This window comes from Streptomyces sp. NPDC001153 (assembly GCF_053598315.1).
On record NZ_JBSFJZ010000064.1, the window covers coordinates 1 to 45,723 of the forward strand.

The window sequence follows — 45,723 nt, forward strand, 5'->3', positions numbered from 1 at the left end:
CCGTGGGTGAGCTCGTCGCGCGTTCCGAGGCCGACCTCCTCGACATCCGCAACTTCGGTGCGAAGTCGATCGACGAGGTCAAGGCGAAGCTGGCCAGCCTCGGCCTGGCCTTCAAGGACAGCCCGCCCGGCTTCGACCCGACCGCCGCCGCGGGCGCCTTCGGTGCGGACGATGACGGGGACGCGGGTTTCGTGGAGACCGAGCAGTACTGAATGCTGCGCCGGGTCGCGGTCAACCCGGCACCGCCTCGACCGTGACACCCGTACTCCTCGAGGGCTCCGGGCGTCAGCGCGGAAAGTAGTGGTGTCCTTACGAAGCGATTTCGGTTCGCTCATCCCGATGAGTGGCCATGTCCTCCCGGGGCGTCGGACGGCCATGATCGCCCTCCGGCCCTTGTCGCTGCTCCTGCTGCTCGTACTCGGGCTGGGCGTGCTCTACACGGCATGGGTGGCCCAGGACTGGTCCAGCGGCCAGACGCTGCTGTTCAAGAACGCCCTTGTGGCGGCGGAAGACCGGCAGGAATGCGCCGGCTCGAAAGGCGTTGAACTGCGTAAGTGCCTTTCCCACCCCAGCTACGTACCGTCGGCCGAAGAGGATCTGCGTCAGCAACTCGCCAACGACCGCGCCGTCGCCCCCACCCGGACCATTCCCGGCGCGTTCGGCTGGTCGGCGCAGACCTACGCCTCCCTGCCCGGCTTCGCCGTCGCACTGCTGCTCGGTGCGGCGCTGGTGGCCGGCGAGTGGGAGCGCCGTACCGCCACGTCGCTGCTGATCGCGCAGCCCGACCTGCGCCGCGTGCTGCTGGCGAAGGCGATGGCGCTGTGGACCGTGCTGACCGCGCACATGACCGTGTGCGGGCTGGTGGTCGCCGCGGCGTACGCGGCCTACTTCCAGTCCCACTACGACGTGTACGTACCCACCCCGCACGGCCTCGCGCTGGCCGGACGGACGGCACGGCAGGCGGGAGTCGGCCTGGCGACGATGGCCGTGGCGAGCGTCATGGTCACGCTGATCGCAGCACTCTCCCGTACCCGCGCGCTGACGTTCATAGCCGGTGGCCTGCTGGTACTGCTCGCCAACATGGGGGCGTCCATGAAACCGGTGTGGGCGTGGCTGCCCGGCGGCATCCTCGCCGACTCCATGGACTTCCACACGGTCTTCCCGCTGTGGAACCACTGGTGGGGTCCGGCCTCGGGCAGCGGGGTACCACTGTGGCTGCGGGCCGTGCCCACCGTGGCTGTGCTGGCCATGGCCGGCCTGTGGCTGATGCGGAGGGCGCACAGCCGTGACCGCGTCGCATAGCCGCGCGTCCTCCCGCCTGCGGTATGTGTTCCTCGCCGAGGCCCGTAAACTCGCCGCGCCCGTCGTCCTGGCTGCCTTCGCGACGGCCGCACTCGTCGCGCTGATCACCTCCGGGCGCGGCTACCAGCTGGCTGTCTCAAGATTCCAGGACACCGGCTTGGCGGCGGGGCTGGACTCCTGGCCGGGCGCCGTGGTCCTTGCGCTGCGCCACCTGGGCACGCTCGCCGGGCTGCTGGCCGCGGTGGGCGCCGCAGTGGGCGTGGCGGGCGGGGAGTTCGAGGACGGCACGTGGGGGCTGTTGCTGCTGCGGCAGCCCCGCGTCCGGCGGCTGCTCGCGGTGAAGTTCGCCACGGCAGTGGCCGCCGTCGGGGGCTCGCGGCAGTGCTGGTGCTGCTGCTGCGGGCCGAGGGGCTCGCCCTCGCCTGGCACTACCGGGCCCATCCGGCACATTTGGCCACGTCCGCGACGATCTCTCCCACCTGGGATCCGCACACCCCGTCCTGGGGGCAGGCGGCGACCACGCTGGGCAGCGTGCTGCTGGTCGTGCTGGTGTACGTCGCCGGCGGCATGGCCGCAGCGGTCGTGCTGCGCGGCGTCGTGCCGGGCGCGGCCGTCGCGCTCGGCGTGCCCGTCGTCTTCGAACCGCTGGTGCTGATCCATCCGCTCGTGCCGTACCTGCCGAGCACCTGGATCGCGGGCTGGCTGCACCTGGCGGACAGGGACCAGTACCAGACATACCTGTGGAACTCGGCGCCGTCCCACGCCGGCTCGGCACTGGACGGCTGCCTGCTGGCGGCCCTGGGGCTGCTCTGCGCAGGTGCCACGCTCGTCGCGGCCACCCGCGACCGCCTTGCCCAGACCTCTGACTGACCGACACATCGCGCACCCGGGAAAGCTCCCGCAGTAAACGCCATTCATGACGGGCGGCTGCTCTTAATGGGGCCGGGGTACCGCGATCTGGAGCGAGTACAGCGATCCAGTCACCGCTCTGGTCGCCGACGGGGAGCAGGCGCGTGCCAGCCGCAGACAAGTTCAGACAATGGGGTCTCGCCGCCCGTCCGGCCGGACCTCTTGCCGCACCCTGCCGGGCTACGCCCGCGCCTGTGCCGCCCAGTCAGGCCGAGGCCGGCCAGCCGCTCCAACTGTGTCCGGTGGCGGTTTTTCTGATGAGTGGCTGGTGGGCTGTCCTGTGTTGATCAGTTTGGCGTGCTGATGTGGGGGCGGCCGCTGGCCCTCGGCCGACCGACAGCATGTCAGCCCCTTGACGTGCAGCTGTCCGGGCCGCATTCGTCTGGCGTAGGCCGACGCCGCGCGGTTCCCGGCTGCTTGTGACGTGTAGCCAGCACCGCTCCCGCCCGAGTTCCTGCCGGTGATGACGGACCTGTACCGCTCCCTGAGCGAGACCTGGACACTCGAGCGCCGCTGGAACGCGCCGAGCCTGCAGGCTTGTGCGACATCCCGCGAGTTCACCTGAGCCCCGCTGAGTCCCTGCGCCCGTGGCCAGGGGGTTGTTCCTCCTTCGGGTGCTCTGCGGACTTGTGACGTAACTTCGGGATTGTTGAAGCGTTCTCACCTCGTCCGACCGATCCACAGTCGGGCCGAAGGTGAGGGGGCTTGGGTTGGCGGCGCTGGCAGTCGTACGGGACCCGCGCGAGCACTGGGCGCCCGCGTCGGCGGAGGAACTGAAGCAGTTCGAGACCGACGCGCTATCCGGGTTCGTCCTCGCACGCGCCTCGGCAGGACTGGCTGACGGCACGATCCGCGGGGATGTCGGGCATCTGGACCAGATCAGGTCCTGGTTCGGGCGACCGCTGTGGGACATGGAGCCGGCCGACGCCGACGCGTACTTCGGGAAGGTGCTGCGTGGCTCGCCGAGCGGCACCCGGCTGGCCCGATCACAGGCGCTGACCACGTACTTCATGTTCCTGGAGCTGCGGCACAAGGTCGAGCTGCACAGGATGACCGGCCGGGTCATCGAGTGCCCGATCGACGAGATGAACCGGCCGCGCGGCACGAAGGACGCCCAGCTGCGGATCCCGCCGAGTGAGCCAGAGGTCGGAACGCTCTTCGCCGGCTGGGGTGGTGAGCTGGCCACGTGCCGAAAGTTCGCTCCTACCGCGCGGAACTACACCGCCTCGAAGCTGCTGTCCCAGGTCGGCCTGCGGGTGAGCGAGGCATGCGGGCTCGATCTGGACGACATCAAGTGGGACCTCGGCCGCTTCGGCAAGCTCCACGTCCGCCACGGCAAGGGCGCCCGCGGATCGGGCCCGCGTGAGCGCATGGTGCCGCTGATCAACGGCGCCGACCGGACCCTTCGGTGGTTCATCGAGGACGTCTGGGGCCAGTTTGACGACGACCACACCCGCCCCGGCGCCCCGCTGTTTCCCTCCGAGCGGAAGAACGCCGACGGCTCCTCGCGTCGGGTTGGCGACGACGCCCTGCGAGGTGGACTCAAGGACGCGGCCAAAGCGCACCTGCCCGCGTGGGGCGAGAAGCTGACCCCGCATGTCCTGCGGCATTTCTGCGCGTCCCAACTCTACGGAAACGGGCTGGACTTGCTCGCGATCCAGGAGGTTTTGGGACATTCATGGATCACCACGACGATGCGATACATCCACGTTCAGCAGACCCGGGTCGAGGACGCCTGGGTCGCCGGGATGGAACGGGCTGCGAAGCGGCTGGAAGGACTGATCCGATGAGGTGGAACCTGCGGCTGACCGCCGCGAACAAAGGGGTCTGGAAGGCTTCTGAGCTCCAGCGGAGCCTGGCCGAGCACGGGTTGGTGATCTCGGCGGGGAAGATGTCCGGTCTGTGGTCCGGGCAGCCCGTCTCGCTCAAGTTGGAGGACCTGGACGTCATCTGTGTCGTCCTCGGCTGTGAGATCGGCGACCTGCTGATCCCCGAGCCGGAGAAGGTCAGCCGCCCGGGGCAGGCGGAGACGGAACGAGCGGCGGTCGGTGCAGGGACCGCCGCACCGGCGGTGATCCCCAAGCGCCGGGACGGCCGGTCGCTGCCACCGGAGTGAACTGGTGGCACGCTTCCCGAAGGGCTACGTCAAGCCCACCAGCTCCTGCCCAGGTTGCCTGGCCTGGGGCGACTTCCGCGGTCGGCTCTGTCACACCTGCTACATGTTCGGCCGCAGCCACGAAACGGCCGTCTGCATCGGCTGCCAGCGAGTCCAGCCGCTGAAGTGGGAGTACTGCCGTCTGTGCTGGTGCCAGGCCCGGCTCAACGCCAGGACCGCCACCGGCATGCCGACCGTCAGCGGCGAGGTGATGACCCCGTGGCTCCAGGCCGTCCGCCATCACCAGCTCTTCTTCGTGGGACTGCATTACCGCAGAGGATCGGCTCTCACCGTCCTGCACCACGTCAAGGCGCGAGAAGCATCCCGCAGGCCGCCGCCCGTGTCGCGCTCACGGCCGAGAACCGGTTGGAGGCAACTGCCACTGTTCGAGCAGGTTCCGCGTGACTACGGTCGGCTCGACCCGGCCACCGCCGACCTGGCCAGCCCGTGGCTGGCCTGGGCGAAGCACCTCGCCCACCAACTCGCCGAAGCCCGGGGCTGGGGACGCGGCATCCGCTTCGCTGTCAACCGCGGCCTGGCCATCGTGCTCACCGGATACACCGAGGGCGACATCATCCGCCACAGCGAGATATTCACCCCGCTCCGTGCCCTCGACCTGCGGGTTGGCCACGTCATCACGGTCCTTGAGGAGATGGGAGTCTTCCTGGATGACGAGGAACCCTTCTTCGAGCGATGGCTCGCTGAGCGTCTGGAAGGCATTGCCCCCGGCATCGCTGCGGAAGCCGAACGCTGGACCCGAGTTCTGCGCGACGGCGGCCCCCGCAGCCTGTCCCGGCAGCAAGCCACGGTCCGGCTCTACCTCAACCGGGCCCGCCCAGCGCTGTTGGCGTGGTCGAACCGCTACGACCATCTGCGGGAGGTGACCCGCGAAGACGTGCTGGCCCATGCCAAGACACTGCACGGCCGCCACCGCATGGACGAGCTGGTCGCCCTGCGCTCACTGTTCGCCTGGGCCAAGCGGTCCGGCCTGATCTTTCGCAACCCGGCCAGCCGTATCAAGGTAGGCCAGATCGAGTACAGCGTGCTCCAACCGCTCGCACCCGACAAGATCGACCGCTCCGTCGCCGCGGCCACCACCCCTGCCGCCCGGCTTGTCCTCGCTCTCGCGGCGGTGCACGCGGCCCGGCTCGCCCAGATCGCCACTCTCATGCTCGGCGATGTCGGCATCGGGAACCGCCGCCTGACCATCGCCGGCCGTGTCCGGCCCGTCGACGATCTCACCCTGAAACTACTGCTGGCCTGGCTGGAATACCGGCGCGGGCGCTGGCCGAACACGGCCAACCTCCACCTGCTGATCAACAACCAGACCGCTACGGGCACTGGTCGCGCCAGTATCCGCTGGATCCGTGGGCCCCTGCGCGGCCAGGAGGCGACTTTGGAACGGCTCCGCGTCGATCGACAACTCGAAGAGGCCATGGCCCAGAGCCCTGACCCCCTCCACCTTGCTGAGGTGTTCGGGCTTCACGAGAAGACGGCCATGCGCTACGCGGAGTCCGCACGAGCTCTGCTGGAGCAGGCTGCCGAGACCGACCCCTGATGGGGATTCTTGGCAACGACTGGTGTTGCCCTCGCCTCACTTGATCCAGTTCTCAACGACTGGGGAGGGCTGGCAGGTATCACGCCGGCGACAAGCCGGTGCCGCGAGGCTGATCAGGTGCAGCCCGTGCTCGCGGCCCTGCTCAAGGCTGTACGAGAATCTTCCGGGCCTACTTTCGCCTCTTCCGCGGGAATGGCCGGCCGTGCCGCGTAGCGGCTGCGCATCGCGTCGCTGGCTGCGGGGCCCGCGGTGAAGACGTAGGCGGCGCTGTCGTCGAGTCGGCGGCCGGTTTTGGCGTCGACGACCACGGGCTCGACTTCCTCGCCGCTGTGCGCGTCGACGAGGATCATGCTGCGCTCCGTCGGCGTGAGGCGGGAGTTGCCCCATGCGGCCAGGGCGACGATCACCGGGCGCAGGGAGCGCCCGAGTTCGGTCAGGACGTACTCGTGCCGGACAGGGCTGGTCTGGTAGGGCCGACGCTCCAGCAGACCGTCCGCGACCAGGGTCTTCAGCCGGGTGGTGAGCATGCTGGAGGAGATGCCCAGGCTCTCCTGGAACTGGTCGAAGCGGGTGTAGCCGTCGAAGGCGTCGTGGAGGATCAGCAGTGTCCACCACTCGCCGACGTGTTCCACCGTCGTGGACAGCGGGCACTCCCGGTCCTCCAGCCTGATCCGGCTTGCCACGGCGACCATCCCCTCAGTTACTGCTAAAGTCGAAGTTAGTAGGTTCTATTTTAGCAGTCGGGACGGGAGCGGCGCCCCGCATACCCGCGCCCGGGAACGGAGCACACCGTGACCACATCCATCAGCGAATCCCTCGAAGGCCGACGCGCTCTGGTCACCGGCGGTACCAAGGGCACCGGAGCCGCGATCGCCCGACGCCTGGCCCAGGCCGGTGCGACCGTGCTGGTCACCGCCCGCAGCCGCCCCGACGACGTCGAGGAGAAGACGTTCATCACCGCCGACCTCTCCACCGCCCAGGGCGCCGCCCACGTCGCCTCCGAGGTGGACGCCCGCATGGGAGGCGTCGACATCCTGGTCAACACTCTCGGCGGCTCCGAGGCACCGGCAGGAGGATTCGCCGCGCTCGGCGAGGACGACTGGGCAAGGGAGCTGAACACGAACCTGCTGGCCGCCGTCCGCCTGGACCGCGCACTCCTCCCGCACATGATCGCCACGGGAAAGGGCGCGGTCGTGCACGTCACCTCGATCCAGCGCCGCATGCCGCTGTGGAACGGCACCCTGGCCTACGCCGCCGCCAAGGCCGCCCTGACCACCTACAGCAAGGGCCTGGCCAACCAGGTCGCCCCGCACGGCGTCCGCGTCAACACCGTCTCGCCCGGCTTCGTCCAGACCTCGGCCGCGGACAACCTCGTCACCCGGATCGCCGACGACGCCGGCATCAGCCAGGAAGCGGCGCTGGGCCGGCTCATGGACTCCCTGGGAGGCATCCCGCTCGGCCGTCCCAACCAGCCCGAGGAGGTCGCCGAGCTCGTCGCCTTCCTCGTCTCCGACCGCGCCTCCGCCATCGTCGGCGCCGAACACGTCATCGACGGCGGCACCACCCCCACCGTCTGAACCCGCCACCACCATCAGGAGTGTCATGCACGACAACCAGCCCCGGACCATCACCCCGGACGACCTCCCCGAGGTGATCACCCGCTACCTCACAGCGCACCGCGCCCACGACACCGCCACCGCGGTCACGACGTTCACCGACGACGCCACAGTGATCGACGACGGCAACACCTACCAGGGCAGCGCCGCGATCGAACGGTGGCTGGACCGATCCGCCACCGAATTCACCTACACCATCCACCTCACGAACGCCCAGCAGACCGACACGGCCCACTACATCGCCACACACCACCTCGAAGGCAACTTCCCCGGCGGCACCATCGATCTCCGCTATCGGTTCACGCTGCGCGACGACCTCATCGAACACCTCGCCATCGAACCCTGAGCCCGCTCCCACACCACCTATTCCCGGCCAGGGGAGAGGCCCCACCCACTCCAGACCGCCCCGTCCCCGCCCTCGTACCCATCCAGCCACCCGACCAAGAGCCAGCCCCCAAGTTCGGCATCCACCCGCAGATCAGCACTTGCACGCCTGAGGAATCAAGGCGAGCAACTCCGGGGCCATCCTCAGCACAGGGGGAGGAGATCCAAAGGTCTCCATCACCCCGCGAGTTGACCCCGAACCGACGGGGCCACCCCCAGAATCCGGGCACTGCACCCTCGGGTTCGCGCTGAAGAACCTTCAGTTTCCACGAACTCGCGGGCGTCACCGGCCTCGGGGAACATCGGTACAGCGGTTATCGGTGAGAATGATCAGGGCCGTCCAGCACAGTGATCCACTTCGCTGCTGGGGTTCGCCGAAACGCCTCCGGGCCTGGTCCGGGGCTGGCTACGGTCCGGCTCGTGCCGGTGGAATTTCTGAGTGATGAGCAGGCCGAGGCGTAGGGGACGTTCGCCGAGGAGCCGACGAGGCCCGAGCTGGAGCGGTTCTTCTTCCTGGACGACGTGGACCGGGACCTGATCGCCCTGCGGCGGACGGAGCATCACCGGCTCGGGTTCGCGCTCCAGATGTACACGGTGCGGTACGTCGGTCTGTTCCTGGAGGACCCGCTCGCGGTGCCGTGGCCGGTGATCGAGCACCTGGCCGCGCAGCTCGGCATCGAGGACCCGTCGGTGGTCAAGAGGTACGCGGCCAGACGCTGTACGACCACGCGTGGGAGATCCGGGACGCCTACGGCTACCACCCCTACGAGGACGCCGAGTGGGGCCGGCGGTTCCGTACGCTCCTGCACGGCCGGGCGTGGACGCACGCCGAGGGTCCGAAGGCGCTGTTCGACCATGCGGTGGGTTGGCTGCGCCGTCACCGGGTGCTGCTGCCTGGGGTGTCGGTGCTGGCCCGGCAGGTGTCGGAGGCGCGGAAGGTCGCGGAGAAGCGGCTGCACGCCACCGTGGGGGCGCCGCCCGCCGCGCGGACCCTGCGCTGCCCGGCGATCTGGTGGCGACATTGAAGACGCCGGAGGGCTCGCGGTTCTCGGAGCTGGAGCGGCTGCGCCGGCCGCCGACGCGGACGACGGGCACGGCGTTCGCCCGTGCGCTGGAGCGGGTGGACGAGATCGGGGCCTACCGGCTGGGGCGGCTGAAGTTGTCGCAGATCCCGCCGAACCGGATGGCGGCGCTGGCCCGGTACGCGCTGGGGACGAAGGCGCCGCTGCTGGAGCGGGCGGTGGAGCCGAAGCGCACGGCGATGCTCACTGCGGTGATGCGGCACCTGGAGGCGAAGGCGATCGACGAGGCTCTGGACCTGTTCCAGGTCCTGATGGCCACCCGGCTGCTGAACACGGCGAAGCGGAAGACGGAGAAGGAGCGGCTGTCCACGCTGCCGCAGCTGGAGAGGGCGTCGCGGGTGCTCGCGCGGGCGGCGAAGGTGCTGTTCGAGGAGCTGGAGCTGGTCGAGGAGCAGGAGGCGGACCTGGACGTGGCCGCGCTGTGGGCGGCGGTGGAAGAGGTCGCGCCGCGCGCCGCTGTGCTGAGCGCGGCGGCCACCGTGGTGACCCTGGTGCCCGAGGACGAGAACTCGGCCGAGGTCGCCATGCGGGCCGCGCTCGCGAACCGGTACGCGACGGTGCGGCCGTTCCTGTCGCTGCTGGGTGAGTCGAAGGCGCTGGACGCGGCGAGCGCCGGGAAACGGGTCCTGGCCGAGGTGCGCGGCCTGCCGGTGCTGGCCCGGCGGAAGGCGGGGGTGAAGCCGCTACTTCCGCGCGAGGTGGACGACAAGCTCGTACCACCTGCGTGGCGCAAGGCGGTGTACGCCGACCCGGATCTGCCGCAGGGCGCGGTGGATCGGGACGCCTACGTGGTGTGCGTGCTGGAGCAGCTGCACCGGGCCCTGAACAACCGCGACGTGTTCGCCGCCCCGTCGCACCGCTGGTCCAACCCGCGGGCCCGCCTGCTGGACGGGCCCGACTGGGACGCGGTCGAGGAGGACGTCCTGGCGGCCCTGAGCCTGGACACGCCCGTGGAGGAGCACCTGGCGGAGCTGGTACGCGGCCTGGACGCCGGATGGAAGCAGCTCGCCGAACGCCTGGAGGAGGCGGGGCCGGCGGCGAAGGTGTCGATCGGGGTGCAGGACGACGGGCGGGTGAAGCTGAACGTCGACAGGCTCGGCGCGCTCGGCGAGCCGAAGTCCCTGACCTGGCTGCGCAAGCGGGTCGAGAGGATGCTTCCGAAGATCGACCTGCCGGACCTTTTGTTCGAGGTGAACGCCTGGACCGGCTTCCTGGACGCGTTCGTGCACCTCGGGGACGGCACGACCCGGATGAAGGACCTGTCCACCTCGGTGGTCGCGCTGCTGGTCTCGGAGGCGTGCAACATAGGCCTGGCCCCGGTGGTGAACCCCGGCTACGAGGCGCTGACCCGGGCCCGGCTCGTGCACGTCGACCAGTACTACCTGCGCGCCGACACCATCGCCGCGGCGAACGCCGCGCTGATCGCTGCTCAGGCCGAGGTGCACATCGTGAAGTTGTGGGGTGACGGGCTGCTCGCCTCGGTGGACGGGCTGCGGTTCGTCGTCCCCGTGCGGACCGTGAGCGCGGCGCCGTCGCCGAAGTACTTCGGGTTCAAGCGCGGCATCACCTGGCTCAACGCGGTCAACGACCAGGTCGCGGGCATCGGACAGATGGTTGTCCCAGGCACCCCGCGCGACTCCCTGCACATCCTGGACGCGCTGCTGAACCTTGACGGCGGCGTGAAGCCGGAGATGGTGGCGACCGACAACGCCTCCTACTCCGACATGGTGTTCGGCCTGTTCAAGATCCTCGGCTACAACTTCTCACCCAGGTTCCGCGACCTGGACGACCAGCGGTTCCGGCGGGCCACGATGCCCGGCGTCGAGACCGGCACCTACGGCGCGGAGGAGGACCTGGCCCGCAACCGCGTGAACCTGAACATGGTGATCACACATTGGCCGGACATGCTGAAGGTCGCCGGCTCCCTGGTCACCAACCAGGTCCGCGCCTACGACCTGCTGCGCATGTTCGGCCGCGACGGCCGCCCGACCCCGCTGGGATCGGCCTTCTCCGAGTACGGGCGCATCGCCAAGACCGAGCACCTGCTGTGCGTGGTCGACCCGGTCGACGACACCTACCGCCGTCAGATGAACCGGCAGCTCACCGTGCAGGAGTCCCGCCACAAGCTGGCCCGCGACGTATGCCACGGCAAGCGCGGCGCCATCCACCAGGCGTACCGCGACGGCATGGAGGACCAGCTCGGCGCGCTTGGCCCGGTCCTCAACGCCATCGTGCTCTGGACCACCCGCTACCTCGACGCCGCCGTCGCCCAGCTCCGGGCCGAAGGCCACGAGATCCGGGAAGAGGACATCGCCCGGCTCTCCCCGCTCAAGCACCGCAACCTGAACCTGCTCGGCCGCTACAGCTTCACTGCCAGCGTTCCTGCCACAGGTGCCTTGCGTCCGCTGCGTGACCCGGATGCGCCCGAGCTGGATGAGGACGAAGAGGGCGAGGAGTGAGTGCGAGGGTACTGCTCGACGGTTACGCAGTGCCCTCGATTTCGGCCCGCACCCGGGCGGCGGGCGTCACTTCTCGTCCGCGCCGGGTTCTGCGCTGATGGATGCCTGGTAGACATCCGCGTAGGTAGGGGAATCCTTGACCAGGTCGTCGCAGAACGCGGCGACGTCGGTGCCGATGAGTTCCACAACCCCCTTGCCTGCGGCGACGCCCTCCTCGAAGAAGTCAATGATCCCAGGGAGAAGGGACCCGTCGGACAGGCTGACCGGTCCGACCTTGAACAGGTACTTCTGCATCTCCTTGTAGACGATCTGGTAGTCCGGCGGGAGTGCCTTGACCCGAGCCACGTGCGCCCGCCACTGTTTCTTGCCTTCGATGATGTCCTGGATGCTCACGTCAGCCTCCCAGCCGGCTCAATTTCCTCGCGACGTTCCTGTTCAACTGCTCGCGCCACCGGTCGCGATAAGCCCGGGCCCCTGCTCCGCCAGCCAGCGCGGTGCAGAAGCCTTGGATGTCCGCGCCGAGCACCTCGTGGACGCTCTGGCCGTCCGCCGCTGCTACTTCGAGCAGCCCCAGGGCGGAGTCGAGGATCGGCATCAGGTTGCGACCGGTGAAGTCCCCGTAGGGGAAAAGGTGGGCGATGATCTGCCCCCACGCCGCCCGGTAGTCGTCCGGCAGGACATCGGCCCGGGCCTCGAACGCCTTCCATTCCCTGGTGAGATCGCTGCCTGTGACCTTCTCCCAGAAGTTCATCTCCCGCCCTCCTTGAGCCTGTCGATGCGTGATGAGAGGTACTGCCATTTCGCCCAGAACTTCGCGAGTTCCTCGCGTCCGGCGTCGTTGAGCGCGTAGAACTTGCGCGGCGGACCAACCTCGGAGGGTCGTTTCGTCACCTGAACGAGCCCGTTCCTCTCCAGCCGCAGCAAGATGGTGTACACCGTCCCCTCGATGACGTCGGCGAAGCCGAGCTCGTTCAGTTGGCGGGTGATGGCGTACCCGTAGGTTTCCTCGTTGCCGATGATTTCGAGCACGCACCCTTCGAGCGTGCCTTTCAACATCTCCGTCAGGTCGTCCATCGCGGATGCTCCTCAGCCCTGTCGGTACTGCGTGCTACCGAGTACTGCTATACGGTATCACCGAGTAGTGGAGGGTGGCAGCTCCTCCGGTAGGCGCAAACCCGGGGCCGTCGGCGAGGACCAGTGCTCCACGGCGGCAGCCACTCATCGACCCTGCTCCACAGCCAGTGCGGGCTCACGCTCCGATCCCCGATCTCCTCATGCTGCTTGCCGGCCAGCTTGCGCCTGTCGGAAAACGATCGTTTGACGACAGGCAGCCGATGTGTCCAATGAACGTGGGAAATCCGGGAGTTCGAGGCGGCCCGAATCCAATCAGATCCGATGGTGATTGCTGACAGGGTTTGACGACAGGTAAGGTCCGATCCTTCGTACGGAACGGGCCCTCGGTGGCGAACCTGGTCTACAAACGGGTCTCGACCGACCAGCAGTCCACCGCCCGGCAGAACCTCGTCCTGGACGAGGCCGGCGACGAGGACCCCGTCGTCTTCGAGGAGGACCCGGGCACCTCCAGCCGCCTCCACCCCCTCCAGCGCCCGAAGTTCCGCGAACTGCTCACCTACGCGTGGCCGGGCGACACCGTGCACATCTCCGAGATGTTCCGCCTCGTACGCGGCACCGGGCACATCCTCGACTGTCCAGGTGGTAGTGCTCCGGTTCGTCCTTCGCCGGCCGGGTCGGCACCCTGCCGTACTCGACATAAGCAGGAGTCGGCGAGACGGGGGCGACCTGGCTGGGGTCGATGCCGGTCTCCTCCGTCAGCTCGCGTACCGCCGCGTCGATCAGCGTGGTGTCGGTCGGCTCGAGATGACCCCCTGGCTGCAGTGTGATCCCATACGCGAGGTGTTCGATGAGCAGGATCTCGCTGTCCTCACGGACGAGGAGCGCGCCAACGGTCACGTGCATGGGGAAGCTCCGCCGCGAGGCGAAGTCCCGGCGTTGAGCCATGTGCCGCAGGGGCTCGGACAGCTGATCGGCTTCGTCCGGGTAGCGCTCAAGGTAGGCAGCAAAGACACCTGAGATATCCGAATCACTGATCGCCACGGGGCACCTCCACACCAGCCCGAGAGCGAAGCTCTCCGTGACCGACTGCTCGGATGAGAGCAACGAGCGCTAACAAGTCGGCTCCATAAAGGGAGCGTGGCGTACGAGGAGGATCGCACTCTACAAGTTGGGCCTGAGCCGGTGCGCGCCAACGCGCCCAATGCTCGGCTCAAGCGTCCCCAGAACTTTGGTGGGCCGCCGCCCTCCAATCAGCGAGACGCCGGTACAGCCGCACTGCGTGGACTCGGTCGTGTGATGGCACCCGGCGGTCGTCTGCTTTTCACAGGCCGCGCTCGACGCGGCCGGTACGATGGCCCACCCCGGCCGCTCTCACGGCGGTGGATCCGCGTCCACCGAGAGGACCCCGCAGTGAGCCAGAACCGCCCTGCCCGCGCGGCGGTGTTCTCGGCCGGGTCCTGGGGCACGGCCGTCGCCAAGATCCTGGGCGACGCCGGAACCAGCGTGGTGATGCACGCCCGCCGGGACGAGATCGCCGACGGGATCAACACCCAGCACCGCAACCTCGGCTACTTCCCGAGCATCGAACTGCCTGCCGCCGTGACCGCGACGACCGACCCTGCCACCGCACTGAACGACGCCGACTTCATGGTGCTGTCCATCCCCGCGCAGAGCCTGCGGTCCAACCTCGCCGCGTGGGTGCCACACATTGGACCCGGCACTGTGATCGTGTCGCTGATGAAAGGGATCGAGCAGACTGGCCACCTGCGGGCAAGCCAGATCATCACCGAAGTGGCCGGCGTAAGTACGGACCGGGTCGCGGTGCTGTCGGGCCCGAACCTGGCGCGCGAGATCATGGAGGGACGGCCCGCCGCTGCCACCGTCGCCTGCTCGGACGAAGACACTGCCCGCCGCTTCCAACAGGCCTGCCACACCCCGTACTTCCGCCCCTACACCAGCACCGACGTGACCGGCTGCGAGCTGGGCGGCGCGGTGAAGAACGTCATCGCCCTCGCGGTCGGCATCGCCTCCGGCATGGGCCTGGGCGACAACGCGACGGCCATGCTCATCACGCGCGGGCTGGCGGAGACTACTCGGCTGGCAGTCGCGATGGGGGCCCACCCGGCCACCCTCGCCGGTCTGGCCGGCCTGGGCGACCTGGTGGCCACCTGCTCCTCGCCGCTGTCCCGGAACCGCACCTTCGGCACCCACCTCGGCCGCGGCCTGAGCGTCAAGGCGGCGACAGCCGCCACTCGGCAGACCACCGAGGGCGTCAAGAGCGCCGAGGCGATCCTCGTCCTGGCCCACGCTCACGACGTCGAGATGCCGATCACCTCGGTGGTCTCCGCCCTTCTGCACGAGAAGGTCACCCTCAACGAAGCCGCGGCCGCACTGATGCAGCGGCCCCCCAAGCCCGAGCGCTGACCCCGGCGCCCCGTAAGGCAGCGCGCGCCATCACCACGTTCTACAACGGCGAAGCACCCTGCTAAATCAAAGGTGCCGATCCGTGCCTACGGCGAAAGGTGCCGCCCTCAGGTCTGGAGGGCGGCACCTTTCGCCGCACTTGACCTCGCACACCAACACCCTGTCCGCTTGATGGGGGCGGGCGGTAGGTGGGCGTCGGGGTGGGGGAGCATGTGCCCAGTTGTCGATCGTTCGTGAGCTGGCTGATCCGGGCCACACGGGCGGCGGCATCAACAACAAGAAAGATCGGGTTGTATCGAGCCCGAGGACTGGACGGCCGTTCGGTTGCCGGGCCCTCAACATCGCGCCGAAAGTCGCCCCGGTCGGGCACGTCAGAGGAGCTGGAGCACCTCGGCCAGCGCGCCGGGACGCTGGTCAACGGGCAAGGGATCGACCAGGTGGACCCGGCACCCCAGCGTGGCAGCGCCGACGTCCGCAACAGGCTCGTCTCCCACCATGAGTGCATCGCCGGGCGCCACTCCGAGCTTGTCGCACGCCATCTGGAAGATCCGGGGATCGGGCTTGTTCACCCCGCACTCGAAGGAGAGGAAGTAGGCGTCCACGAGGTCATCGACACCGTGGTCGCGGAAGACAGGGCGCATGTCCCAGCCGATGTTGCTGACGACAGCGACCGGGATGCCTCGCCCGCGCAGGGCGCGGAGGGTTTCCTCGGCGTCGGGATAAGGCAGCCATGCCCCGGATACTTGGGAACGTTCATACAGGGCCTCGGCCAGGTCAGCCACAGGCAGCTTCGCTTCCCGGGTAAGGGCTGTGAAGGCAGCCCGGTGTCGTTCGGCGGTCAGATCGCGCTCCCGCCACAGTGCCCCCAGATGGGGCGGCACTGTGCGCGGAGGAACCCCTCCGGGCTGAGCCCCGAACTCTTCCAGCCGGCTGACGCACGCGTCGAGTTCACCCTCGGGCACGTCCAGACCGGCCTTCGTTGTCACCGCGCGCAGCCACTGCGCGGCCGATTCGATCCGGAAGAGGGTCCCGGAGAAGTCGAACATCACACCCTTGATCATGCTGCCGATCCTGGCGGCGCCGACGAACCGGCCGCAAGCCCAAGACGATCAAGATCCGCAACCCGAGCAATCCGCCAACGTCCTCAGGCCCTTAATGCCGAAGTGGGGCCAAATCACCTTGCGTACAGGGGCGTGAATCACCGCCACACGCCCCCTGCGACCCGCCCGTGAGACCAAAACAACTCCGTGCACTGGAGCCAAAACAAGTGCTTACAGACAATCGGGTGGAGACGAAGCTGCACACCGCGGTCTGCTCTGGGAAGGTGACCTTGGCTACGGCCCAGCAGGCCATCGTTGCTGAGTGGACAACCGCGCTCGGCCGACTGGGTCTCAGCTGACCGGTGGGCTCGGGTACACGGCGGCTGCGGCCCCGGTCAATCGTTCCGGGCCAAGGGCAGGACGGCGGCACGGAGCTCGCTGGCCGCCAAAGTCGACGGCCGGACAGCCATGAGCCCGGTTCGTGCGGCTGAACTCGCCGGGGGCGAGTTCAGCACTGGTTGCCCGATGGATCCAGCGTGCTGCAGGTCAGACGGCGCGATGCAGGCTGCCGCCGCTCACACGGCTTGCCGGATGCTGCCCAGTGCGCCTCCCGCGGCCTGTCTGCAGTCGCGGCAGATGCCATCGGGGTGCGCTGGGCCAACCATGGGCCTGCCGCAGTCGTGGCATTCAGGGCGTTGCTGCCTCTTGCTCTCGCGAGCAGCACTGGGTTGGGGGGCGTTTCCGTTGCGGTGATCGCGCCGGTGTTCGGCGCATCGGGGGCATGACTGATTGGTGTCGATGATGACCCCGTCTTCGCAGCGTGGGTCAGGGCATTCGCGGCCGCACTTGTTGATGGGACATCGGTGTGAGGCTATGAGCCGTACCGCAACGCCGACGGGGTGGGCCAGTCCTGGTCCGCCGGTGGAGATGTCGGCGGTTGAGGCGAGGCCCCAGGCGTACCAGCGGCGGTCGGCTCGCGCGATCAGCTCTTCGGCAGTGCGGTGCTGGTGTTCGCGCAGGATGGTGTCCCGCAGTGCCGTGGGGCGGAACCGGGGGAGCAAGGCGCGCAGTTCCTGTGGAAGGCCGGCCTCGACGGCCTCGACGACCTGGGTTTGGCCCGGGGTCATGCGTTGGCGGACACCGCTACGGGGTGGGCGTCCCTGCCGTGTTGCCGACGGTTCAGGTCGTCCGTTGCCGGTGTCGTTGCGAGGGGCGTTCCTACTACTTGCTGTATGAGGCCTTCGGCCGGTAGCGACGCTTCGCGCCGCAGGCGCGGTTTCTTGGTGTTGTTCTTCTTGGTCTACTTCAACCCCTTGCTGGGGGGGTGCGAAGCGCTTTGTTGCGGGGGTACGTACCCCCACAACAGGGGGTACGGTCTGGCCTGCTGATTTCGCGGAAATCCCAGGTCGCCCCGTGCCCCCTGCCGTGGGGGTACGGGAGTTCACGCCGCAGAAGGATATGGCTGGCGGCAGTGGCGTGCGGCTCTTGCGTGCCTGCGCCCGGGCGTGGGCGGTCTGCTGGCAGTGTTCCTTGAGTGTCTGGCGGGTGGCCGTGAGCCATGAGTCGAAGGCCTCTTCGCGGGCGTCGCGCTCTTCGGGGGTCTCGTCGGGGACAGCTCGGTTAAGGGCGTACCAGTCGGCCATGGACCGGGGTCCGCAGTAGTCGACGGGTGGGGTCTGGTGCACGATGTAGCGGTTGCGGCGCACCAGGCCCGTGGTGGAGCGGATGACCTCGATGGCTCCGATCACTTCCAGCTGCAGCATGTACTTGGAGACGTTTTCGGGCTTCTTCAGTCCCAGGATGCGGGCGAGTGTGAGCAGGCCCGGCCAGACCTCGTTGTCGTCGCGCGAGGTGTTGAGGTGGGCGGACAGTGCCCAGTACAGGGTTCGGGCGTCGGAGTCTGCGCCGGAGAGCAGGACCCAGTCGCCGACCTGGGTGAAGGGGGCGCGGCGGCCGAGAGAGACCTCCAGCGTGTGGTCGAGGGCTGTCGGGTCGTCGGGTACGTGTGTGCTCACTGCGCTGCACCTACTGGGTGGGGGGTGTGTTTGGTGCTGTGTCCGGTCCGTGGCGGCGGGGGAGGTGCCTGCTGTTCCTCGCTGGTCAGGCGGGGTGCGCAGGGTGGGGTCGGTGCCGTGTTCGGTTGGTGTCCCACGGGACGGGCGCGTGCTGCCATTGCTCCCCCATTAACGTCAGTTCATGACTGGGGTTGATACTAGACACGAGATCCACTTCATGACCAATAAACTTGGCTGGACACGTCAGTAGTTGAGAGTCGTTCAGTACACTTTGGGCCCGGGCGTCCATGAACTAGCGAGGAGTCGGGGGATGAGCGGCGAGGCCGAGCATGGTGCCGGCGGCGAGGCGGACCGCACGCTCGCACAGAAGATCGATCATCTGTTCGAAACTGCGACACCGAAGGGCCAAAAGGCTCCGTCACACGAGGACGTCGCTGCTGCCATCAACATCGCAGCGGGGGAACGGGCGATCAGCGGCGCCTATATCTGGCAGCTGCGTACCGGCAGGAAGACAAACCCGACCAAGAAGCACCTCGAAGCCCTGGCCCGCTACTTCGGTGTCAGCCCTGCCTACTTCCTCGATAGCGAGCAGGCGCAGCGCATCGACGAGCAACTCGCGCTGCTGCAGGCGCTGAAGGAGAGCGATGTGCGCAACATCGCACTTCGGGCACATGGCCTTTCCGATTCGAGTCGGCAGACCCTGGCCGGAGTCGTGAGCCATCTGCGGATGCTGGAAGGGCTGGCAGAAGAGCCGACCTCGCGCGACGGCGACGTCTGACGGTCGCATCCGCGCATCGCAGGCGCGAGCAGACAGAGGTTCACCCGCTGTCTCGATCTGGGCCGTACTCGTGCATCGGTGGCCGCGGCCAGCGGCAGTGCTCCTGCTGAGAAACCGTCCGGTGGGGGTCTCTGCCGGATCTCGCCACCCCTTCGCTAATGTTCACGTCGCAGACGGTTTCTGAACGAGTCGTGTCACGCCCTGACCAGGCCTGGCATGACCCGGGCTGTGGTGGCCAACCAGCAAGGATGTCCCACTGACGCGCGAGCCGCCGTCGCAGGAAAGAAGTCTGACCTTGATCTAGGGGGAATGGTTGAAGGAGCGACAGCTTCGTCGCCGCTGCAAACAGGAGCTCCAAGCCCTGGACATCCAACCGCCTCTGCAGGTGGAGGCCCTGTGCCGTGCATTGGGCGAGCGACGAGGCCGGCCGATTCATCTGGTGCCCTACTCCTTGCCCGTGCCGGGCCCCTTCGGAGTCTGGATTGCCACGGGTACCAGCGACTTCATCGTCTACCAGAGGGAGACGACGAAATCCCACCAGGACCACATCATCTTGCATGAAGTGGGCCACATCCTGGCCGACCACGACAGTGACGACGGCGACGAGGAGCTGTGGGGCCTGATGATGCCCGACATCGCGCCCGAAGCGATCCGCCGGGCACTGCGGCGTACGTCCTACGACCAGGAACACGAGCAAGAGGCGGAGCTGGTCGCCACCATCATCCTGGAGTGGGCCTCGGTGCTGAACCGAGTCGCACCCCCACGGCCAACAAACGTGTCAGTCCGGCGAGTCCAGACGGCGCTGGGTGACAGGCAGGGATGGCTGTGATCGTCTCCCTCATCATGTGGGGCATGAGCCTGGCGTTCGCCGCAGCGCTGGGGTGGAAGATAACTCAGCTGGTCAAGGCCCCCCATGACGCGGCTCTGCGTGCGGTCACGCTGTGCCTGACCAGTGCCGCCTGCTCCTTCATACTGGCTAAGCACTTCGCCGGCTGGATGGTTTCTGTGGGCGGCCCGGGCGCCCCTCGACTGGTGCAGAACCTGTTCGTACTCGGCATGGTGTACTGGCTGATGTGCTTCTACCTGTACTCGGCCGCCACGGATGCGGCCGAGGGCAACAGACGCGCCCGCCGGGAAGCACTCCTGCTGGCTCTCGCCGCCATTGGCCTCATCACGGCCACCGTCGCGGCAGGCGTTCACGACCACGGCGCCAACTTCCGGGGATCCGACCTTCGCGATCCGGCTCTTGTGAGCTTCTACCTCATCGCGGACGTGTATCTCGTCTACGCCCTGGCCATGGCCCTGCGGTGGACCTGTGCCTACGCCCGTGCATCACAGCGACCGCTGGCAACCGGCCTCTGGCTGGCAGCCGTGGGTATCGGCGCCATGGCCGCGTCCTGCACGATCCGTACCGTGCTGACCGTGGTCCGATGGCAAGGGGGCAGCGTACTCCCGACTGTCACGCGGGCCTCAAGCGTGATCATCGCGCTCGCGGTCCCGCTGTTCCTCATCGGAGTCAGCTACCCCGGAGTCGCCACCCGGATCGCGGCCGTGCGTGTACGCCGCCAGCACCGCCGCATGTATCGCCGACTGGGACCGCTGTGGCAGGTACTCAACGAGGCATATCCCGAGCACGCCCTCTACCGGATGCCGACCACACCGTGGCGCGACCACCTGCTCCCGCTCGGCGTCCACCGGCGTTACTACCGCAGAGTCATCGAATGCCGTGACGGCCTGGTGCGGATCAGCCCCCACCTGGCGCTCGCAGCGGACAGCACCGCCCAGGACCAGGCGGAGTCTGCCGATGACCTGGCTGCTCAGCTGTACTCCGCGCTGCGCAACGAGCGACGCAAAGCGGCACCGGTGGCTCCAGCCCAGGCTGTCACCGTCGCGATGCCGCGCACACAAAGCTTGGAAGACGACGTGCGGCAGCTCGTGGCGCTGTCGGACGCGGTGAAACGACGCGTCTTGGCCGGGGCCAAAAACGCAGACGGAGAAAGCGAGACGGCATGAGCCAGATACTGATCACGGCAGGGCAGGTGCTGCTCGGTCCCAGCAGCGCTCACGTGCGGGACGGCGCCGTCCTCATCGCGGGGGACGGCATCGTCGCCGCCGGGGCGCGCGAGGAGGTGCTCGCGTGTGCCGAACCGGACTGCCGGACGCTGGACTTCCCCGATTCCACCGTGTTGCCCGGATTGATCGACTGCCACGTTCACCTGGCCTTCGACGCAGGACCGGACCCGGTCACCACCGTGCGCGAGAGCGACGACGCGACGCTGCTCCTCGGGATGGCAGGCCGGGCACGGCAGCTGCTCGACGCCGGCATCACCACCGCCCGTGACCTGGGTGACCGCGGCGGGCTGGTCGTCCGGCTACGAAACGCGATCGGCGAGGGCGCAGTGGCCGGACCGCGGATCCTGGCAGCCACCGCGCCGCTCACCGCCCGCAACGGGCACTGCTGGTTCCTCGGAGGTGAAGTCGAAGGGGAAACCGAGATCCGGGAGCAGGTGCGCCGTAACGCCGAGGAAGGCGCGGACGTCATCAAGGTGATGGCCACAGGAGGGGGCCTGACTCGTGGCGGTCCCGCTATTTGGGAGCCCCAGTTCACCGCCGAGGAACTCGCCGCCGCCGTCGAGGAGGCCCACCGACTCGGTCTGCCGGTGGCCGCCCACGCGCACGGCGTCGACGGCATTGCCGCCGCCGTCGCAGCAGGGGTCGACTCGATCGAGCACTGCAGCTGGATGACCGAAGACGGCAGCTCCGACCTGCGCGAGGACCTCCTTGCGGAGATCATCGCCAAGGGAATTCCCGTCTGTCCCGCCAACCATCCGAACTGGCGCGCCTTCGCCGACCGGGTCGGCGCCGAGAAGGCCGCCGAACTGTTCGCCCCGATGCGCCGGATGGCAGAACGGGGGGTGAACCTCGTGGCGGGGACGGATGCCGGGGTGCCTCGAGCTGTCTTCGGCGGACTGGTCTCCAGCCTGGAGTTCTTCGAGTACTTGGGAGTTCCCAGGAACGGCATCATCGACATGGCCACGGCCCAGGCCGCCTCTGCGCTGGGACTGGACGGCCAGACGGGCCGCCTCGCTGAGGGGTACCGCGCCGACATTCTGGTCGTCGACGGCGACCCCCTGGCCGGCTTGGACGCGTTGCGTGCCGTGCGCCTTGTCCTGGCGGGCGGCCGTCCGCACATCCCCGAAGACGCCGCCCTGCGACGCCACCTTGCCCACACGGCCACGCAGACAAGCGAGCTCTGACGCGGCTTCCGCTTCCGTGCCAGCTGAGAGCCAGCGGGTCCTCCTCGAAGCAGGGCCCGCTGGTGTCCCGCAGGAAGGCGTCCCATGCGGCGGGAACCTGCTTCGCCGAGCCAGGCACGGCGCCCACCGCCATCTCACCTGAGACGGGGGCGTCTGGACGTGCCGGCTGGGTTCCCTGGCCCGATACTCCGACCGGAACGTGCTGTCCCTGCGCATGAGCGCTTGCACGTACCAGTCAACGGAGCCCGCTCACGGGCGCGCTCCACAACGACAGCCCAGACTTGTTGCCGATTTGGGCTGTCGTCGCGCTCAGCTGCGGCCCCGCCGCGTCCGTCTGAACGGGGTATCCGCTCCATAACTCACGTTGAGCATGAGCGGATTGCCGGGGCAGCTCGATCCAGCGCACCTTCAACGAGCTGCCGACGCCGACACCCATATATTCCGGCGGACGCGACCTACACCAGGCCGTTGACACGGCGGCTCTCGGGTAGTGCCCGCGGTCTGGTGCGGTGGCACTTCAGCTGCATGTACAGGTCGGCGATCGCCGCCTTCAGGTCAGCTATTTCCCGGGATAGTTCTACCTCTTTCAGGACATGCCCGCACACAGAGTCACCTCTCATGTTGCGAGCACCCCCTTCAACGAACTGCCGTTTCCAGTTGCGTATCGCCTGTTCCGACACATTGGCGAGTTCCGCAGCCTCGGTCACGGTTGCCTGCCCTGACAGCAAAGCGAGAATGATCTTGGTCTTCTCGTCGGGAGGTATGACGGGTGGCCTGGACATCTATGACGCCCAACACCGAACCCCGTCTTCTCCGCCGGATCTGCCTTCATGGAATGAGAAGGGACCCGTCACCAGCATGCGGCAGGCCTCGGTCAGGGCACTCGGCCGTATACAAGCGCATTCCGACGCAGACATGTTTCCCCCTTGTCGTTTACACGAGTCGATCATAGCTTGACCTGCCACTTGACAGGTAAGTAAGCGCTTTAGCGTGGACAATGGGACAAACGGGAGCGTTTCCTTCCAAAGAAACATGTTTCTTTTACGGTGACACGACATCTACGGTTGCGACATGCAGCCCTCGGTGCGAACTCTCGTTCTCGAAAACGGGATACGTGTTGTCACTCAGAAAACAGAAGGACCACCCGCAGTAGCCGTATCCGTGCAGTATGGAATCGGTTTTCGTAACGAACCGCGACACCGCTGCGGATTTGCTCATCTCTTCGAACACATGATGTTCCAGGGAAGCAAGAACGTCCCCACCCAAGGCCACTTCTCGCTGGTCCAGGCATGCGGAGGCGTAGCCAACGGAAACACTTACCAAGATCACACCGAATACCATCAAGTTGTTCCGTCAACCGCTTTGAGTCGTGTTCTGTTCGCCGAGGCCGACCGCATGCGAGCCCTCGACATCACCGAAGCAAACCTCCGCACGCAGATCGACGTCGTGAAGGAGGAGATACGCTCCAATGTCCTGAACAAACCCTACGGTGGGTTCCCCTGGACCATCCTGCCGCAGGCGCTTTATACCAAATGGGAGAATAGGCACAACGGGTACGGCGACCTGCAGGACGTCAGCCGCGCCACTCTCGACGACTGTACTGACTTCTTTGATTCGTATTATTCGCCGTCCAACGCGGTCATCTCATTGTGCGGAAACTTCGGCCATCAGGACGCGGAATCCCTCGTACTGGAGCATTTCGGCGATGTCCCGTCGCGCCCTGTACCGTCCCCGCCCGATCTGCACGAACCGTGGCCGACGAAACATGGCCTCCTACGACACACGGACCCGATGGCGCCCAAGCCGGCCACGGCCTTGGGGTACCGCATGCCCGGCCCGGCGGACAGCGTGGACGGCTACGCGGCCCACCTGGTGTTGTCGGCCCTGCTCACGGGCGGATACCACGGCCTTGCCAAACAGGTCGTCGGCGATGTCTCCTCCGGATGCGGTCTGTTCGGTCCCCTCAAGTGCGCCGCTCCGGAAACGTTCTTGATCGTCGCCACCCACGACGAGGGGCAGCACGAGCTGGTGACCGAACGCATCGGGCACGTGCTGCACCGTGTGGCCAGTGGCGGGGTTGACGAGCCGGCCGTGGCAGCGGCCGTCCAGAGCACACTCGCGTCGCTGTACCGCAGACAGGACTCGCTGCTGTCACTGGCCAGCGTGGCCGGGACCGGGCAGATCCTGTTCGGGAATCCGCGTATCGCCGCGGAGCTGGCGACGTGCGTAAAGCAGGTCACCAAAACCGCGGTAGCAGATGCCGCCGCCTCACTGCATGGCCAGTTCGCGGCCGCCGTGCACCTGGTGAAAGCGTGAAAGGACCAACAGTGTTGCCGCCGATCGCCGCACTGCCCGAGGTAGTAGTCCCCCCCATCGTGCGCACCACCACAGCGTCAGGCATGACCGTCATAGCCAGCCGCTACGCGCTGGCCCCCATGGCCATGGTGCGCCTGTCCCTTTCCTACGCACCCGCCGATGCCATCACTCACGCGCGGAGCGAAGTGCTGGCCGCAGTAGTGGACAAGACCCTCTCCGACGCGCTGGCCGGCACAGGAGCATCGGTCACGGTGCAGTGCCAGGGACAGTGGCTGGGCGTCTCGGTCTACGCCCCGTCACACACTCTCCAACACGTCCTCGACCACCTCTCCCGTACCGTCGCCTCCCCCTGTGCTGACAGCGCTGTCACCGCGTGGGCGACACAACAGGTGATCTCCCGGACCCTCCTGGCGGCCGGCCAGCCTCACATCGACTCGGCAGACGCGTTCCTGCGCCACCTGTACCAGCCCCTCCCGGCGGCCATGGAACTGGCAGCCCACACCACTTTGGTCGCCGACGTCACCACTGAGGCCCTGGCCGGCCACCAAAGCCGCATGATCAGCGCGCGAGGCGGCCACCTGGTCGTGGTCAGCGACCATGATCCGAAGGTCACGGCCACGTGGTGCGAACGCTACTTCGCCGACGTGGCCGATACCGGAAACCAGCGCGCACACTGCCCCGCGCCGGACACCACGCGAACGGTCGTCGTGGACCGCCCCGGCTGGCACCAGTCCCACATACGGCTCGCCGCCCCCGCCATCCCCCGTCACGCCCCCGACTATCTCGCCCTGTCGCTGGCAAACGCGGTCTTCGGCGGCTATTTCTCCTCCCGCCTCGTCCTGGGGCTCAGGGAGAAGGAAGGACTCGCCTACCGGGTCCAAGCCGTCTTGGGCGAGCACCTCGACCAGCACGTGATCCTCATCGAGGCGGACACCGCACCCGAGCGGACCTCGCACACCGCTACGCGCATCGCCTGGTATCTGCGGCAGATGACCTCGTCACCCATCACGGGACAGGAGGTGGACCAGGCACGCCGCTATATGACGGGAACCATGCTGATCTCCATGTCCTCTCAGGCCGGCCTCGCCTCAACCTTCGACGCCGCCCTGATTGCCGGTGAGGACCCGGAGAACATCCCCCTTGTGCTGCAACGGCTGGCCGACACCTCGACGCCCCAGGTACGCCAGGCCGCCGCCGAGTTCTACGTGCCCGACCGATTCGGCGGAGTGATCGTCGGAGACGCCGGCGCGGACGCGAAGGAAAACACGTGAACGAGACAACCCCGACAGGCAGCGTTCCGGCCTTCACCGGGCAACGGCTTTTGTACGTGGTCACCGGGTCGGTAGCGGCGATGTTCGCCCCGATGTGGGCCAACTGGCTTCGCACGGCCTACCCCGATGTCGAGCTCAAGGTCGTGCTCACCGAGTCGGCGGAGAACTTCACCGGCGTCTCGGCGCTGTCGCTGATGGCAAAGAGCGACATCATCAAGGACGCTTGGCCCAAGCCTCCCCTGACGGCGTTGCATGTGGAGCTGTCGCACTGGGCGGACAGCGTCATCGTCTACCCCGCCACGTTCTCCTTCATCGGCCGCCTCGCACAGGGGATGGCCGACACCCCGGCAATGCTGGCGCTGCAGTGCACGAAGGCACCCATCGCCGTTGCCCCGGCCTTGCCGCCCGGTGCGGCCGAGTCGCACTCCTACGCCCGGCACATGAAGGAGCTGGCCCAGTGGCCCAACCTCACCGTGGTTCCCGGAATCCGGGGGATATCCGCCACCACCGGCGAACGAGGCTCCCACGCCCCCGCCCAACTACCGGCAGTCATAGCGATGTTGGAGAAACACCGCTACCGCATGAAGGCGCAGGCCAATGGCTGAGCTGATCGACCGATTCGAGACGGGTTACCTGTCCACCGTCATCACCCGCCACGACTCGTCGTACGAATGGACCCACAGCGGCGGAACCGACCGGCCGCGCCCGCTGGCCGCCCCGTCACGGCATTTGTTCCTGGCGGCGGAGCGCGCCGGACACGATGAGGTGCGCTTCGTCACGCCCACGTCCCAGGTGCTCACGGACGGGGGAACGGCACTGACTTATCGGACCCCCGGCCCCAGATCCTTGGCGTCGATGTTCCTGTCCAAAGAGGACCCGGCCGACGCGGCCAATCTCCTGGCGTGCGTGGCACGCGGCCTTTCGCGGTTCCACACCCCGCTGCCGGACGGCACCCGCCCACGCACGCCCAACGGCATTGACCGGGTGATGGCGTGGCTGGACAACGGGCAAGGACCGATGGCCGCCGCCGCCTGGCACACCCTCGCCCGCCAGGAGCTCGGGATGTCCCGATGGAACACGCTGCGCCACTGGTGCGACCTGTTCACCCGGCCAGAGGCACAGTTCGTCGTGCACGGGGCGATGGGCACGGGAATGATCGTTCCCAGTGCGGAGAACATCATGCGGGCCGCGGTGCTGTGCGGCACTGAAGAAGCCGCCTCGCTCCCTGAGTTCGACATCGGCTGGATGCTGGGCGAACTCCACGAGAACGAGCACCTCAACGGGCACGACCCCGCCTACGTCAGTGAGTTGCAACGAGCGTTCTTGTCGTCGTACGACCGGCCCGTCGACATGTTCACTGTGTCGATCGCCACCGCGCTGCGGGTGCTGATCCACGCCCACGACTTCGCCGCCTACATGGGGTGGTCCCGTCTCATGCCCTCGTATGTCCCGCTCCTCGCCGAGCTGGTGGACAGCGAAGGGGCGTGCGCGGTCACCGCGGCTGCGTCGCGGTGACGGCCCTGTCCACAATCTTCTTGGCCGACGCCAGGCCCACGCCCGGCAGTTCCTCGCGCACCCGCTTGAGGGCTTGCATCGGATGGGCGTGCGGGTCGATGCCGGCCTTGTCGAGCAGATCGCAGGCCCAGCGCACCACGGGATCGGATTGGGCGGCGTAGTTCTCCAGGGCGGCAAGGGCCCTGCGCAGTCCCGGGACGTCCTCGGGGCCCGCCTGCTCCAACTCGGCACGCACGATCCGTAGCGTCGCGTCGACGTCGGCGATGACCGGCACCTGCCGGTTGCCGATCCCGAACATTTCAAGACCTGCCATGGGAAAGACCCTGTTTCTTTGCTGGGTTGCGGACAGGCGGCCAGCCTAGGGCGATCGCAGCACGGAAAAGGAACCCCGCGTTCCGGGGGGAGTGCCTTCCTGCAGGTCAGGGCGACAACGGGACCAACAAACCCATTCTTTCACCACCTGACCAGGCCTTCTGCAGCCATTAGTGTCACCGGCAGCCAACCAACCCACGGAAGACATGTCATCACTACCTGTTATCGAAGCGAGCGGCATCACCATGGCCTACGGACCCACACAGGTCCTCAAGGGCGTGGACCTGACCATCGGCAAGAGTGAGGTCGCCTGTGTTCTCGGCCCCAACGGGGCAGGGAAGTCCACCACCATCGAGATCCTGGAAGGATTCCGCCAGCGGTCCGGGGGACAGGTCCGAGTGCTGGGCACCGATCCCGAAAACGCCGGTGCCGCATGGCGGAACAAAGTCGGCATCGTCCAGCAGTCCTGGCGTGACCACGCGGCATGGACCGTACGGGATGTACTCGGCCACTTCGCCCGCTACTACGACAACCCCTACGCCATCCCTGACCTGCTGGCCATGACCAGCCTGACCGACCGGGCCGACAAGGAGCTGCAGACCCTCTCCGGCGGGCAGCGGCGGCGGGTGGATGTCGCCTTGGGGATCATCGGCCGCCCGGAGGTGCTGTTCCTCGACGAACCCACCGCCGGTTTCGACCCCCAAGCGCGCCGGGAATTCCACGACCTGATCCTGGGCATGCGCGACTCCACCGGCGTGACGGTGGTGCTGACCACCCATGACCTGGCCGAGGCCGAGCGGCTGGCCGACACCGTCAGCATCCTGGTCGGGGGGCGTGTGCGTATTTCCGGAACCCTGCACTCGCTGGCCCAGCAGGTCTCGGAGCAGTCCGTCGTCCGCTGGATGGGACACGACGGCAGCAAGCGGGTGGAGCACACCGCCAGCCCGGAAAAGCTGGTCTACGAACTCACCCAGTCATTCCAAGGGCCCATACCCGGGATCGAGGTGGTCCGCCCCACGCTGGAGGACACCTACCTGTCGTTCCTGCGTGAACAGGGGGAGATGTGAGCACGCGCGCCCAGAAGATCGCCGCTACCGGGTGGGACCGCGCCCGCGTACTGATCAAGTTGGCTGTGACCTCGAAGATGGAGATCGTGGGTCTGCTGCTGACCCCAGGGATCTTCCTGTTCATGGCCTCGCAGCGCTCCGGGTTCGTCGCCGGGACCCACATCAAGCAGTCACTGTTGATGGTGACCGGCGGCGTGGCCATGGTCGCTGCCATCGAAGGGCTGTCCTCGACCGCAAGCATGATCAGCATGGACCGGCACGACGGCACCATGCTCCGGCTGCGCGGAACCCCGGACGGCATGCCCGCCTACCTGGTCGGGAGGATGCTGCACATATGCGTCCGCGCGGCAGCGGCCGCGATCGTCATGCTCATCGCCGCACATCTGGCGTTCGCGATGCCGCTGCCGTCGACCCCCCTGAAGTGGGCCACGTTGATCTGGGTCCTGGTCCTGGGCATCCTGGCGACGGTACCGCTGGGCGCGACCCTGGGAGCACTGCTGGACTCCCAGCGCGCCTCCGCACTGCTGCAGTTGCCGGTCTACGCGCTGGTCATGCTGTCGGGAGTCTTCGTTCCCTTCGCCGCCATGCCCCGCTATGTGCAGTGGGTGCTGGAAGTCTTCCCGGTCAAGTGGATGGCCCAGGGAATCCGCTCAGCAATGCTTCCCGACCAGATGCTCGTCGCCGAGACCTCGCATTCCTGGCAGCGCCCCTGGGTCGCGCTCGTTCTGGTGGCGTGGATCGTGGCCGGGATGTGGCTGGCGCCGAAGATGCTCCACCGTGCCGCCCGCAAGGAATCCGGGTCGAAGCTGGCCGGCCGGCGGCAGACCGCCATGGCCGGAGGCATGTGATGCGCCTTTCGTGGCTGTATCCGGCGCAGGTGTCCAACCCGGCCATGCTGCTGCCGTTCGCCAAGACCGCACAGAGCCTTGGCGTACACCGGCTGTGGACCGGTCAGTCCCTGCGGGCGGAGACCCACCAGATCTTCTCCTATCTGTGCGGGGCGGGCATCCGCATGCCGATGGGATCGGCGGTGACGCTGTTTCCGTTGCGGCATCCGCTCGACGCAGCCGCCCAGGCGCGTGGGGTGGCCATGCTGAGCGGGCACTCCTACGTGGCTGGGTACGGGCCGGGATCCGCCGGCTTCCAAGTCGCGGCCCTGGGGGAGAAGCTGGGCAAGCCCGCATCGGCGACTTCGGAGTTCCTGACCCTCGCCCGGCGCTTCACCGATGGTGAGACCGTCACCCACCACGGTGACCTCTACCACGTCGACTTCCAGCTAGAACCACTGCCGCATCCGCCGGTGTACTGGGCCGCTGGTGTACTGCGCCCCGGCATGGCGCGTCGCGTCGCCACCTGTGCGGATCTGGCCATCACATGGATGACGCCCCCGACCTATGTGCGCGACCACATCATTCCCGCACTGACCGAGGGCGCCACGGCCGCCGCGAGGCCGGTACCGGAGGTGGCGACGGTCGTCCATGTGTACCCCGACCGCCACGGCAAGAACGTGTACGAGGTGGCGCAGAAAGCAGCAGGTGTCCACCTGTCCATGCCGCACTACACGGACATGTTGCGCCGCGCCGGGGTGACGGCGCACGCCGACGACCCGGCGGCCGGAGCCAAGGCCCTGGTCGACAGCGGCACCTTTGTGCACGGCAGTTCACAGCAGATCGCCGAATTGCTGGGTGCCTACCGCCAGTGCGGCGTCGCCGAGGTCATCCTCAACCCCATGTCATCGATCACCTCTCACGGGCTGGGCACCGCCATCCGTGATCTCTCCGACATCACCGCCTCATTCGCCACCAGCTAGAGAGAAAGGCATGCCATTCAATGTCCGAAGAGACCAAGACCCGCATACGGGTACAACCGGTCGCCCTCAGCTCGGCACCTCACGTCAATGGCCTGTTGTCGCGCCTGGGGCTCGGCCAACTGACAGAGAACGAAGTAAGCGCCTATCGCGGCCGTAACGACAACTGGTCAGGCACGACCACGAGCGGCCACTCGGTGTTCGTCAAGCAGATCGTGGGGCACCCCACCGACATCCAGGTGCGCATCCACCACCTGGCCGCGTTCGACCAACTCGTCTCTCGCCACGAGCTGGAGCACCTGGCAACGCCGAAGCTTCTCGGCTACGACCTGAACCATCAGCTCGTCGTCCACGAGCACCTTCACGAGACGGTCTCAGCCGCCGAACTCGCGGCGGACGACGCGTTCACCGACGATCTGGCTGCGCGGACAGGCAAGGCCCTGGCGGAGCTGCACACCCTCAAGGTGAGCAGGAGCCACGCCGACAGCGGCACCAGCCCGACACCACCGGTGAGGGGTCTGGAAGCCATACCGGTCTCGTCGTACGCCGACTCATCGGCCGGGTCGATCGAGGCATGGTCGATCCTGCACACCGACACCGAGGTGGCCAAGGCCATCGCGGAGCTCGCGGACGACGCCGCTGCGTTCCACCAGCCCGTCCATGGCGACGTGCGCATCGACCAGGTCCTCTGGGACGGCGAGCGGCTGTACGTCATCGACTGGGAGGAGTTCCGCCTCGGAGACCCCGCCCGCGACATCGGAGCCTTCGCTGGCGAGTGGCTCTACCGGGCCGTCAACGGCATCCCGGAAAAGGTCAGCAAAGAACATCCCGGACAGGCCGACTACCAGCCCAGCGACTCCGAGGTCATCGCGGCGGGAACTGCCGAACTCGACCGGCTGCGGCCCATTACCGAGGCGTTCTGGCGCGGCTACCGCAGCATCGACCCGGGTGCCTGCGAAGAATTGGCGGTACGAGCGGTGCGGTGGGCCGGATGGCACATGTTCGACCGCATGATCGCTCTCTCGGAACAGTCCTCGCGCCTGCCGGCGATCTCCCGCGCAGCGGCTGGCATAGGCCGGACCGCCCTGCTCTCACCCGAGCAGTTCACCAAGACCATCGGATTGGACGTGTGATGATCCCCTCCGCCATCTCGGACATCATCCACCGTACGAGCGTGGACGCCCCAGGGCTGACAGCCACCGTCGACGGAGAGGAGGTGACGGCCGGTTCGACAGCCGCCCTGTCCGGTGTTCTCGGCACACTGCTGTACACACGGCTACACGCAGGGATCCCGAAGGACGAACACGGCCTTTCGGCGCGTACCGTGCGCGAGCCACTGTCCGAGGAAATGATCGCTCGGCACACCCCGCACAAAGACACCGTCATCACTGCGGCCCTGTGCGGAGAACCGGTCAACTCTACGCAGGTGGTGCAGATCGACTCGGTACGTGTCCGAGTACCTGTCAGCACGATCCTCGAACAGACCGGACAGGTCGCCAAAATCTCCCTTCCCGCACGCCGGCCGGCGCTGTCGACCGGCTTCTACCTGGTGACCTCATCCCAGGAGCACAAGACGAGCCCCGGCCTCCTGAGGCTGTATCTGCACTGCCGAGACCTCGCCCACGCTGTGAGCGCGTGGAAAACCGTGCTGACGTACCTGGAGGACAACACAGCGGTGTACCGGGCGAAGGTACTGTCGTCCACGACGTCCTACCCCCGCCGCGACGCGATCGTGGTCTACCTGCCGCCTCAGTCATGGCAGCATGCCAAGGCGCTGGCGGCCCTCGTCCCGGAAATGGAGCTGGACGAGCAGGTCTCGCCGATCACACACCCGCTTGCGCCGGGCATGTCGGCGGCCTGGGAGCCGGATGACCCGCGTCCGCACATGCAGCGCCTGAGTTTCGGCCAACACCGCATGAACATCATCGCTACAGCGTTGGTCCAGCACGCAGTCCTCGGGGAGACCGATGGCGCCGACCAAGCCATCTACGAGGCGTTTATCGACAACGGGATCGATCCTTCCAATCCGGCACGGAACCTGTCGTCCCCGCCGCTTCCCGAGCTATCCATGGTCTAAGGCATGACTGCTTCGCAGGAAGGCAAGAGGCGTGGGCGACCACACCTGATGCCCATCCCGGAGAAAGCCGACGTGGTCCTGAGCGTGCTGACCGGACGAGAGACGGTCCCGCAGGCTGCCGCGCGTGCGGGGGTAGCGGAGCAGACGGTGTGGACATGGCGCCGCAGGTTCGTCGAAGCGGGGAAAATGGGCCTCGAAGGAGAGGTCGTTCGAAAAAAACCCGAGATTGACGATGAAGAGGACGACCGCCTAACACAGTTGAAAATCGCTCTCGGAGAGATCTATCTGGAGCTGTTCAAGCTGCGATCCCACCTGTCCGCAACCGGCTTCGAACACAACGGCGACCTCTGGGGAAAGTAACGATTTTCTGTAGTGGCCCGCCACGCTGTTAGACATGATCCACGGGCCAGCGGGAGGCCGAAGAACAGCCGTCCTGCTTCAGGCCCGGCAACGGCAGGTCTCACCCCTCGGATCGGCCGACACCATCCAACGAAAGGAACGACATCATGACCGAGACTCTGATCTCCGGCTACATCGCCTACACCACCGCCGACCGCCTGGGCGCCTCCGCCACGGGCCAGGCTCCGGCCACCACGCCGCTGACCGTCACGACGGTCTCGTCGCCCGAGTGCTCCGCCATGGCCGCCTCCGCGGCGGAAAGCGCCATCTCGGCCGCCACCAGCCACTACAACTGCTGACCCGCTTTCACATACCGAAAGGAACCGGCGTCATGACCGAGACTCTGATCTCCGGCTACATCGCTTACACCACCGCCGACCGTCTCGGCGCTTCGGCTGAGGCCGAGGCCCCGGCGACCTCCCCGACGATCACCGTGACCACGTCCAGCGGTGTCTGCTCGGGCATCGCTTCGGCCGTCATCTCCAACGCGACTTTCGGCCACGGCTGCTGACACCCGTCGCAGGCCAATCGGTTGTGCAGGGAGAAGTTGCCCAACCGGTGAAAGCGGCCTCGGTGAGGAAACAGGGAGCCGAACACCCCCGCAGGGTCCCAGAGACACCCGAAGGCAGGGTCTGCTCCCGACTCCATCGCCTGCCGGCGGCCCGGCTCAGCCGCGGCCTGGGGGCAGGCACAGTGTGTTACAACCGCCGAGCCTGAACATCCGTGCCGGGGGGTGCCCGTGGAGAAGACGGGCACCCCCCGGCACGGGGCTTACTGAATCACACTTCGGGACACTTCTGGCGAGGCGGCTGCCTCGTCCGTCATTCCTACGGGCTGGCTGGCTGCGTCGTCGGCCATCTTCGTCAGCATAGCCAGATGGTTGGTGAATACCTGACGCCCCTGACGGGTCAGGGCCAGTGTTGTGCGCGGCATGGTGCCGTTCATGGTCTTGGCGACCGTGACCAGCCCCTGCTTACGCAGGATGGCCACATGCTTGGACAACAGTGAGTCGGAGATCTCGAGGCGGTCGCGTACCTCGGGGAAGGCTGCCGAGCAGCACACCGACAGCGCGGCGGCGATTCTCAGCCGCGTCGGCTGAAGGAAGGCTTCCGCCAGCATCGGACCGCTGTCGTTCACGCGCGCTGCATCCATGCCCGAGCCCCTCCACGAATCCAGGCGAAGCCAGCCATGGCGACCAGGAAGCCGGTCATGCCGAAGGCGGCGAAGAATACGGCGCAGACGGCCCCCAGGGCCACATCCAACATCATCAGCCTGTTCCGTGACCGTGCGCTGATGTCCCGGTTCGGCAGCATCGCCACGCCCGTACGTTTGGCGTCCAGCCACGACGGGACGGCAAAGCACGCAAACATCCCGATGGCCGCCACGACGCCGACTGCGGTCAAGACGGGGGTGTGGTCGACGTGGAACACCTCGGGGGTGAAAGCAGCACCTATGGCGGCTGTGAAGAGCACGGGTGGGACGATCACGCGCCACACCGACTCACGGCGTCCGCGCACCATCGCGTTCTGCGCTTCATTGACTGCGTTGAGAGAGTCGCTGATATCCACGACTTGAATACTAGGCAACCACTTGAACGGTCGTCAAGTAGCAGGTCAGGCATGGCAGCTGAACCGGCAGGTGAAGATCCGCCTCGATGAATGGAACGTGCCCGGCTGATCGCCTCCCGGGCGCCACCGCTCTGCACCACCACCGCACCAGATCGAGCTGGGAACAGCGGGGAACCACAGTGAAAGCAGCCGAGCCCTACGAGACTCGTTCGGGCAGGCCGTGCCGGTTGCTCGGCGTGGCGTGGGGGACGCGGGCTCCGAGTTCGGCGGTGACGTTGCGGGCCTAGGCCCCCAGCCGTGATCGGTCGTGCTGAAGTGCTGCAGGACGTCCAGCAGTTGGTGCCGTAGGCGCGAGCAGCGGCAGCCGCGGCTCGTACAACTCCGGCATAGCGAACGGGGGCAGGTCGCCCAGCAAGTGGGCGATGCGGGGCGGGTCGTATTCGGCGTCCAACACCACCAGGACGTTGGGGTCGCCCTGCTTCCACTGGCCGGCGGCGACGAGCCGTTCGACGACCTCGCGGAGCTGGACCGCGGTCACCGCGGCGACGTCGGCGCCGGGGTCCAGGCGCACCGCGTCCAGTACTGCCGTCCATGAGGTCCGGCCGGTTTCCAGTGCGGCCACGACCGAGTAGGGTCAGCCCGGAACCATCTGGTGTCCACTTCTTGTGGGGTGGTGACGCTCGGTCACGCCAACAGGACCCGACTGCGAAGGAGTTCGAACCCCGCGCGGCCGAACATCTGGCGCTTGAGCATCTTGATCCGGTTGACATGACCTTCCACGACACCTGAGTTCCACGGCTGTGTGAGTCCGGCGATGACGGCGGCGAGGTCGCGTTCGAGGTGCTGGGCGAATCTGCTGAGACTGGGCAGCTCGGTGGTGGCCGTGGCCGATTCGATCCACTCCGGCAGACGGTCGCCTTGCAGGTGGGTGACCATGTGGGCGAAAGGGCGCACATGCCCGGCAAGCGTCGTCAGTTCAGGACAGTGGGCCAGCACGGCTTTGAGCTGGAGTCGGTCACTTTCGGGCAGAGCGTCCGGGTGCGTGAGGATCCAGCGGGTGACGGCACGGGCCGATGGCGGCCGGGGCCCGACCGGCTGTGGCTTGCCGCGAAGAGTCCTACTCACGTAGTCGCGGACGCTGCTGTAGCCGTCCGGTAGCCCTGTTCACTGATCTCCTCCCACAGTTTCCAGGCATTGGTGCAGCCCTCCTGCCGGCGCTGGTCGAGGTAGGGCTTGAAGGCATCGAGCTTGGTCGCACGGCTCTGCCACTGGCCGGTGAACAACTCCTCCGGAGTGGTGGCGCGGGAGAAGCGCAGGATGGTGTTGAGGCCCATACCGAGCTGCCGGGCCACGGACCGCTTGCTGTGCCCGGCAGCCAGGAGTGCGTGGATGGTCGAGTGCTTGGCGCGGGTGCGTTCGGCGAACCGGTGACCCGTCGGCCAGGGCGATAAGGCAGCTTGCTCCACTTCCTCCTGTGGCTCGGCCGGCGGTGCCGGAATGGGGCGCAGGCAGCCGCGATGCCGGTAGACGCACTTCTCGGCGGCTTCGCCCAGGTTGTGCCACAGGTGCCACCGGCCGGCGACCTGCAGTGCCTGCGGGGCACCGCGGGTGGCGCCTTCGGCGAAGAAGGGAGCGCGGTCGCGGCAGATGACCTCGATGCCGGGCCGCTCGGCGAGCCAGGCCGCGAGTGTGTCCGCTTCCCGGTCTGGCAGGAGGCCCACCGGGCGACGTGTCTCGACGTCGACGAGTACAGTTCCGTAGATCCGGCCCTTGCGCTGAGCGTATTCGTCCACGCCGACCACGCGGGGTGTCACGACCGAAGGATCCGGAAGCGAGGCGATCAGCCTCAGCAGGGTGTTTCGGCCGACCGGTGCCCCGAAGACGTCCGTCGTCCGGGCGCCGGCACGGCCCGCGAGCGCGAGACCGACCGAGACCAGAGTGTCACCGGGGCACAGCGGTGGCAGTGGGACATCACGGGTCTCGCCTCCGATGAGGGTCCGCAGGCCTGGAAACACCAGGAAATGGGTGTTGCGGACGAGTACCTGGCCGGCCTCGGGACGCGGGATGGGGACCCGTGTCAGGGTGAAGTCGTCCGCAGTCGGCAATCCAGCAGGGCGGCGGACCAGGCGCACGAGGCGGTGAGTCGCGTTCATGTCCGGACGCTAAACCTTGACCCCTGGGTCAGGGGCAAGACTCGGCTGGGCATCGCCATGCACCCGAGTCGGGCCGACGTCCGTGACTCAGTCTGCCGCTCATGCGCGCCGTCGGAACTGCGCGGGCCTGCCCCGCCCAGCCAAAGAGGTTTCCGTACACCGGCCAGACAACCCTCGTGCCGGCCTGCGTGCCGAAACTCCCGTGTACCGGCGAGGGCAGCACGCAACGGTCGCAGGGCCTGGGCATTGGGGGCCTTGCCGCCACGCGTTCGAATCTCGGAGGTTAAAACTCAAGGTCGTGAGGCGCTCAAGGAGGTGTACTTCCAGGACGACGGCCGCCGCGCGGGCTCCCTGGAAGAAGTGCACATCAACGAGGTGCTGCACCTGGACTTCGAGCTGTAGACCTCCCCGAACAGAGGCGGCCGCGGCCGACCCCGCTCCGGTCGGCGATCGCCCAGCGCCCGCTCGGCTCAAGTCATGGTGACCACCGAGTACCTGTCTTTCGCGGAGCTGTCCCACGAGACGTGGACCCGGCAGCGCACCGGCTGGCCGGTGGCGGTGAGTCCGTTGGCCGCGATGGCCCCCGACGGGTCGGACAGGGTGCTGTACAGGCCCCCGGCGGGCGCGGCCCCGCCCCGGGTGAATCCCAGGGTGCCCGGCGCCGCAGTGGTGGGGTAGAACACCGCGTCCCCCGTGATCGTGTAGGTCCCCCGCGTGGTGTCCTTGCGTTTCCTTCCCGGGATGATGGAGGGCAGACCGAAGGTGTCCTCCGCGCCGTCGGAGACGTTGCCCTGCGCGTCTACCTCCCACAACTCCCAATAGCGGCCGACAGTGGCGTGCACGGTGGAGTTCCTCGCCGTGACGTAGGCGTCGATGGCCGTGCTCGGCAGGGCGGTCCATGCCGTCCCGTCCCACTGTTCCACGGCGAAGACCCGGTTGATCTCCTGGATGATCACCCCCTGCTGAGGCGGGTTGACGCTCAACGCCCGCCTGCGTTCGAAGCCGCCGCACTCGCCTTCCAGATCGTCCCCCGCAAGGTGCGTGAAGGCGGCCTGCGTCGCGACCGGTGCAGCAGTGGTGGTCGCCTCGGGAGCACGCTGAATCGGCGCCCGCGAGTGGTCCTCCGTCCGCGAACCCCCGAGCGGCACCGGGCCGGACCCCGGGAAGGGCCGGGCCACCGGCGCGGGCAGCGGGCGGCGCAGGGCCTCGGTGGCGTTCGCCTCGGCCGCGCGCTCGAAGCGGTCGGAGGGGCTCGACACCCGCAGTCCCGATCCGATCTCGGTGCCGGCCACCGGGCCCTGCCGCTGCTGGATCACGTGAGTCAGTTCGTGAGCGAGGGTGTGGTCGTCCGAGCCGCCGCGGCCGAGCACAACGTGGTCGCCCGAGGTGTAGGCGCGGGCGCCGATCTCGGCCGCAGACCGGGCGGCCGGGGCGTCATCGTGGACGCGCACGGCACGGAAGTCCTCCCCCAGGCGCGATTCCATCTCGGTGCGCACCGGTTCGGCCAGCGGCCGGCCCGGAGAGCGCAGGACGTCGTGCACGGCGGAGCGCTGCACCGGTGCGGCCTCGGCCTCGGCCTCCGCGCCGGTCGCGGCATCCCGTCCGCCGTCAGGGGGGCGGTGGGCGTGCCGCTGTTGCTGGATCATCCGGGCCACCGCCGCGTTGCCGACGGTGGTCTGGAGGAACAGAGCCGTCTGCGGAGTCATCGGTGCGTCCGCCCGGACCTTCTGATCCGTGGCGGACGGCCGGGCAGCGGTCCGGCGGTCGGGCGCCGTGCGCGACGTCGTGTCGTTCCGCGGGTTCTTCGTGCGCTCGTGCACAGGCCCTTCCCTTCGCCGCGGCACCCGCGCCACGCGGATGCCCGTGGCCACGCTTACCAGGCACCGTCGCGGCGGAGCAGGGCCGCGAGTGCACACCGCGGGACACTCTCCGTGCCCGGCAAGGTCGCCGTGGTCACCTGCCGCCCGGTCGCCCAGGAGATGCAGCGGCTGATCCTGGGGCCGCTCAGGTTGACGGGCACCGTGGCACCGACCGCGCAGACCGAGATCCCCGAGCCGCACGCCCACGCCTACTACCGGTACGAGGACGGCGGGCAGGAGAGGACCGTCGACGTCACCCGCCACAAACCCCTCCTGGATCTCCAGCGGCGGTGACATGATCTCGACCACCCGCGATCTGCACGCCTTCATCTCCGCACTGATGAGCGGCGAGCTCCTGCCGGCCGAACTGCTGGCCGAGATGTGCACGCCGCGCCCGACGCCCGTCTCGAACATGGGTTACGGCCTGGGGGTGTTCGTGCAGGACACGGGCCGCGGCGGCACCGTGGTCACCCACAACGGCGGCGCAGCGGGTCATGCCGCGATGATGTTCAGCACGCCCGATGGCAGCAAGACCCTGACCGCCGCGCTGAGCTATGTGGACGACGCCACGCTGTCGCTGGCCGTGCCGTTTCAGAACGCCACACAGCGGCTCGTCAACGAGGTGTTCTGCGGCGGGAAGGCCGATCCGGCTCAGCCGGCGAGCTGAACGCGAACCAGGGCCGCGCCGCCTCACCGAGTTCGGCGCGGCGCACCCACGTACTGCGCCGCGGTGTACGCATTCGCGGCCGGGCCCGGGCATGAGGCAGGCTGAGCAGATGAGGAACGGAGTCACGGTCGGGCAGGCAGCGGCGTTCGCCGGCGTCACGGTCAAGACGGTACGGCACTACCACAAGCTGGGCCTTGTCGAGGAGCCCGAACGCGACAGCTCTGGTTACCGCAGGTACGGATCGGCCCAGTTGCTGCGACTGGTGCAGGTCCGGACCCTTACCGGGGCGGGCGTCCCGCTGGCCGCGATCGGGCCTCTGCTCGGCGCCGACACCGTGTCGTTCACCGCCGCGCTCGCCGACGTCGAGCGGCAACTCACCGAGCAGATCGAGGAGTTGATGGCACGGCGTGACACGCTGCACCGGCTCGCCGACGGCAACCGGGCGTTGCTGCCCGACCGCGCGGTGGCGCTGCTGGAGCGGATGCCCGGCCTCGGCTTCACCACCGACGAGGTGGCCGCTGCCCGGGAGGGGTGGGTGCTGGCCAGGGCCCTGGTCCCCGAGGGCTTCGACGACTACCTCACGCACGTCGAGCACGCCCTCGAGGACCAACGGTTCGTCGCCTTGAGCAAGCGCGCCGCCGAAGCCGCGTCCTGGGAACCGGACGATCCCCGCATCGCCGAACTCGCCACCGCCATGGCCGATCACTACCTCGCCAACCCCGCACGGCTGAAGATCGTGACCGGCCTGCAAGCCCGCACCCAGGCCGCGACCCGCTACAAGCTGATCACTCAACACGCCGCAGAGCAGGCGCCGGCCTCGGCCCGGCTGGCCGCGCTCGTCGAGACCAGGCTGCGCGCCGCCGGCGTCCATGTCCCCGCACCGGACTCCCACTGACCGCCCCGCCGTTCACCGCGTCCTCGCCGAAGCTGACACCGCCGAGACCACCGTCCGAGGATCTCTCTTCGCATGCCGGTTGGTCCGCCGCTCGTCAACGGCACTCAAGGACACGCCAGGGACGAGCGCCGTTCGGCCGCGTACCGATCCCGTCTGCGGGGCGGCCACGACACGGCCGGTGGTTCGCCACAGCCGCCTGGCCTGCGGAGAGCGCCGCAGCTTCAGGGGCCCGGCCCTCAGACGTCCTCATCTCGTCGGCAGGCTGAGCAGGTAAGGACGGTACGGGCGGCTCCGGCTCGCAGGCAAGCGGGGCAGCGCGGCGGGGAAGGGCAGCCGGGGACGTCAGCCGGCACGCGCCGACGGAGGCAATGGCCGAACGCGGGCGCCCATAGCTGCATGGGTGTCTTGTCGGCGCTCAGACGGCCAGGTCGGGTGCGAGGACGTCCGCCGGCCGGGTGTGGCACGGGGATGCGCTTCAGAACGGGTCCGTCCGGGGTCCCGCTCGACGCCCGGAGCGCGCACGCGGCGGTCGGGGTGCCCGCGGAGTCGACGGGGCCTGCTGCGGCAAGAAGGTACCGGGCCGCAAGCGCGACCCGGCAGTCGAGGTGCGGGGCCCGGTGAGCGCGGCTGTGCGGTCCGCCGCCACCGGTGGCAACAGCCTCGGCACCCTGCCGGCCTCGGCCCGGGGCCGGGGAGTCGGCGTGCTCATCCCCTACGCGCCCTACATTCGGACCCGCTTCACCGTCGGATGCACCACCTCCTCCGGCTGTATCGCGAGACCGTGTGACATCGTCACAGCCTGCGACGTCGCCGGAGCCGTCACCGACCTGATCCGCCACCACATGGTCGGGGGAGAGGGCGTGTTCCTCTGTGTGGTCGGCGCCATGAGCTGCGGGTTTATCGGGTTTCGGGTTGGCTGATCAGTTCTTGTCATCTGCAGCGCATGTAGGTCATCTTCGTTGATTGTCGGTATGTGCCGACGCTGTGGCGTGCGGCGTAGCCTGCTCGGGAGCACGGGCCGTGACGATGCGCCTGGTTCGGCTCCACGCGCTACTGGGAGAGGGGCGCCGGGCATGGCGACCGGCGGGCAGACGGACACGGCCGGACTGGTGGCGATGCTCAGCGAGCGTGCCGCCGTGAACGTCCGGCTGGCACTGGTCGCGGACGCCCAGCAGTGGCAGCTGCACCATGGCCAGGTCACCTTGGACGACGACATCCCGTTGACGGAGCGAGCCTGGCGCTACAGCACGGCGACCTTCCTAGGGCCTGTTCCAAGTACAGATCACCAGGTGGGCTGGAGGCTGCGGAGCCAGATGATCGCGCCACGTAAGTGAAGGCCAGCGAGGTAGCTGTCCGGAGAGTTGTCGTAGCGGGGGGCGAGGCCCCGCCACTCCTTGATCTTGTTGATGGCGCGTTCCACGGTGTTGCGGTCGCGGTACAGAGCCGTGTCATGGGAGATGGGACGGCCGCCCTTGTTGCCCTTCTTCTTTCGGTGGGCGGCTTGGTCGGCTTTCTCCGGGATGACGGCCTTGATCCCGCGACTGCGCAGGTGGGTGCGGTTGGCGCGGGATGAGTACGCTTTGTCGCCCGCCACCGGGTCGGGACGGGTTCGCGGCCGGCCCGCACTCTGGCGCACCTTGATCCCCTTCAGGACGGGGACGAAGTGGGGGCTGTCGGCGGCTTGCCCTTCGGTGACTTTGAAGGACAGCGGTCGGCAGCGCCGCTCGGCGGTCAGGTGGGTCTTGGTGGTCAGTCCGCCACGCGACCGCCCGAGCTTGGCTGCACGGAGCCGGGCCTTGCGGCGCCGCCGTATGCGGCGGCGTTCCTCCCGCTCAGGGTCGGCGGCGTCGGCTGCCGCCGCGGCCGGCAGGGCGTTTCCTCTCTTTCGTGAAGCCCCCTTTTCCTCTGCGGCGGCCTTCTCCAGTTCCGCCAGAAGCTCTGGGTCGACGGCCATCCCGGCAGCGTGGTGGTGCGCGCGGGACACCGTCGAGTCCACGCTGACCAGGCTCAGGTCGACCTGCCCTCGACTCGCCGCTTCGGCGATCATCGTGTCCATCAGTGTCTGGAAGGTCCCGGCGGCGACCCAGATCTGGAACCGTCCGTAGACGGTCGACCAGGGTCCGTACCGCTCGGGTATGTCCCGCCACGGACTCCCCGTCCTGAACCGCCACATCACCGCATTGAAGTGTCGGCGCAGGTTGGGGATCGGCCCGCGCTCGCCCAACGGCAGATGGGGCTCGACCAACTCCCACTCGGCTTCGCTCAGATCACCCCGCACACGGCACTTCTACTGGTCGCCCTCGACGTGTTGTCGAGACGGCGTCAGTCGGCGTGGTCGCACGCGACCTCGTGGAGGATCGAGGCCAGTTCGCCCGGGACCGACAGCATCGGCCAGTGCCCGGTAGCCAGATCGAACCGGCGCCACGGCAACATGTTCAGACCGGCAAGCAGAGGCTCGTCGGCGTCCAGCATCGCGGTGAAGTCATGGCAGGCGATGACCACGCGGTCCACCTCGGGGCCGGGCTTGGCGGCGCTGGCCAATGGCTGCTCAAAGGTACGGAAGGGCTGCGGCATGCCTTGGGTCCGCAGCAGCCGGCGTTGTTCGGGTCCGAGCCCGTCGAGGGTGCGCTCGGATCCCAGTTCCTCAAACGGAGGCAGCGGCAGCCGCCAGCCCTCCCCGTCCTCGGCGACCTGGCGTCGGATCCTCGCCACTCGCTCCGGCGGCATCAGTCCGAGCATGCTCATGCCCTCGCTGAACGGCGCGCTGTCGACGTAGACCAGCCGACGAAGCCGTCGGCCGAGCCGACCGGCGGCGCCGCTCACCGGCGCTGCCGCGTAGCTGTGCGCCACGAGCGTCACGTCGGACAGGTTCTGCGCCTCGACAAAAGCGGTGATGTCTGCGATGTGAGTGTCCAAGTCGGTGTCGGGTCCGCCGAGCTGCGCTCGTTCGCCCAGCCCGGTCAGGCTGAGCGGCAGTGCCCGGTGACCGAGCTTCGCCAATGCGTGGGCTGTGTGCTGCCAGGCCCACGCGCCCAGCCAGGCCCCGGGAACCAGTACATACGTCGTCAATTCGTTCATCCTCCAGTCAGGTGCTGTACGGACAGTGCCTTCCAACAAGGTCGAACGAAGGTAGGCCTGATCTAGGCCACAAGCGGTCCTAGATCGGGCGGGAGACGGATGAGCCCTACGCCCCACATAGGACGAATGCCACGGCAGTTGACTGGCCCATCCATTACCTCGGCAGATCCCGGGCGGCAGTCGGGGCACCTGCCCAGCACTGGCTGGACCGCTGACCAGCCCTGCGAACTGAACTTGGAACAGGCCCTGGTCACGTTGCTTAGGAGTCCGCCGACGGTTCCGGAGTCGGTCCACTCGCAGAGCAGTTCGACGTTGTTCTTGCCACACTGCATCTTTCCGCCGGCCGAGCCAGGATTGAAAACCGTGGCGTCGGTGATGCGCGCTCCGGCCATGAGATTGGTGTTCTCGTAGTCAGCCGAGTGCTGGGCGAGTTCCTGTGCGAGCTGTGGATCGGTGGTGCTGGTGTCGCTGAAGGGACTACTTACGCTCATCTAGGTAGCTGCACCCAGGCGGAACACATCGTCCGCCGCCTAGCCTTCGGACCATGAGTTCCGCACAGCAGATCGATCCGTTCGAAGAAGAGGCGATCCCGCAGTCGACGGGCGCGGGGTCACTCATGCTGGGCACCATTGCTGTCGCGCTGATCGGCTGCCCCCTGCTTCCGGCGTCCGTTCCGAACCAACTCCGCTTCCCCCCTCTCTTGTTCGTCCTGCCCCTGGGGATCTGGGCGGTCGTCTCAGGAGGCATCGCCCTGCGACGCATGCGCGGCGACGAGGGAGCCAGTCGCATCCGGGCGCGGGCAGGGATCACCCTCGGCACGATGGCCATCGTGACGGCAGTGGCCGTCATCGTCTGGGCGTGCTGGGCGCTGCGCCACATCCAAGAGTGACGGCCCATGAGGCGCCCCAGCGGGAGAAGCACACGTGGCGTCAAAACTCCGAAGCCGTGATCGGCATCGCGGTGATCGACCTCTTGAGCCTTCGGCTCACCTGTGAATCCACCCCGAACTGGCACGACACCCGACCGTCCGCTACGGCCCGCACCTGCCTACCGCCTACTGGCGGTGCAAGGCGCAGGTGATCAGCCTGATGTCCCGCCGCGCCGTCGCGGGCCCTGCCACGTCGCAAGCAGTACTTCACCCGGGCCCTGGCCCGGCAGGCGGCAGCCATCACCCCCCGGACGCCGCTGCTCGCCGCCGACCTCGGCCTGATCGACCCCGGCCACCTCACCCGCGAGCGGGCCCCGTCCGTCCTGCTCGCCGTCGAGGCTGTCGAGGAGTGGCTGCGAGGCGCCGTCGAGCACGGCGCCACCCTCACGGCCTGACCCTCACCCCACACAGCCTCAGGAAGGCGCCCAGGCGCCTTCCTGAGGCCACTACCTGCTTCCTGGACACAGAGAGGAGCATCGCGCGATGGTCGTGTACGTGAGCCCCACACTGGGCGTGAGCGTGCGCCCCTACGCCCCGACCGACCAGACGGCAGTCCTGGACCTGATCAACGCCGACCGGCTCCCCGGCCAGCCCCTCACCACCCCGGCCATGCTCACCGAGGCTCTGGCAGGCCGCTCAGGCGTGGACGCCGGCTGGTGGGTCGAACTCGACCTCCCCACCACGTCCGTGGCCACGGACGACACCGGAGCCGTCCTCGGCGTCGTCTCCTACGCGCTGCGCCCGAAGGACGCCCACGGCGTCATCCTCTGGCTGCACTGCCAGGAGAACGAGACGGTGGCCCGCGCCCTACTCGACCACGCCGCCACCGACATGGGCCCGCGCTCCCTGGACGCCTTCCACTTCACCAGCGCCCTCACCCTGGGCCTGGAAGCCCTCCCCGTTCGCCACCGCCCGGCCACCCATGCCGCTCTCACCGCCGCCGGGTACAGGGGAACCGACCTGTGGCGGTACATGCACCGCATCCTCCCCGCCGCTGAACTGCCCCGCCTCACCCACTACGACACCGAGCCCGCCACCCCCGACACCCGCCGCCTCCTCGTCACCGAGGACGGCAAGACCCTCGCCGACGCCACCATCGGAACGCCCGTGCAGGGCACGGGGGTTCTGTGGTGGATCGGGGTTGAGCCCGCCGCACGCGGCCGGGGACTCGGCCGTGCCCTCCTCGGCACCGCGCTGGACGTGCTCCACCGCATGGGCGCCAGCGAGGTGATCCTGTTCGTGGACGATGACGCACCGCCCGGTGACGACCGGGACCGGACCGCCGCCAAAGCTCTTTACAAGTCGTCAGGATTCGAAGAGATCGACCGTCTGCACTCATTCACGAAATAGCGAAGACCGCTATTCTAGGGAGGCTCCGAAAAGGGGCCTCTCCGTTTTTTGAATTGCAACGATGGCGGAGCCTCATTCCAGTCTCTATCCAAGATTTCGGTTTGAAGCACCCACCGAGAACTGGGGCGTTCACTGCACCCCGCCGAGGGGCGGTGCGCTGCTTCGACTGAACCGCCCCCACCCCCGGCCTCTTGCTGCCGCGTCAAGGCCGCGCGAAGCGTGGCCCGTTGCCTCGCACGTAGTGCGAGGCGTTGCGGCCAGAGCGCAGCGGCGGCCGCAACCAGCCTGGCCCTGCCAGGCTGAGCCGCGTAGCGGCCCGCTCCTGGAGCGCAGCGGAAGGAGCGTCAACCTGACCGCGCAGCGGTCAGGTTGGGCGGGGAGCGCAGCGAGCCGCCAGCGCTCACGCGG

The 45,723-nt window shown here is 67.8% G+C and carries 48 protein-coding genes and 4 pseudogenes; 35 read left to right on the plus strand and 17 right to left on the minus strand.

All coding sequences use genetic code 11. The features are described 5' to 3' along the window. From ACWDEN_RS42990 to ACWDEN_RS43015, 6 genes are all read left to right on the plus strand, one after another. Positions 1–212, plus strand: a 212-nt coding sequence (locus tag ACWDEN_RS42990) for a DNA-directed RNA polymerase subunit alpha C-terminal domain-containing protein (RefSeq protein ID WP_351615644.1), incomplete at its 5' end; no start/stop codon positions are given. Between the two features lie 127 nt (positions 213–339). After that, positions 340–1,302, plus strand: a complete 963-nt coding sequence (locus tag ACWDEN_RS42995; RefSeq protein ID WP_450863414.1) for a hypothetical protein — start codon at positions 340–342, stop codon at positions 1,300–1,302. A gap of 381 nt (positions 1,303–1,683) precedes the next feature. Then, positions 1,684–2,172, plus strand: a complete 489-nt coding sequence (locus ACWDEN_RS43000; protein ID WP_450863415.1) for a hypothetical protein — start codon at positions 1,684–1,686, stop codon at positions 2,170–2,172. A 749-nt stretch (positions 2,173–2,921) separates the two neighbouring features. Continuing rightward, complete coding sequence (locus ACWDEN_RS43005; RefSeq protein ID WP_450863417.1) at positions 2,922–4,001, plus strand: tyrosine-type recombinase/integrase; 1,080 nt, start codon at positions 2,922–2,924, stop codon at positions 3,999–4,001. Then, complete coding sequence (locus ACWDEN_RS43010; protein WP_067045650.1) at positions 3,998–4,327, plus strand: helix-turn-helix domain-containing protein; 330 nt, start codon at positions 3,998–4,000, stop codon at positions 4,325–4,327. Before ACWDEN_RS43005 ends, ACWDEN_RS43010 begins: the two co-directional genes overlap by 4 nt. Positions 4,328–4,331: 4 nt before the next feature. Beyond that, positions 4,332–5,924: a hypothetical protein gene (locus tag ACWDEN_RS43015; RefSeq protein ID WP_450863419.1), complete on the plus strand. Its 1,593-nt coding sequence runs from the start codon at positions 4,332–4,334 to the stop codon at positions 5,922–5,924. A 113-nt stretch (positions 5,925–6,037) separates the two neighbouring features. Here the strand turns inward: ACWDEN_RS43015 and ACWDEN_RS43020 are convergent, their stop codons facing one another. Further along, complete coding sequence (locus ACWDEN_RS43020; RefSeq protein WP_351615627.1) at positions 6,038–6,616, minus strand: winged helix-turn-helix transcriptional regulator; 579 nt, start codon at positions 6,614–6,616, stop codon at positions 6,038–6,040. A 99-nt stretch (positions 6,617–6,715) separates the two neighbouring features. On the opposite strand from ACWDEN_RS43020, the gene ACWDEN_RS43025 reads away from it, so the two are divergent. From ACWDEN_RS43025 to ACWDEN_RS43035, 3 genes and pseudogenes are all read left to right on the plus strand, one after another. Next, positions 6,716–7,501 carry an SDR family oxidoreductase gene (locus ACWDEN_RS43025; protein ID WP_450863421.1) on the plus strand — a complete coding sequence of 262 codons (786 nt, stop codon included), beginning with the start codon at positions 6,716–6,718 and terminating at the stop codon, positions 7,499–7,501. Positions 7,502–7,526: 25 nt separating this feature from the next. Beyond that, the gene (locus tag ACWDEN_RS43030; protein WP_351548614.1) at positions 7,527–7,886 is read left to right on the plus strand and encodes a nuclear transport factor 2 family protein; all 360 of its coding nucleotides are present in this window, start codon (positions 7,527–7,529) and stop codon (positions 7,884–7,886) included. A gap of 458 nt (positions 7,887–8,344) precedes the next feature. Then, a pseudogene (locus tag ACWDEN_RS43035) lies at positions 8,345–11,465 on the plus strand (Tn3 family transposase). Between the two features lie 66 nt (positions 11,466–11,531). Here the strand turns inward: ACWDEN_RS43035 and ACWDEN_RS43040 are convergent. The 3 genes from ACWDEN_RS43040 to ACWDEN_RS43050 are packed head-to-tail and all read right to left on the minus strand — an operon-like array spanning position 11,532 to position 12,539. Continuing rightward, on the minus strand, positions 11,532–11,858 hold the full coding sequence (locus ACWDEN_RS43040; protein ID WP_351615623.1) for a DUF1048 domain-containing protein: 327 nt from the start codon (positions 11,856–11,858) through the stop codon (positions 11,532–11,534). 1 nt (position 11,859) lies between these two features. Beyond that, positions 11,860–12,216 carry a DUF1048 domain-containing protein gene (locus tag ACWDEN_RS43045; protein WP_351615620.1) on the minus strand — a complete coding sequence of 119 codons (357 nt, stop codon included), beginning with the start codon at positions 12,214–12,216 and terminating at the stop codon, positions 11,860–11,862. Next, complete coding sequence (locus ACWDEN_RS43050) at positions 12,213–12,539, minus strand: PadR family transcriptional regulator (protein WP_351615617.1); 327 nt, start codon at positions 12,537–12,539, stop codon at positions 12,213–12,215. The genes ACWDEN_RS43045 and ACWDEN_RS43050 overlap by 4 nt, the downstream gene beginning before the upstream one ends. A 386-nt stretch (positions 12,540–12,925) precedes the next feature. Between ACWDEN_RS43050 and ACWDEN_RS43055 the strand changes: the two are divergent. Then, a pseudogene (locus ACWDEN_RS43055) lies at positions 12,926–13,111 on the plus strand (recombinase family protein); the annotation flags it as partial. Here the strand turns inward: ACWDEN_RS43055 and ACWDEN_RS43060 are convergent. Then, positions 13,092–13,442 (minus strand): NUDIX hydrolase, encoded by a 351-nt coding sequence (locus ACWDEN_RS43060; RefSeq protein WP_450863424.1) that lies wholly within the window; start codon positions 13,440–13,442, stop codon positions 13,092–13,094. The pseudogene ACWDEN_RS43055 and the gene ACWDEN_RS43060 sit on opposite strands and share 20 nt — an antisense overlap. Here ACWDEN_RS43060 and ACWDEN_RS43065 point away from each other — a divergent pair. After that, on the plus strand, positions 13,380–13,556 hold the full coding sequence (locus ACWDEN_RS43065; protein ID WP_351615649.1) for a hypothetical protein: 177 nt from the start codon (positions 13,380–13,382) through the stop codon (positions 13,554–13,556). The two genes, ACWDEN_RS43060 and ACWDEN_RS43065, sit on opposite strands and share 63 nt — an antisense overlap. A 393-nt stretch (positions 13,557–13,949) precedes the next feature. Then, the gene (locus tag ACWDEN_RS43070; protein ID WP_450863426.1) at positions 13,950–14,963 is read left to right on the plus strand and encodes an NAD(P)H-dependent glycerol-3-phosphate dehydrogenase; all 1,014 of its coding nucleotides are present in this window, start codon (positions 13,950–13,952) and stop codon (positions 14,961–14,963) included. A 371-nt stretch (positions 14,964–15,334) separates the two neighbouring features. Here ACWDEN_RS43070 and ACWDEN_RS43075 read toward each other — a convergent pair whose 3' ends face one another. Then, complete coding sequence (locus ACWDEN_RS43075) at positions 15,335–16,024, minus strand: HAD family hydrolase (protein WP_450863428.1); 690 nt, start codon at positions 16,022–16,024, stop codon at positions 15,335–15,337. Between the two features lie 554 nt (positions 16,025–16,578). Beyond that, positions 16,579–18,018 (minus strand): hypothetical protein, encoded by a 1,440-nt coding sequence (locus tag ACWDEN_RS43080; RefSeq protein ID WP_450863430.1) that lies wholly within the window; start codon positions 18,016–18,018, stop codon positions 16,579–16,581. A 310-nt stretch (positions 18,019–18,328) separates the two neighbouring features. Here ACWDEN_RS43080 and ACWDEN_RS43085 point away from each other — a divergent pair, with 310 nt between their 5' ends. The 4 genes from ACWDEN_RS43085 (at position 18,329) to ACWDEN_RS43100 (ending at position 22,053) form a co-directional block, all read left to right on the plus strand. After that, the gene (locus ACWDEN_RS43085) at positions 18,329–18,796 is read left to right on the plus strand and encodes a helix-turn-helix domain-containing protein (RefSeq protein ID WP_351615602.1); all 468 of its coding nucleotides are present in this window, start codon (positions 18,329–18,331) and stop codon (positions 18,794–18,796) included. A 313-nt stretch (positions 18,797–19,109) separates the two neighbouring features. Beyond that, a complete protein-coding gene (locus ACWDEN_RS43090) occupies positions 19,110–19,625 on the plus strand; it encodes a hypothetical protein (RefSeq protein ID WP_351615599.1) in 516 nt (171 codons plus the stop codon). Positions 19,626–19,648: 23 nt separating this feature from the next. Then, a complete protein-coding gene (locus tag ACWDEN_RS43095) occupies positions 19,649–20,809 on the plus strand; it encodes an MAB_1171c family putative transporter (protein ID WP_450863432.1) in 1,161 nt (386 codons plus the stop codon). Then, the gene (locus ACWDEN_RS43100; protein WP_450863434.1) at positions 20,806–22,053 is read left to right on the plus strand and encodes an amidohydrolase family protein; all 1,248 of its coding nucleotides are present in this window, start codon (positions 20,806–20,808) and stop codon (positions 22,051–22,053) included. The genes ACWDEN_RS43095 and ACWDEN_RS43100 overlap by 4 nt, the downstream gene beginning before the upstream one ends. A 455-nt stretch (positions 22,054–22,508) precedes the next feature. On the opposite strand, the gene ACWDEN_RS43105 is transcribed toward ACWDEN_RS43100, so the two are convergent. After that, positions 22,509–22,835, minus strand: a complete 327-nt coding sequence (locus ACWDEN_RS43105; protein WP_351615590.1) for a helix-turn-helix domain-containing protein — start codon at positions 22,833–22,835, stop codon at positions 22,509–22,511. 289 nt (positions 22,836–23,124) lie between these two features. Between ACWDEN_RS43105 and ACWDEN_RS43110 the strand changes: the two genes are divergently transcribed. The 4 genes from ACWDEN_RS43110 (at position 23,125) to ACWDEN_RS43125 (ending at position 27,155) form a co-directional block, all read left to right on the plus strand. Further along, positions 23,125–24,369 carry a M16 family metallopeptidase gene (locus tag ACWDEN_RS43110; RefSeq protein ID WP_351615587.1) on the plus strand — a complete coding sequence of 415 codons (1,245 nt, stop codon included), beginning with the start codon at positions 23,125–23,127 and terminating at the stop codon, positions 24,367–24,369. A gap of 83 nt (positions 24,370–24,452) precedes the next feature. Next, positions 24,453–25,640 carry a M16 family metallopeptidase gene (locus ACWDEN_RS43115; RefSeq protein ID WP_450863437.1) on the plus strand — a complete coding sequence of 396 codons (1,188 nt, stop codon included), beginning with the start codon at positions 24,453–24,455 and terminating at the stop codon, positions 25,638–25,640. Continuing rightward, a complete protein-coding gene (locus ACWDEN_RS43120) occupies positions 25,637–26,245 on the plus strand; it encodes a flavoprotein (protein WP_351615583.1) in 609 nt (202 codons plus the stop codon). Before ACWDEN_RS43115 ends, ACWDEN_RS43120 begins: the two co-directional genes overlap by 4 nt. Further along, on the plus strand, positions 26,238–27,155 hold the full coding sequence (locus ACWDEN_RS43125) for a hypothetical protein (RefSeq protein WP_351615580.1): 918 nt from the start codon (positions 26,238–26,240) through the stop codon (positions 27,153–27,155). The genes ACWDEN_RS43120 and ACWDEN_RS43125 overlap by 8 nt, the downstream gene beginning before the upstream one ends. On the opposite strand, the gene ACWDEN_RS43130 is transcribed toward ACWDEN_RS43125, so the two are convergent. Further along, entirely contained in the window at positions 27,133–27,468 is a 336-nt protein-coding gene (locus ACWDEN_RS43130; protein ID WP_351615577.1) for a hypothetical protein, read from the minus strand. The genes ACWDEN_RS43125 and ACWDEN_RS43130 overlap by 23 nt on opposite strands. 244 nt (positions 27,469–27,712) lie before the next feature. Between ACWDEN_RS43130 and ACWDEN_RS43135 the strand changes: the two genes are divergently transcribed. The 8 genes from ACWDEN_RS43135 (at position 27,713) to ACWDEN_RS43170 (ending at position 33,328) form a co-directional block, all read left to right on the plus strand. After that, positions 27,713–28,534: an ABC transporter ATP-binding protein gene (locus tag ACWDEN_RS43135; protein WP_450863440.1), complete on the plus strand. Its 822-nt coding sequence runs from the start codon at positions 27,713–27,715 to the stop codon at positions 28,532–28,534. Beyond that, entirely contained in the window at positions 28,531–29,382 is an 852-nt protein-coding gene (locus tag ACWDEN_RS43140) for an ABC transporter permease (protein ID WP_450863442.1), read from the plus strand. Before ACWDEN_RS43135 ends, ACWDEN_RS43140 begins: the two co-directional genes overlap by 4 nt. After that, entirely contained in the window at positions 29,382–30,344 is a 963-nt protein-coding gene (locus ACWDEN_RS43145) for an LLM class flavin-dependent oxidoreductase (protein WP_351615568.1), read from the plus strand. Before ACWDEN_RS43140 ends, ACWDEN_RS43145 begins: the two co-directional genes overlap by 1 nt. A 20-nt stretch (positions 30,345–30,364) precedes the next feature. Then, a complete protein-coding gene (lxmK, locus tag ACWDEN_RS43150) occupies positions 30,365–31,474 on the plus strand; it encodes a class V lanthionine synthetase subunit LxmK (protein ID WP_351615565.1) in 1,110 nt (369 codons plus the stop codon). After that, positions 31,474–32,418 carry a T3SS effector HopA1 family protein gene (locus ACWDEN_RS43155; RefSeq protein WP_351615562.1) on the plus strand — a complete coding sequence of 315 codons (945 nt, stop codon included), beginning with the start codon at positions 31,474–31,476 and terminating at the stop codon, positions 32,416–32,418. Before lxmK ends, ACWDEN_RS43155 begins: the two co-directional genes overlap by 1 nt. A gap of 3 nt (positions 32,419–32,421) precedes the next feature. After that, complete coding sequence (locus tag ACWDEN_RS43160) at positions 32,422–32,778, plus strand: helix-turn-helix domain-containing protein (protein ID WP_351615559.1); 357 nt, start codon at positions 32,422–32,424, stop codon at positions 32,776–32,778. A 146-nt stretch (positions 32,779–32,924) separates the two neighbouring features. Continuing rightward, positions 32,925–33,116 (plus strand): LxmA leader domain family RiPP, encoded by a 192-nt coding sequence (locus tag ACWDEN_RS43165; RefSeq protein WP_351615556.1) that lies wholly within the window; start codon positions 32,925–32,927, stop codon positions 33,114–33,116. Between the two features lie 32 nt (positions 33,117–33,148). Continuing rightward, positions 33,149–33,328: an LxmA leader domain family RiPP gene (locus ACWDEN_RS43170; protein ID WP_351615553.1), complete on the plus strand. Its 180-nt coding sequence runs from the start codon at positions 33,149–33,151 to the stop codon at positions 33,326–33,328. A 260-nt stretch (positions 33,329–33,588) separates the two neighbouring features. On the opposite strand, the gene ACWDEN_RS43175 is transcribed toward ACWDEN_RS43170, so the two are convergent. The 5 genes from ACWDEN_RS43175 to ACWDEN_RS43195 form a co-directional block, all read right to left on the minus strand. Beyond that, entirely contained in the window at positions 33,589–33,969 is a 381-nt protein-coding gene (locus ACWDEN_RS43175; protein WP_351615551.1) for a transcriptional regulator, read from the minus strand. Further along, the gene (locus ACWDEN_RS43180; RefSeq protein WP_351615646.1) at positions 33,951–34,385 is read right to left on the minus strand and encodes a hypothetical protein; all 435 of its coding nucleotides are present in this window, start codon (positions 34,383–34,385) and stop codon (positions 33,951–33,953) included. The genes ACWDEN_RS43175 and ACWDEN_RS43180 overlap by 19 nt, the downstream gene beginning before the upstream one ends. Before the next feature lie 283 nt (positions 34,386–34,668). Further along, entirely contained in the window at positions 34,669–35,007 is a 339-nt protein-coding gene (locus ACWDEN_RS43185; RefSeq protein WP_450863446.1) for a transposase, read from the minus strand. Positions 35,008–35,069: 62 nt separating this feature from the next. Next, positions 35,070–35,510, minus strand: coding sequence for an ISL3 family transposase (locus ACWDEN_RS43190; protein WP_450863448.1), 441 nt, complete (start codon positions 35,508–35,510; stop codon positions 35,070–35,072). Beyond that, entirely contained in the window at positions 35,507–36,538 is a 1,032-nt protein-coding gene (locus ACWDEN_RS43195; RefSeq protein ID WP_450863450.1) for a transposase, read from the minus strand. The genes ACWDEN_RS43190 and ACWDEN_RS43195 overlap by 4 nt, the downstream gene beginning before the upstream one ends. A 300-nt stretch (positions 36,539–36,838) precedes the next feature. Here ACWDEN_RS43195 and ACWDEN_RS43200 point away from each other — a divergent pair. Then, positions 36,839–36,940, plus strand: a pseudogene (locus tag ACWDEN_RS43200) (telomere-protecting terminal protein Tpg); the annotation flags it as partial. Between the two features lie 68 nt (positions 36,941–37,008). Here the strand turns inward: ACWDEN_RS43200 and ACWDEN_RS43205 are convergent. Next, positions 37,009–38,244: an eCIS core domain-containing protein gene (locus tag ACWDEN_RS43205; RefSeq protein ID WP_351615542.1), complete on the minus strand. Its 1,236-nt coding sequence runs from the start codon at positions 38,242–38,244 to the stop codon at positions 37,009–37,011. A 225-nt stretch (positions 38,245–38,469) separates the two neighbouring features. Here ACWDEN_RS43205 and ACWDEN_RS43210 point away from each other — a divergent pair, with 225 nt between their 5' ends. The 4 genes and pseudogenes from ACWDEN_RS43210 (at position 38,470) to ACWDEN_RS43225 (ending at position 40,879) form a co-directional block, all read left to right on the plus strand. Then, on the plus strand, positions 38,470–38,691 hold the full coding sequence (locus tag ACWDEN_RS43210) for a hypothetical protein (protein WP_450863451.1): 222 nt from the start codon (positions 38,470–38,472) through the stop codon (positions 38,689–38,691). Beyond that, positions 38,663–39,064, plus strand: a pseudogene (locus tag ACWDEN_RS43215) (serine hydrolase); the annotation flags it as partial. The gene ACWDEN_RS43210 and the pseudogene ACWDEN_RS43215, both read left to right, overlap by 29 nt. A 109-nt stretch (positions 39,065–39,173) precedes the next feature. Then, positions 39,174–39,959 (plus strand): MerR family transcriptional regulator, encoded by a 786-nt coding sequence (locus ACWDEN_RS43220; RefSeq protein WP_450863453.1) that lies wholly within the window; start codon positions 39,174–39,176, stop codon positions 39,957–39,959. Positions 39,960–40,576: 617 nt separating this feature from the next. Continuing rightward, a complete protein-coding gene (locus ACWDEN_RS43225) occupies positions 40,577–40,879 on the plus strand; it encodes a hypothetical protein (protein ID WP_450863455.1) in 303 nt (100 codons plus the stop codon). 362 nt (positions 40,880–41,241) lie between these two features. On the opposite strand, the gene ACWDEN_RS43230 is transcribed toward ACWDEN_RS43225, so the two are convergent. Then, positions 41,242–42,237 (minus strand): IS5 family transposase, encoded by a 996-nt coding sequence (locus ACWDEN_RS43230; RefSeq protein ID WP_450863456.1) that lies wholly within the window; start codon positions 42,235–42,237, stop codon positions 41,242–41,244. A 44-nt stretch (positions 42,238–42,281) separates the two neighbouring features. After that, positions 42,282–43,037 (minus strand): alpha/beta hydrolase, encoded by a 756-nt coding sequence (locus tag ACWDEN_RS43235; protein ID WP_450863458.1) that lies wholly within the window; start codon positions 43,035–43,037, stop codon positions 42,282–42,284. A gap of 544 nt (positions 43,038–43,581) precedes the next feature. On the opposite strand from ACWDEN_RS43235, the gene ACWDEN_RS43240 reads away from it, so the two are divergent. After that, a complete protein-coding gene (locus ACWDEN_RS43240) occupies positions 43,582–43,926 on the plus strand; it encodes a hypothetical protein (protein WP_450863460.1) in 345 nt (114 codons plus the stop codon). Positions 43,927–44,448: 522 nt separating this feature from the next. Further along, on the plus strand, positions 44,449–45,315 hold the full coding sequence (locus ACWDEN_RS43245; RefSeq protein WP_450863461.1) for a GNAT family N-acetyltransferase: 867 nt from the start codon (positions 44,449–44,451) through the stop codon (positions 45,313–45,315). Positions 45,316–45,723 lie beyond the last annotated feature (408 nt).

Excerpts from the sequence above, each read along its gene's own strand:
- ACWDEN_RS43220 (WP_450863453.1), top strand. The coding sequence starts at position 39,174 with ATGAGGAACGGAGTCACGGTCGGGCAGGCAGCGGCGTTCGCCGGCGTC.
- ACWDEN_RS43125 (WP_351615580.1), top strand. The coding sequence starts at position 26,238 with ATGGCTGAGCTGATCGACCGATTCGAGACGGGTTACCTGTCCACCGTC.
- ACWDEN_RS43085 (WP_351615602.1), top strand. The coding sequence starts at position 18,329 with ATGAGCGGCGAGGCCGAGCATGGTGCCGGCGGCGAGGCGGACCGCACG.
- ACWDEN_RS43235 (WP_450863458.1), bottom strand. The coding sequence starts at position 43,037 with ATGAACGAATTGACGACGTATGTACTGGTTCCCGGGGCCTGGCTGGGC.
- ACWDEN_RS43205 (WP_351615542.1), bottom strand. The coding sequence starts at position 38,244 with ATGACTCCGCAGACGGCTCTGTTCCTCCAGACCACCGTCGGCAACGCG.
- ACWDEN_RS43245 (WP_450863461.1), top strand. The coding sequence starts at position 44,449 with ATGGTCGTGTACGTGAGCCCCACACTGGGCGTGAGCGTGCGCCCCTAC.
- ACWDEN_RS42995 (WP_450863414.1), top strand. The coding sequence starts at position 340 with ATGAGTGGCCATGTCCTCCCGGGGCGTCGGACGGCCATGATCGCCCTC.
- ACWDEN_RS43050 (WP_351615617.1), bottom strand. The coding sequence starts at position 12,539 with ATGGACGACCTGACGGAGATGTTGAAAGGCACGCTCGAAGGGTGCGTG.
- lxmK (WP_351615565.1), top strand. The coding sequence starts at position 30,365 with ATGTCCGAAGAGACCAAGACCCGCATACGGGTACAACCGGTCGCCCTC.
- ACWDEN_RS43155 (WP_351615562.1), top strand. The coding sequence starts at position 31,474 with ATGATCCCCTCCGCCATCTCGGACATCATCCACCGTACGAGCGTGGAC.
- ACWDEN_RS43030 (WP_351548614.1), top strand. The coding sequence starts at position 7,527 with ATGCACGACAACCAGCCCCGGACCATCACCCCGGACGACCTCCCCGAG.
- ACWDEN_RS43175 (WP_351615551.1), bottom strand. The coding sequence starts at position 33,969 with ATGGATGCAGCGCGCGTGAACGACAGCGGTCCGATGCTGGCGGAAGCC.
- ACWDEN_RS43045 (WP_351615620.1), bottom strand. The coding sequence starts at position 12,216 with ATGAACTTCTGGGAGAAGGTCACAGGCAGCGATCTCACCAGGGAATGG.
- ACWDEN_RS43135 (WP_450863440.1), top strand. The coding sequence starts at position 27,713 with ATGGCCTACGGACCCACACAGGTCCTCAAGGGCGTGGACCTGACCATC.
- ACWDEN_RS43075 (WP_450863428.1), bottom strand. The coding sequence starts at position 16,024 with ATGATCAAGGGTGTGATGTTCGACTTCTCCGGGACCCTCTTCCGGATC.
- ACWDEN_RS43160 (WP_351615559.1), top strand. The coding sequence starts at position 32,422 with ATGACTGCTTCGCAGGAAGGCAAGAGGCGTGGGCGACCACACCTGATG.
- ACWDEN_RS43105 (WP_351615590.1), bottom strand. The coding sequence starts at position 22,835 with ATGTCCAGGCCACCCGTCATACCTCCCGACGAGAAGACCAAGATCATT.
- ACWDEN_RS43110 (WP_351615587.1), top strand. The coding sequence starts at position 23,125 with ATGCAGCCCTCGGTGCGAACTCTCGTTCTCGAAAACGGGATACGTGTT.
- ACWDEN_RS43100 (WP_450863434.1), top strand. The coding sequence starts at position 20,806 with ATGAGCCAGATACTGATCACGGCAGGGCAGGTGCTGCTCGGTCCCAGC.
- ACWDEN_RS43165 (WP_351615556.1), top strand. The coding sequence starts at position 32,925 with ATGACCGAGACTCTGATCTCCGGCTACATCGCCTACACCACCGCCGAC.
- ACWDEN_RS43195 (WP_450863450.1), bottom strand. The coding sequence starts at position 36,538 with ATGAACGCGACTCACCGCCTCGTGCGCCTGGTCCGCCGCCCTGCTGGA.
- ACWDEN_RS43240 (WP_450863460.1), top strand. The coding sequence starts at position 43,582 with ATGAGTTCCGCACAGCAGATCGATCCGTTCGAAGAAGAGGCGATCCCG.
- ACWDEN_RS43060 (WP_450863424.1), bottom strand. The coding sequence starts at position 13,442 with ATGCACGTGACCGTTGGCGCGCTCCTCGTCCGTGAGGACAGCGAGATC.
- ACWDEN_RS43170 (WP_351615553.1), top strand. The coding sequence starts at position 33,149 with ATGACCGAGACTCTGATCTCCGGCTACATCGCTTACACCACCGCCGAC.
- ACWDEN_RS43020 (WP_351615627.1), bottom strand. The coding sequence starts at position 6,616 with ATGGTCGCCGTGGCAAGCCGGATCAGGCTGGAGGACCGGGAGTGCCCG.
- ACWDEN_RS43095 (WP_450863432.1), top strand. The coding sequence starts at position 19,649 with ATGAGCCTGGCGTTCGCCGCAGCGCTGGGGTGGAAGATAACTCAGCTG.
- ACWDEN_RS43130 (WP_351615577.1), bottom strand. The coding sequence starts at position 27,468 with ATGGCAGGTCTTGAAATGTTCGGGATCGGCAACCGGCAGGTGCCGGTC.
- ACWDEN_RS43010 (WP_067045650.1), top strand. The coding sequence starts at position 3,998 with ATGAGGTGGAACCTGCGGCTGACCGCCGCGAACAAAGGGGTCTGGAAG.
- ACWDEN_RS43115 (WP_450863437.1), top strand. The coding sequence starts at position 24,453 with ATGACCGTCATAGCCAGCCGCTACGCGCTGGCCCCCATGGCCATGGTG.
- ACWDEN_RS43145 (WP_351615568.1), top strand. The coding sequence starts at position 29,382 with ATGCGCCTTTCGTGGCTGTATCCGGCGCAGGTGTCCAACCCGGCCATG.